The sequence below is a fragment of the Actinocrispum sp. NPDC049592 genome, from assembly GCF_040675465.1.
Lineage (GTDB): Bacteria > Actinomycetota > Actinomycetes > Mycobacteriales > Pseudonocardiaceae > Kibdelosporangium.
In genome coordinates this window covers 1-57671 of the sequence record NZ_JBFAPA010000020.1, presented here as the reverse complement: position 1 = coordinate 57671, position 57671 = coordinate 1, and the positions used below count along the sequence as shown (strand labels likewise).

49 protein-coding genes (1 of these 49 running past the window's edge) are annotated in these 57671 nt (G+C 68.8%); 25 read left to right on the top strand and 24 right to left on the bottom strand.

Annotation, left to right across the window (positions count from 1 at the left end):
- Together AB0J95_RS39185 and AB0J95_RS39180 are read right to left on the bottom strand one after the other, a co-directional pair.
- Nucleotides 1-1792, bottom strand: partial view of a fumarate reductase/succinate dehydrogenase flavoprotein subunit gene (locus AB0J95_RS39185; protein WP_364769835.1) — the 5' portion only. 95 nt of this gene lie to the left of the window's left edge; 1792 of the gene's 1887 nt are visible here — the first part of the coding sequence; its start codon is at nt 1790-1792; the stop codon falls past the left edge of the window.
- Between the two features lie 30 nt (nt 1793-1822).
- Nucleotides 1823-2503, bottom strand: a complete 681-nt coding sequence (locus AB0J95_RS39180) for a succinate dehydrogenase cytochrome b subunit (protein ID WP_364769833.1) — start codon at nt 2501-2503, stop codon at nt 1823-1825.
- A 70-nt stretch (nt 2504-2573) separates the two neighbouring features.
- Here AB0J95_RS39180 and AB0J95_RS39175 point away from each other — a divergent pair, with 70 nt between their 5' ends.
- Nucleotides 2574-3473: a LysR substrate-binding domain-containing protein gene (locus AB0J95_RS39175; RefSeq protein ID WP_364769831.1), complete on the top strand. Its 900-nt coding sequence runs from the start codon at nt 2574-2576 to the stop codon at nt 3471-3473.
- Between the two features lie 98 nt (nt 3474-3571).
- On the opposite strand, the gene AB0J95_RS39170 is transcribed toward AB0J95_RS39175, so the two are convergent.
- Together AB0J95_RS39170 and AB0J95_RS39165 are read right to left on the bottom strand one after the other, a co-directional pair.
- On the bottom strand, nt 3572-4684 hold the full coding sequence (locus AB0J95_RS39170; RefSeq protein WP_364769829.1) for a glycosyl hydrolase: 1113 nt from the start codon (nt 4682-4684) through the stop codon (nt 3572-3574).
- Between the two features lie 5 nt (nt 4685-4689).
- On the bottom strand, nt 4690-5727 hold the full coding sequence (locus AB0J95_RS39165; RefSeq protein WP_364769827.1) for a methionine synthase: 1038 nt from the start codon (nt 5725-5727) through the stop codon (nt 4690-4692).
- A 286-nt stretch (nt 5728-6013) separates the two neighbouring features.
- Here AB0J95_RS39165 and AB0J95_RS39160 point away from each other — a divergent pair, with 286 nt between their 5' ends.
- Complete coding sequence (locus AB0J95_RS39160; protein WP_364769825.1) at nt 6014-6889, top strand: serine/threonine dehydratase; 876 nt, start codon at nt 6014-6016, stop codon at nt 6887-6889.
- 94 nt (nt 6890-6983) lie between these two features.
- Complete coding sequence (locus tag AB0J95_RS39155) at nt 6984-7697, top strand: hypothetical protein (protein ID WP_364769823.1); 714 nt, start codon at nt 6984-6986, stop codon at nt 7695-7697.
- Here AB0J95_RS39155 and AB0J95_RS39150 read toward each other — a convergent pair.
- The 3 genes from AB0J95_RS39150 to AB0J95_RS39140 form a co-directional block, all read right to left on the bottom strand.
- Nucleotides 7688-9082, bottom strand: a complete 1395-nt coding sequence (locus tag AB0J95_RS39150; RefSeq protein ID WP_364769821.1) for an amidase — start codon at nt 9080-9082, stop codon at nt 7688-7690. The two genes, AB0J95_RS39155 and AB0J95_RS39150, sit on opposite strands and share 10 nt — an antisense overlap.
- A 101-nt stretch (nt 9083-9183) precedes the next feature.
- Entirely contained in the window at nt 9184-10686 is a 1503-nt protein-coding gene (locus tag AB0J95_RS39145; RefSeq protein WP_364770190.1) for a beta-N-acetylhexosaminidase, read from the bottom strand.
- Between the two features lie 149 nt (nt 10687-10835).
- Entirely contained in the window at nt 10836-13973 is a 3138-nt protein-coding gene (locus AB0J95_RS39140) for a glucodextranase DOMON-like domain-containing protein (protein WP_364769819.1), read from the bottom strand.
- Between the two features lie 182 nt (nt 13974-14155).
- Between AB0J95_RS39140 and AB0J95_RS39135 the strand changes: the two genes are divergently transcribed.
- Complete coding sequence (locus AB0J95_RS39135) at nt 14156-15109, top strand: NADPH:quinone oxidoreductase family protein (protein WP_364769817.1); 954 nt, start codon at nt 14156-14158, stop codon at nt 15107-15109.
- A gap of 59 nt (nt 15110-15168) precedes the next feature.
- On the opposite strand, the gene mnmA is transcribed toward AB0J95_RS39135, so the two are convergent.
- The 4 genes from mnmA to AB0J95_RS39115 are packed head-to-tail and all read right to left on the bottom strand — an operon-like array spanning nt 15169 to nt 19082.
- On the bottom strand, nt 15169-16251 hold the full coding sequence (gene mnmA, locus AB0J95_RS39130) for a tRNA 2-thiouridine(34) synthase MnmA (protein WP_364769816.1): 1083 nt from the start codon (nt 16249-16251) through the stop codon (nt 15169-15171).
- A 2-nt stretch (nt 16252-16253) separates the two neighbouring features.
- Entirely contained in the window at nt 16254-17435 is a 1182-nt protein-coding gene (locus tag AB0J95_RS39125; RefSeq protein WP_364769815.1) for a cysteine desulfurase family protein, read from the bottom strand.
- A gap of 28 nt (nt 17436-17463) precedes the next feature.
- Nucleotides 17464-18078, bottom strand: coding sequence for a response regulator transcription factor (locus AB0J95_RS39120; protein WP_364769813.1), 615 nt, complete (start codon nt 18076-18078; stop codon nt 17464-17466).
- A complete protein-coding gene (locus tag AB0J95_RS39115) occupies nt 18075-19082 on the bottom strand; it encodes a sensor histidine kinase (protein ID WP_364769811.1) in 1008 nt (335 codons plus the stop codon). The genes AB0J95_RS39120 and AB0J95_RS39115 overlap by 4 nt, the downstream gene beginning before the upstream one ends.
- An 85-nt stretch (nt 19083-19167) precedes the next feature.
- Here AB0J95_RS39115 and AB0J95_RS39110 point away from each other — a divergent pair, with 85 nt between their 5' ends.
- The 5 genes from AB0J95_RS39110 (at nt 19168) to AB0J95_RS39090 (ending at nt 23506) form a co-directional block, all read left to right on the top strand.
- On the top strand, nt 19168-19338 hold the full coding sequence (locus AB0J95_RS39110) for a hypothetical protein (RefSeq protein ID WP_364769809.1): 171 nt from the start codon (nt 19168-19170) through the stop codon (nt 19336-19338).
- A 159-nt stretch (nt 19339-19497) separates the two neighbouring features.
- Nucleotides 19498-19782, top strand: a complete 285-nt coding sequence (locus AB0J95_RS39105) for a hypothetical protein (RefSeq protein WP_364769807.1) — start codon at nt 19498-19500, stop codon at nt 19780-19782.
- 2 nt (nt 19783-19784) lie between these two features.
- On the top strand, nt 19785-20753 hold the full coding sequence (locus tag AB0J95_RS39100) for a hypothetical protein (RefSeq protein WP_364769805.1): 969 nt from the start codon (nt 19785-19787) through the stop codon (nt 20751-20753).
- Nucleotides 20750-21352: a DUF3558 domain-containing protein gene (locus tag AB0J95_RS39095; RefSeq protein WP_364769803.1), complete on the top strand. Its 603-nt coding sequence runs from the start codon at nt 20750-20752 to the stop codon at nt 21350-21352. Before AB0J95_RS39100 ends, AB0J95_RS39095 begins: the two co-directional genes overlap by 4 nt.
- 234 nt (nt 21353-21586) lie before the next feature.
- Complete coding sequence (locus AB0J95_RS39090) at nt 21587-23506, top strand: PQQ-dependent sugar dehydrogenase (RefSeq protein WP_364769801.1); 1920 nt, start codon at nt 21587-21589, stop codon at nt 23504-23506.
- Nucleotides 23507-23639: 133 nt separating this feature from the next.
- Here the strand turns inward: AB0J95_RS39090 and AB0J95_RS39085 are convergent, their stop codons facing one another.
- The 5 genes from AB0J95_RS39085 to AB0J95_RS39065 form a co-directional block, all read right to left on the bottom strand.
- Nucleotides 23640-25019 carry an MFS transporter gene (locus AB0J95_RS39085; RefSeq protein WP_364769799.1) on the bottom strand — a complete coding sequence of 460 codons (1380 nt, stop codon included), beginning with the start codon at nt 25017-25019 and terminating at the stop codon, nt 23640-23642.
- Between the two features lie 40 nt (nt 25020-25059).
- A complete protein-coding gene (locus AB0J95_RS39080) occupies nt 25060-25878 on the bottom strand; it encodes a lysophospholipid acyltransferase family protein (RefSeq protein WP_364769797.1) in 819 nt (272 codons plus the stop codon).
- A gap of 44 nt (nt 25879-25922) precedes the next feature.
- Nucleotides 25923-26705, bottom strand: coding sequence for a GNAT family N-acyltransferase (locus AB0J95_RS39075; RefSeq protein WP_364769795.1), 783 nt, complete (start codon nt 26703-26705; stop codon nt 25923-25925).
- Between the two features lie 215 nt (nt 26706-26920).
- On the bottom strand, nt 26921-27880 hold the full coding sequence (locus AB0J95_RS39070) for an electron transfer flavoprotein subunit alpha/FixB family protein (protein WP_364769793.1): 960 nt from the start codon (nt 27878-27880) through the stop codon (nt 26921-26923).
- A 31-nt stretch (nt 27881-27911) separates the two neighbouring features.
- The gene (locus AB0J95_RS39065) at nt 27912-28697 is read right to left on the bottom strand and encodes an electron transfer flavoprotein subunit beta/FixA family protein (RefSeq protein ID WP_364769791.1); all 786 of its coding nucleotides are present in this window, start codon (nt 28695-28697) and stop codon (nt 27912-27914) included.
- A 243-nt stretch (nt 28698-28940) separates the two neighbouring features.
- Here AB0J95_RS39065 and AB0J95_RS39060 point away from each other — a divergent pair, with 243 nt between their 5' ends.
- A complete protein-coding gene (locus AB0J95_RS39060) occupies nt 28941-29783 on the top strand; it encodes a DegV family protein (RefSeq protein WP_364769789.1) in 843 nt (280 codons plus the stop codon).
- A gap of 269 nt (nt 29784-30052) precedes the next feature.
- Nucleotides 30053-32176 (top strand): EAL domain-containing protein, encoded by a 2124-nt coding sequence (locus AB0J95_RS39055; RefSeq protein WP_364769787.1) that lies wholly within the window; start codon nt 30053-30055, stop codon nt 32174-32176.
- 22 nt (nt 32177-32198) lie between these two features.
- On the opposite strand, the gene AB0J95_RS39050 is transcribed toward AB0J95_RS39055, so the two are convergent.
- Nucleotides 32199-32930 (bottom strand): peptidoglycan recognition family protein, encoded by a 732-nt coding sequence (locus tag AB0J95_RS39050; protein WP_364769785.1) that lies wholly within the window; start codon nt 32928-32930, stop codon nt 32199-32201.
- Between the two features lie 91 nt (nt 32931-33021).
- Between AB0J95_RS39050 and AB0J95_RS39045 the strand changes: the two genes are divergently transcribed.
- From AB0J95_RS39045 to AB0J95_RS39035, 3 genes are read left to right on the top strand one after another with little or no spacing between them, the layout of a single operon-like run.
- A complete protein-coding gene (locus tag AB0J95_RS39045; protein ID WP_364769784.1) occupies nt 33022-33765 on the top strand; it encodes a class I SAM-dependent methyltransferase in 744 nt (247 codons plus the stop codon).
- Entirely contained in the window at nt 33762-35252 is a 1491-nt protein-coding gene (locus AB0J95_RS39040; RefSeq protein ID WP_364769782.1) for a glycoside hydrolase family 57 protein, read from the top strand. The genes AB0J95_RS39045 and AB0J95_RS39040 overlap by 4 nt, the downstream gene beginning before the upstream one ends.
- Before the next feature lie 49 nt (nt 35253-35301).
- Nucleotides 35302-36552, top strand: coding sequence for a glycosyltransferase family 4 protein (locus AB0J95_RS39035; RefSeq protein WP_364769780.1), 1251 nt, complete (start codon nt 35302-35304; stop codon nt 36550-36552).
- Here AB0J95_RS39035 and AB0J95_RS39030 read toward each other — a convergent pair.
- On the bottom strand, nt 36549-37307 hold the full coding sequence (locus AB0J95_RS39030) for an acyltransferase (RefSeq protein ID WP_364769778.1): 759 nt from the start codon (nt 37305-37307) through the stop codon (nt 36549-36551). The two genes, AB0J95_RS39035 and AB0J95_RS39030, sit on opposite strands and share 4 nt — an antisense overlap.
- A gap of 219 nt (nt 37308-37526) precedes the next feature.
- On the opposite strand from AB0J95_RS39030, the gene AB0J95_RS39025 reads away from it, so the two are divergent.
- Both AB0J95_RS39025 and AB0J95_RS39020 read left to right on the top strand, forming a co-directional pair.
- Nucleotides 37527-37688, top strand: a complete 162-nt coding sequence (locus AB0J95_RS39025) for a hypothetical protein (protein WP_364769776.1) — start codon at nt 37527-37529, stop codon at nt 37686-37688.
- Complete coding sequence (locus AB0J95_RS39020; protein WP_364769774.1) at nt 37675-38817, top strand: HEXXH motif domain-containing protein; 1143 nt, start codon at nt 37675-37677, stop codon at nt 38815-38817. Before AB0J95_RS39025 ends, AB0J95_RS39020 begins: the two co-directional genes overlap by 14 nt.
- Nucleotides 38818-38825: 8 nt before the next feature.
- Here AB0J95_RS39020 and fxsT read toward each other — a convergent pair whose 3' ends face one another.
- Nucleotides 38826-41648 carry an FxSxx-COOH system tetratricopeptide repeat protein gene (gene fxsT / locus AB0J95_RS39015; RefSeq protein WP_364769772.1) on the bottom strand — a complete coding sequence of 941 codons (2823 nt, stop codon included), beginning with the start codon at nt 41646-41648 and terminating at the stop codon, nt 38826-38828.
- 155 nt (nt 41649-41803) lie between these two features.
- Here fxsT and AB0J95_RS39010 point away from each other — a divergent pair, with 155 nt between their 5' ends.
- The 3 genes from AB0J95_RS39010 (at nt 41804) to AB0J95_RS39000 (ending at nt 43531) form a co-directional block, all read left to right on the top strand.
- Entirely contained in the window at nt 41804-42463 is a 660-nt protein-coding gene (locus AB0J95_RS39010; protein ID WP_364769770.1) for a Crp/Fnr family transcriptional regulator, read from the top strand.
- Nucleotides 42464-42752: 289 nt separating this feature from the next.
- The gene (locus tag AB0J95_RS39005) at nt 42753-42941 is read left to right on the top strand and encodes a hypothetical protein (RefSeq protein WP_364769768.1); all 189 of its coding nucleotides are present in this window, start codon (nt 42753-42755) and stop codon (nt 42939-42941) included.
- A 338-nt stretch (nt 42942-43279) separates the two neighbouring features.
- Nucleotides 43280-43531 (top strand): hypothetical protein, encoded by a 252-nt coding sequence (locus AB0J95_RS39000; RefSeq protein WP_364769766.1) that lies wholly within the window; start codon nt 43280-43282, stop codon nt 43529-43531.
- Between the two features lie 164 nt (nt 43532-43695).
- On the opposite strand, the gene AB0J95_RS38995 is transcribed toward AB0J95_RS39000, so the two are convergent.
- From AB0J95_RS38995 to AB0J95_RS38980, 4 genes are read right to left on the bottom strand one after another with little or no spacing between them, the layout of a single operon-like run.
- Nucleotides 43696-44859 carry a class I SAM-dependent methyltransferase gene (locus AB0J95_RS38995; RefSeq protein WP_364769764.1) on the bottom strand — a complete coding sequence of 388 codons (1164 nt, stop codon included), beginning with the start codon at nt 44857-44859 and terminating at the stop codon, nt 43696-43698.
- Nucleotides 44856-45809: a methyltransferase domain-containing protein gene (locus tag AB0J95_RS38990; protein ID WP_364769762.1), complete on the bottom strand. Its 954-nt coding sequence runs from the start codon at nt 45807-45809 to the stop codon at nt 44856-44858. The genes AB0J95_RS38995 and AB0J95_RS38990 overlap by 4 nt, the downstream gene beginning before the upstream one ends.
- Nucleotides 45799-46578 (bottom strand): enoyl-CoA hydratase-related protein, encoded by a 780-nt coding sequence (locus AB0J95_RS38985; protein ID WP_364769760.1) that lies wholly within the window; start codon nt 46576-46578, stop codon nt 45799-45801. The genes AB0J95_RS38990 and AB0J95_RS38985 overlap by 11 nt, the downstream gene beginning before the upstream one ends.
- Nucleotides 46579-46617: 39 nt before the next feature.
- Nucleotides 46618-47436, bottom strand: coding sequence for an ABC transporter ATP-binding protein (locus AB0J95_RS38980; RefSeq protein ID WP_364769758.1), 819 nt, complete (start codon nt 47434-47436; stop codon nt 46618-46620).
- A gap of 245 nt (nt 47437-47681) precedes the next feature.
- Here AB0J95_RS38980 and glgX point away from each other — a divergent pair, with 245 nt between their 5' ends.
- From glgX to AB0J95_RS38950, 6 genes are all read left to right on the top strand, one after another.
- On the top strand, nt 47682-49802 hold the full coding sequence (gene glgX / locus AB0J95_RS38975) for a glycogen debranching protein GlgX (RefSeq protein WP_364769756.1): 2121 nt from the start codon (nt 47682-47684) through the stop codon (nt 49800-49802).
- Nucleotides 49803-50070: 268 nt separating this feature from the next.
- Complete coding sequence (locus AB0J95_RS38970) at nt 50071-50634, top strand: cysteine dioxygenase family protein (protein ID WP_364769754.1); 564 nt, start codon at nt 50071-50073, stop codon at nt 50632-50634.
- Entirely contained in the window at nt 50631-51023 is a 393-nt protein-coding gene (locus AB0J95_RS38965) for a rhodanese-like domain-containing protein (protein WP_364769752.1), read from the top strand. Before AB0J95_RS38970 ends, AB0J95_RS38965 begins: the two co-directional genes overlap by 4 nt.
- Before the next feature lie 31 nt (nt 51024-51054).
- Nucleotides 51055-51768: an alpha/beta hydrolase gene (locus tag AB0J95_RS38960; protein ID WP_364769750.1), complete on the top strand. Its 714-nt coding sequence runs from the start codon at nt 51055-51057 to the stop codon at nt 51766-51768.
- A gap of 29 nt (nt 51769-51797) precedes the next feature.
- Nucleotides 51798-52535, top strand: a complete 738-nt coding sequence (locus AB0J95_RS38955; RefSeq protein ID WP_364769748.1) for an alpha/beta fold hydrolase — start codon at nt 51798-51800, stop codon at nt 52533-52535.
- 77 nt (nt 52536-52612) lie between these two features.
- On the top strand, nt 52613-53581 hold the full coding sequence (locus AB0J95_RS38950; protein ID WP_364769746.1) for a hypothetical protein: 969 nt from the start codon (nt 52613-52615) through the stop codon (nt 53579-53581).
- Nucleotides 53582-54494: 913 nt separating this feature from the next.
- On the opposite strand, the gene glgP is transcribed toward AB0J95_RS38950, so the two are convergent.
- Nucleotides 54495-57071 carry an alpha-glucan family phosphorylase gene (gene glgP / locus AB0J95_RS38945; protein ID WP_364769744.1) on the bottom strand — a complete coding sequence of 859 codons (2577 nt, stop codon included), beginning with the start codon at nt 57069-57071 and terminating at the stop codon, nt 54495-54497.
- Nucleotides 57072-57671: the final 600 nt, after the last annotated feature.

The following is a 57671-nucleotide window of genomic DNA, read 5'->3' as shown; positions in this document are numbered from 1 at the left end:
ACGCGAAGTTGTCGTCGTCGCGCAGGGCTTCGCCGTCCGGGGTCTGGCTCTCCAGCCGGAAGTGGCCGCCGCAGGACTCGGTGCGGTGCAAGGCGTCGACGCACATCAGCTCGGCCAGTTCGAGGAAGTCGGCGACCCGGCCGGCCTTCTCCAGCGACTGGTTGAGGGTGTCACCGGTGCCCAGAACGCGCACGCGCCGCCAGAACTCCTCGCGCAGCGCCGGAATCTGCCCCAGCGCCTTGCGCAGGCCCGCCTCCGACCGTTCCATCCCGCAGTAGTCCCACATCAGGCGACCGAGTTCGCGGTGGAACGAGTCCGGCGAACGGTCTCCGTCGACGGCGAGCAGCTGGGACACTCGGGCGCGGACTTCGGTCTCGACCGCGCCCGCGTTGGCGACCGGCGGGAACGGGCCGTCGGCCAGGTAGTCACCGATGGTGTTGGGCAGCACGAAGTAACCGTCCGCGAGGCCCTGCATCAGCGCGGACGCGCCGAGCCGGTTCGCGCCGTGGTCGGAGAAGTTCGCCTCGCCGATCACGAACAGGCCGGGGATGGTGCTCTGCAGGTCGTAGTCGACCCACAGTCCGCCCATCGTGTAGTGCACGGCCGGGTAGATCCGCATCGGCGTGGCGTACGGATCCTCGCCGGTGATCCGCTCGTACATCTCGAACAGGTTGCCGTACTTCTCCGCCACGACGTGCTTTCCCAGGCGGGCGATGGCGTCGGCGAAGTCCAGGTACACGCCGAGGCCGCCCGGGCCGACGCCATGTCCGGCGTCACAGATGTTCTTCGCGGCGCGCGACGCGATGTCACGGGGCACGAGGTTGCCGAAGCTGGGGTACATCCGTTCCAGGTAGTAGTCGCGCTCTTCCTCGGCGATGAGGTGCGGCGGTCGCTTGTCGTGCACCGCTTTCGGCACCCACACGCGGCCGTCGTTGCGCAGCGACTCGCTCATCAGCGTCAGCTTCGACTGGTGCGAGCCGGTGACCGGGATGCAGGTCGGGTGGATCTGGGTGAAGCACGGGTTGGCGAACAACGCGCCACGGCGGTGGGCACGCCAGATCGCCGTTGTGTTGCAGCCCTTGGCGTTCGTGGACAGGTAGAAGACGTTGCCGTACCCGCCGGTCGCCAGGACGACGGCGTCGGCGAGGTGGGTCGCGATCTCGCCGGTGACCAGGTCGCGCGTGACGATCCCGCGGGCGCGGCCGTCGGCGACCACCAGGTCGAGCATCTCGGTGCGGGGATGCATTTTCACCGTTCCCGCGTGGATCTGCCGGGCCAGCGCCTGATATGCGCCCAGCAAAAGTTGCTGCCCGGTCTGCCCGCGGGCGTAGAAAGTGCGGGCCACCTGTGCGCCACCGAAAGAACGCGTGTCCAGCAGGCCACCGTACTCGCGGGCGAACGGGACGCCCTGTGCCACGCATTGGTCGATGATCTCGACGCTCAGCTCGGCCAGACGGTACACATTGGACTCCCGGGCGCGGAAGTCGCCGCCTTTGATCGTGTCGTAGAACAGCCGGAACACGCTGTCGCCGTCGTTGCGGTAGTTCTTGGCCGCGTTGATCCCGCCCTGAGCGGCGATGCTGTGCGCACGGCGCGGGCTGTCCTGATAGCAGAAGGACAGGACGTTGTAGCCGAGTTCGCCCAAGGTGGCGGCGGCCGCACCACCGGCGAGGCCGGTGCCGACGACGATCACCGTGAGCCTGCGCTTGTTCGCCGGGTTCACCAGGCGGCTGGAGAATCTCCTTTGCTCCCAGCGCTTCTCCAGCGGACCATCAGTATGCTTGTTGTCCACAATGTGTATACCCGTTGTATACAACATGTATTACGCCACCAATCCGGTCAGCACGGCGAACGGCACGGAGAGGTACCCGACGGTGATCGCGAGCGCGACGCCGAGCGACGTCAGCTGCAGCGCGCGCTGCCGCGTGGCGCTCGACGCGCCCAGCGACTGCAGCGCGCTCCACATCCCGTGCCGGATGTGGAATCCCAGCGACACAACGGCCGCGGTGTAGAAGAGGACCACGTACCACAAACGGAAATCGGCGGTCAGGTTCGCGTACACCTGTCCCTGCACGCCGTTCGGGTTGAGCGTGCCCGTGGTCAGGTCGAGGATGTGGTAGACGACGAACAGGCCCAGAATCACTCCGCCCCAACGCATTGTGCGCGCGGCGTAGCTCCCTTGGATCTTGCGCCGATGCTGGTAGGCGGCCGGGCGGGCTTTGTGGGCGCGTCTGGCGAGCTGGGTGGCGGCCGTCATGTGCAGGACGACGCTTCCGACGAGGACGGCCCTGGTACCCCAGAGGAATCCCCCGTGGCCGAGGAGTCCGTCCACAATGGTCCGCAGCCACGCCGCGTACCCGTCGATGCTGGTCGGGCCGAAGAAGAACTTCAGGTTCCCCAGCATGTGCGCGATGACGTAGAGCAGCAGCACCAGGCCGGTCACCCCCATCACGGCCTTCTTGCCGATGGTCGACGACCAGACGCGCGTCTCGAGCACTGCCATGTGGCCAGTAAGACACCGAATTGTCCAGTCGTCCAATATATCGAAACGCTCGTTGGGATAGCCTGAGCCTATGGACAGGGTCGACCGGCTCACCTTGCAGCAGCTCAGGTACTTCCTCGCGGTCGCGGACACGCGGCACTTCACCCGCGCCGCCGAGCAGACCCATGTGGCGCAACCCTCCCTGTCCAAACAGATCCACAGCCTGGAGACCGAACTCGGCGCACCCCTGTTCAGCCGGGCTCGCGGCAACATCGCGCTCACCCCGGCCGGCGAGGCACTGGTGCCGATCGCGCGCCGGATCCTGGCGGACGTGGACATCGCGCGGCACGAGATCGGTGAGCTCGCGGGCCTCAAACGCGGCCGGGTCCGGGTCGGGGCCACGCCGAGCCTGTGCGTGAGCGTGTTCGCCGATGTGCTGCGGCGATACCACATCTCGTACCCGGGGATCCGGTTGCAGGTCCAGGAAAGCGGGTCGCGGGACCTGGCGAAGTCGTTGCTGCGCGGGGAACTCGACCTCGCGCTGATCATCGTTCCGCCCGAGGGCACGGATCCCGCGCTGACCACGCAGGTCGTGTTGCAGGAGGACCTTGTCGTCGCCTCGGCTTCGCCGTTGGTGAACCGGCCGGCCATCCGGTTGATCGACCTGCGGGACCGGCCGATGGTGATGTTCCGGCAGGGCTATGACCTGCGGGAGACCACTTTGCAGGCGTGCCGTGCTGTCGGGTACTCGCCACGGCTGGCCATCGAGGGCGGCGAGATGGACGCCGTGCTGCGGTTCGTCGAGGTCGGGCTCGGCGTCGCCATCGTGCCGAGCATGGTCCTCGCCGGCCGCAACCTCACCGGCACCCCCATCGCCCCGCCCGGCCTGCGGCGCACCGTCGCCCTCGCCCACCGCACCGACGCCCCGCCCACCACCGCGGCCCGCGCCTTCAGCAAGATCCTGCTCGACTACCTGCACACCCTCGGCTGATCCGGGGGGCGCGGGCCCTCCCCCGTGTCCAGCCTAGGGAGTTGGGAGTGGGGCTGTCACGAAGAAAGCCGTGCGAGTGGGCCGTTCGCACGGGTTGGCTACTTGGGCTGGGGGTGCCAGTCGGTGGTCTCGGTGGTTATGGTCCAGGGGTCGTTCATCAGGGTCGCGGCGTTCGTCACCTCGGCCAGGGACATTTTCGTGTTCATCCAGCCGTGCCAGCAGTTGAACATCGTCACCGCGGGATAGCTCGTCTTGATCCTGGTGATGACTTTGGCGAGGTCCCAGGTTCCGTCGTAGGGCATTCCGGAACCCATTTCCAGCAGCGCGAGGGGGCGGTGGGGTTCCAGGATGTCGCTGATGTCCTCCTGCTGGTTTTCCAGCCCGAAGGTGAGTTCGTTTCCGTACAGAGTCGGACCCATGATGTCCACGACGTCGTCGCCCGGGTAGAACTCCATTCTGGGTGCGTTCCACGGGCGCGCTGGGGAATAGGCCCACAGGATGTTGTGCAGGTTCCGGGTTTCCGTCATGAACGAATACAGATCGCGATACAGGTCGACCGCCGCGCTCGCGCCCGTGTGGGTATCCGCGCCCCACCAGAACCAGAGGCCGTTCGCTTCGTGGAGGGGGCGGAAAATGACCACGACGCCCGCGTCCGCCAATTCCGCGATCACGTCGGCGACCCGGTTCAGCCAGGTCAGCCAGCGGGAGCGAGGAGCCGAATCACCGGAAAGCAGCATCCGCAAGTCGGGTTTGGGCGTCGCCGCGTCCACCCGGTACGACTCGGGATCAGCCCCGGAGACGAACGGGTTGGGTGGGTGCATGTCGATGGTCACCAGGCCGCCGGACTGCCAATGGGAAATCAGCACCGGCACGATCCGCGCGTTCCAGTATCCGTCGTAGCTCACGCCGATCAGCGCGGGTTTGTGGCCTGTGGTTCGCGCGAGGCCGTTGAACAGGTGCTCGTAGTCCTCGACGGCGTCCGCGGTGATCTGCTGGCCGGAGACCAGGCGGCGGCTGGAGCGCTGCGGCAACGCCGTGATCCACGCCAGCAGCCGGCGGGTGTCGGGGGTCGCCGAACGATCAGCCGGACCGTTGGGCGGTGTGTGCCTGACAGTCAGCGGAGGTGCGGGTGGAGGCGGCGGCGAGCTGCAGCCCGCCAGGGCAATCCCGGCCAGGCCAAGCAGCGCCGCACGGCGTGACAACGGGGTCATGCCGGTCACCAGCTTTCCGGCGGCTCCACGAACGCCTTCCCCACATCGCGGACCAACTCGAGCGCGCGCTTGGCCCAGTCGGTGGTGGCACCGGCGAGGCCGCAGGTCGGGGTGGGGATGGCCTGCGTGGCGAGGATGCTGCGCGGGAAGCCGAGCCGGTCGACGAGCCGCAAGGCGGGCGCGGCGATCGAGGCCAGCGAAGGCGGGCTGGACGGGTCGGTGCTCGGTACGAGGCCGAGCAACATGGTCGTCCCGGAGTCCCAGGCCTCGCCCAAAGCGTCCGACAACGAAGCCGGGATCGAGGACAGCAGAGTCGCGTCCAAGGCCAAAGCATCGGCCCCGGCCGAACGGAACAGACCCACGGGAGGCTGAGGCGCGCAGCAGTGCACGATCACCGGCTGGGAGGTCGCCGCGCTGGCGGCCGAGATGACCTGCGCCAGGACGTCGCGGGCGTCCGGCTCCAGGACCGCGGGCACGTTCCCGTAGCCGGAGGCGGTCCTGAGAGACCCCGCGAGCACGGCGGGCAGCGACGGCTCGTCGAACTGGACGACCACCGGGGCCCCGACCCGCCGCGAGACCTCGGCGGCGTGCAGCGCCACGCCCTCGCCCAGGGACTCGGTGAACTCCCGCAACGCCCCGGAATCGGTCAGCACCCGGTGCCCGCGAGCCAGCTCGATGCCCGCGGTCAACGTCCACGGCCCGGCGAGCTGGACCTTCACCACCGGCGGCTTGGCGCCCGACCGCTCGACGGCCTCCTCCAGCGCGTCGAGGTCGCGGCGCAGCAGGTCCACCGCGGTCCGGTGCTCGTGCCCCGGGCGGCTGGCCGTCCGATATCCGGACGGGACGACCTCCACCGGCAGGTCCACCAGCAGCGCGGCGGTCCGGCCGATGATGTCCGCGCCGAGCCCGCGGCCCGGCAGTTCGGGCAGGTGGGGCAGGTCGGGCAGCTCACCGACCACGACCGACGCCGTTTCGACCGGGTCGCGGCCAGGCATGGACCCGATGCCGGTGGCTGTTCCTGGTGACCAGGGCGTATTCGACACCCCTACAGTCTGACCGAGGCCGTCCGGCGGGTCGCAACCGACCGTCACCGAACCGCTATGCAGCATGGAGGTCTAGACCCATTGACTGGATGGTCTAGGCCACATACCTTCGTTTCACTCGTCGCGACAACGCGCGCACGACCGGCTTCGAACCGTGATGACGATCTCGGGGCCCTGCAGACGTGGTGTGGGGGACGTGTCGCGCCCGCGCCCCCCACACCACACCCATCCTCGCACCGGCAGTTGTCCGGAAGGTGAACGGGTGCTGCGCGCGTAAGGTGACAACGTGGGAGACGTCGAACAGGCCGCCGCGCGAATCGCCCCGTACATCCGGCGGACCCCGATACTGCGGACCGAGGTCGATGGGCGACCGCTCGTCCTCAAACTGGAGCACCTGCAGCGGACCGGGAGCTTCAAGTTCCGTGGCGCGCTGAACATGTTGCTGGCGGCCGGGAACCCGGAGCGGGTGGTCACCGCTTCCGGCGGGAACCACGGTATGGCCGTAGCGGCCGCTTCGGCGGTACTCGGCCTGCCGGCGACGGTTTACGCGCCCGAGTCCATTCCGGAGGGCAAGGCGCGCCGGATCGTCAACGCGGGCGCCGAACTCGTGCGGGCCGGGGACACCTACGCGGAGGCCGCGAAGCTGGCCCAGGAGCAGCCGGGGCTGTACGTGCCCGCGTACGAGCACCCGAACGTCATGGCCGGACAAGGAACTGTGGCCGCCGAGATCGTGGCCGACGCGCCCGATGTCGACGCTCTTGTGGTGGCGGTCGGCGGTGGCGGGCTGGCCGCTGGGACCGTGCTGGGCGGTGGTGGGCGGCCGGTGATCGCCGTGGAACCGGAGAACTGCCGGTGCCTGCACGACGCTCTGGCCGCGGGCACGCCGGTCGACTCCAAAGTGGACTCCGTCGCCGCTTCCGCGCTGGGCGCGACCCGGGCGGGCACTTTGCCGTTCGAGGTGCTGAACAACGCCGACCTGAAGTCGGTATTGGTGTCCGACGAGGAGATCCTGGCCGCGCGGGACCGGCTGTGGGAGGACTTCCGGCTCGCGGTCGAACCGGCCGCGGCCGCGCCGTTCGCCGCCTGGCTGGCCGGAAAAGTACCCGGCGACCTGCCGTGTCTCATCGTCTGCGGCGCCAACACCGACTGGTCACCGGTGTAAGCGGCAGCCGGCAAGCGCGTACGCGCCTCGACGTACGCCAGGACGCGCTCCCAAGCGGACGTTCCGGGACCGCTGCTGGGCGAGCATCATCCGCATGCGCACTATCGATCGGGTTGGCTACGCCGTCGCAGGCGTGCTGTTCGTGAGCGGGTTGGTGCACCTGGGGGTGCTGGTGTTCTCCGGGGGTACGTGGCTGGGGCCGGTGTCGTTCCGCAAACCGATGACGTTCGGGCTGTCGTTCGGGCTGACTGTGGCCGCGGCGGTCTGGGCGTCGTCGTTCATGCGGATGAAGTGGCGGCCCGTGCTGTTGGGCGTGCTGATGGCGGCGAGCGTGCTCGAGGTCTCGTTGATCACGATGCAGGCCTGGCGGCGGGTGCCGTCGCACTTCAACTTCGAGACGCCGTTCGACTCGACCGTGTCGATGACGTTGGCGGGCGGCGGGTTCGTGCTGATCGCGGTGTTCATCGGGTTCACCCTCGCCGCGTTCCACACGTTGTACACACCGAGTATGCAGCTCGCATTACGGTTCGGGTTCAGCGCTCTGCTGGTCGCGCTGGGGGTGGGCGCGGTGATGATCGCGACGGGGGTGATCCAGGTCCGCACCGGGCACCCGGACCTGGCATACCTGACCGCGGGCGCGCTGAAACCCGCGCACGCGGTGCCGATGCACGCCATCTTGATCATGCCCGGGCTGGCGTGGCTGCTCAGCAGGACCAAGTGGCCGGAACGCACCCAGCTCAACCTGGTGCGGGCCGCGGCCGTGGGCTACGGGCTGCTGATCGTGGGCACGATCATCGTCTACGCGTGAGCCGGCAGCCAGCTCGTGTACCAGGGATTCGCTGTGGTCACAACGTTTCCCAGGGCGAACACGGCCGAGTCGTCGTACGGGCGGCCGACGATCTGCAGACCGGCCGGGATCCCGGTGGAGGTGAGCCCGGAGGGCACGCTCAGCACCGGGCACCGGCTGGCCATGTTGAACGGGATGCACAGCGGCGCTTCGAGGTTGTGCGACAGCCGGACTCCGTCGACCACCAACGGGGTCTCCAGATAGTCCTCCCCCGCGAGGAAAGCCGGGATCCCTGAGGTGGGGCAGATCAAGGCGTCGGCCCGCTCGAACACCGAGGCCAGGTCGGCCTGGATGCGAGCCTCGACAAGCAGGGCGTCGAAGTAGTCGCCGCCGGCGCGGTCGAGGAAGTCCTTGGTATATCGAAGAACCGGGCGATCACCCGCGGCGGCCTCGATCATCGGCGCGAAGATGGCGCCGTAGTGCGCCCACGCGGCGGCCATGATCTCCGCGCGGGTCCAGGGAAGTTCGATCTCGTCGACCTTGATCCCGGCCTCCCGCAACGTCTCCGCGGCGGCGAGGGTGGCGGTGGCGACATCCGGGTCGACCGGGTAGTCGCCAAGGTTCATGCACAGCGCGACTTTCAGGCTCTTCGCGCTCTTGATCGCCAACGGCGGCGGCGCTGGCAGCGACACCGGGTCGAGGGGATGCGTGCCCGCGATGACGTTCTGCAGCAACGCGCAGTCCGGCACGGTCCGGGCCAGCGGGCCGTCGTGACAGTAGGGATCCAGGTTGTTCGGCGGCATCGCGGGAACACGGCCGTACGGTGGCTTGAACCCGACAACCCCGTTGAACGAGGCCGGAATCCGGATCGACCCGCCGATGTCCGAGCCGGTCGCCAGGGTCGTACTCCCGGCCGCGAGAGCGGCGCCCGAACCACCCGAAGACCCGCCCGCGGAGTACTCGATGTTCCACGGAGTCCGCGTGATGCCCCACAGATCGCTGTGCGTGAACCCGGCACAGCAGAACTCCGGGGTCGTCGTGCGGGCGTGCACGATCCCGCCCGCGGCCATGATCCGCTCGACGATCGGGTGCGTCTCGGTGGCGATGTTGTCCCGCAGCAACGTCGATCCCTCGCGCAGCGGGAGACCGGCGATCGGCTGCTCCTCCTTGATGGCCACCGGCAGGCCCTCCAACGGCCTCGCCTCGCCGCGCGCGTACCGCTCGCCGGCCAGCCGGGCCTGGTTCAGCGCGTCCTCGAAGTACAGATCCGTGAACGCGTTGATGACCGGCTCGGTCGACTGGGCCCGTTGCACGACCGCCTGCATCAGCTCCACCGGCGCGAGCTCCCCACTGCGGAACATGTGGATCGCGTCCGTCGCCGCGAGGTATGCCAGCTCAGCCACCATCTCCCCCAAGACATACGTCGGCCCCAAGGCCCGGCGAATACGCTACACCCGCTCACCGGGTTCGCGTACCCGCCGGACTGGGGGCCTGCCTCAAGAACCGGTCACGGCCAAGACACCTGGGTGGAGCGGTAGAAGTTCACCCCCATGGCCTGCCAGCGCGGGCCTTGCGCGGCCAGCCGCTGCTTGTAGGCGTCCCAGTTGTGCTTGGACCACGGCGACCAGCCCAGCTCGGCCAGCCCGGGCAGCCGCGGGAAGGCCAGGAACTCGATGTCCTGCCTGGTCTTCACCGTCTCAGTCCACAGTGGCCCTTCGACACCGCGCACCGCCGCCTCGCCGACGTTGGTGACGTAAGCACCCGGGTTCCAGTCGTAGCCGGTCTTCACCTCGATCTTGCCCGCCCAGTCCTGGCCGATGGGCGTGCTGCTGGTGTACTTCATGTCGAGGTAGGCCTTGTTGGCCGGGGACATCAGGATCTTGTTGCCCCGCCCGGCGGCCGAGGCCACCGCGGAGTCCGACCGGCCGGTTCCCCAGAACTGCGGGGTGACCGACGTCGGCGGGTTCACCTTGGCCACTTCGTGCCAGCCGATGGCCTGCTTGCCGTACTTGGTGACGATCGGCAGCACCTTGTTCATGAACGTCTTGTAGTCGGCGTCCGATGTGGACTGAGCCTCGTCGCCGCCGATGTGGATGTACGGACCGGGTGTGATCGCGGCCAGTTCCCGCACCACGTCGTCGATGAACTGGTACGTCACGGCTTTCGACACACAGAACGAGCTGAAGCCGACATCCGTGCCGGTGTACAACGGCGGCGCGACACCGTTGCAGTTCAGCTCCGCGTAGGAGGCGAGCGCGGCGTTGGTGTGCCCCGGCATGTCGATCTCCGGGATCACCGTGATGTTGCGGGCAGCCGCGTACGAAACGATGTCACTGTACTGGGCTTTGGTATAGAAACCACCCGCTCCGCCGCCGACCTGGGTGCTGCCACCGACAGTCGCAAGCCGTGGCCAGCTGTCGATGACGATCCGCCAGCCCTGGTCGTCCGCCAGGTGCAGGTGCAGGTAGTTCACCTTGTACAAAGCGATCTCGTCGATGTACCGCTTCACGATGTCCGGCGTGAAGAAGTGCCGGGCCACGTCGAGCATCGCGCCGCGGTAGGCGAACCGCGGGTAGTCGAGGATGCGGGCGCCGGGCACCGTCCAAGGGCCACTTTGGACGGTCGACGACTCGATCTTCGCCGGGAGCAGGTGCCGCAATGTCTGGGTGCCGTTGAACAAGCCGGCCACAGTGGCCGCCTTGATCAGCACTCCCGTCGTCGAGACGTCGAGCTGGTAGCCCTCGGTCCCGACCTGTGGATCGGCTCCGGACAGTTGCAGGGAAATACCGTCACCGGTGCTCTGCGACACCGGCAGGGCGAAGCCGGTGGACCGGCGGAGCACACCGGCCAGCAGGTCGGCGACACCGGTGGCACCGGCAGCGGCCCTGATCTGGGTGCTGCTGGTCACCGTGTAGTTCGCGTTGGGCACGGCCGTGACCGAGACCGGGGCCGGGATCACGCTGTCGATCGGTGCGGCGGCGGCCTGTGCCTGGGTCGCGGCCGACGTCATACCGAACACCAACGTGGCCGCCACCGTGATCCGGGGAAGCCAAGGGGGTCTGCGCACAATGAGGTCCCTTCTGGCAGGGCAGGACTCGGGGCGGCGACCCTCCCAGGGTGAGTCGCCGCCGCTGCCGCTGTCAAGGTCTGGACCAGTGCTTACGGGACCGAACGCACCACCACGGGCCCGCGGGTCGGGTCGAGTTCGGCCTTCTGGTCGACCCCGGCCGGGGTAAGCACATCGAACGCCTTGGCCACCGCATCCGGTGCCACCGCGCAGATCGGGCTCGACACGCCCGCCCCGCAGACGCCGAACGTGTACTGGCCGGGCATCGGGGTGAACCGCCGTGCCCGGTCCGGGCTGTCGCCTTCCTGGCCGGTCAGCACGACCGCGAACTTCGTCGGGTTGCCCAGAGCGGTCTTCGGCACGCTCACGGTGATGAACCGCGACGCCTCGCTCGCCTGGACCGTCGCCGTGCCGAGGCTGGCGCCGTCCGCGTCGACGAAGATCGGTTCGGCGAAGCCCTGGACCTCGATCATCCGGTTCCACGGATCGGTCGAGTAGTTCCGGGACGGGAACGGCGCCTGCGTGGACGTCTTGGCCACAGCGGGATCGCGGGCGTAGATGTTCAGCAGCTGGGCGCCCAGCGAGGATCCGAACGTCGGCGAGAGGTTGCGCAGCTGGGTGCGCAGGACATAGCGGTCGCCGCTGTCGATCACCTGGAACCGCTGGATGTCGAACGCACCCGCGTGGAAGTCGCCCGCGGTCGGGTAGCCGTACGTTCCCGGGCCGTTGTCGTCGCCATCCGGGTCGGTCAGGTCCAGAATCACCGTTCCGGACACGAAATCCGACGCGACCGTGCGCTGGGCGTAGCCGGTCGCCCGGCCTTTCGTGGCCGCCGCGGTGATCACGTTGGTGCCCAACTGGGTTGGCAGCTCGGCGCTGAACGTGCCATTCGACGTCGTGCTGACGACTGTGGTCACGCCGCCCGCATCCGTTGCGGTGGCTTGGATCTCGACCTGGACGCCCGCAGGCGCGGTGCCGGTCACCTTCACCGTCGGCGTTTCCACTGACGCGGGGGCGTTGAGGGTGACCGGAATGGTGCCGGGCGGGCCGTTGTCGACATATCGAGATCGCACCTCGGCGGGCTGCTCCACCGGGCGCCCGGCGATGATCCCCTGCGTGAGGCGGACGGTCTGGGCCTGCGCCCAGGTCAACGGCGACGCCGAACCGACGGACTCACCGGGCTTGAAGCCGATCGAGCCGGTCGCCGGGTTCGCCGGCAGTTCCGGGTTCTCCCAGATCTGCTCGGGAACCAGGCCCACGCCGGACGCCTGGGCGTGCATGGCCTTGAGGAGTTCGGCGGCCTGGCGGCGGTCGCCGGTCTGCAGGACCTGTTCGCCGCGTTCACCCGCGAGCACCGGCCAGAGGTGGCCGCTGCCCACATTGCCAATGGGCCAAGGCTTTCCGGACGGCGCGCAGTTGGTTGGGTCGGGCTCGTAGCAGTCGCCGTAGCCGTCCTCACTGCCCGGGGTCGCGGTTCCGTAGCGGTACCAGCCGGGGCCGTTCGGAGTGTCGCGTTTGATCACTTGGTCGACTCGTCGCAGCGAACGCTGGATGTCCGGGTCGTTCGCGGGCAGGATGCCCAGCCGGGTCAGCTCGAGGAAGCCGGCGTCCACAACGGACCGCTGGTCGGCGGTGACCGAGCCGTTGCCGAGGTTGTACTCGATGGCGGCGTTCGGGTCGCCGGTCTTGGACAGCCGGATGAAGTAGCCGTCGCTGGTCACCGTCCAGCCCTTGATGCTGCGCTGGAAGTGGTCCGCGGTGGCCTGGTAGACGCGGGCGCGTTGCGGATCGCCGTTACGACTGGCGATCACGCCGGCCGCGGTGAGACCGGCGATCTCGGCGGCGATCGTGGAGGGCGAGTAGCCGCCCTGCTCCTCCCACCGCTCCGAGCCGAACGACGGCCCGTGCGCGACCACGAAGTCCGCGGCCTTGCGTATACCGGTTGTGTACAACGTGTGTTCACGGTCCATACCGGCCTGCAGCGCCATCAGGATCGGGTACGCGGACTCGTCGAGCTGGTCGCCGCCGGAGTCCGGGGCCTTCTTGCCGTTGACCATCGAGTTGCGCGGGAACCGGCCGTCGGGTTGTTGCTGGCGGCTGAACAACCAGCGGACCGTGGCCCTCGCGGTGTCCCGGTCGCCGCCCGCGAGCAGGCCGCTGAAGCTCTCGTACAGGTCACGGGCGAAGATCTCGCGGTACGAACCGAAGTAGACCGGCTTGCCGTCCGGCAGGTCGCCCGCGCTCACAGCCTGTCCCCACGGGCTGGCCAAGGACGCCACGACCGCGCCGGGGAACGTCTTGTCCTCGCTGGCTTTCAGCACGTTCGGCGAGAGCCAGTCGTTGGTGGGCTTGAGGGTGCGGTCGTAGTCGCGCCACTGGTCGACATACCGGTCGTAGCTGCGCTGGAACGGTGTCGCGAGGCTGGCATTGGCCGTGCGGACGGCGTCGTTGGCCGTCTTGCCGAAGCTGAGCGCCAGAGTGGCTTCGTGGCCGTCGATCCTGGCTGTCTGGACGACGTTTCCGTTGGTGGCCGTGCGGTTCGGGATGAGCTTGCGGTCCTTGTCGAGTTGCGTCAACCCGTCGGAGTCCGTGCCGACGTATCCGCTGTTGGCTTCCCGGAACGGGCCTTTGAGGGCACCGGCCAACGGCACGCCGTAGTCCCGGTTGGGGGCGTTGGTGACCGTGTTCGGATCGCTGCTGATCAGGGCGCCCTGGTCGATCGTCGCGTTGTCCGCGCCGCCGTTCTGCGGTCCGCCGCCGCCGTTGCCGTTGATGGAGGCGTCATAGCGGACGTACAGCTTGAGGTCGCGGGGACCGTCGAGCCTGGTGCGGATGAGAACGCTGTCACGGGCGGGGTCGGTGATGTAGTCGGTGGTCAGGCGATAGCCGTGACCCTTGGTGCGGACGGTGCAGGCCATCCCGGTGCGGTCCGCTTCCACCGTGTAGGTGGTGTCGCGGGTCTGCAGGTCCGTGAAAGTCCTACCGTCCGTGACGATGAACTGCAGGGTCTCCACGTTGGTGTTGTCGATGGTCGGCGCGTAGACGTCCGAGAGCACACCGCCCGCGACCGTGTACCAGACCTTGCTGGTGGTATTTCGCGCCGTGCCAAGGCAGTCCTTGCGGGCCAGCCCGAAGTGCGAGAGCACCCCAGGGCCGGTTTGCGCCTCCGCCACCGGCGAAAGCACCATCGCGCTGAGTAACGTCACCAGAACCAAGCCGTACCGACGCATCCAGGCATCACACCACCCATCTGCGCGCCCGGCCACGGCCGATCGGGTGTTTACCCTGCTCACCGCTCGTGAGGGGGTTCGGTCGTTCTCACGAGGGGTGACGGGATGCACATCGGCGAACTGTCGCCCGTATGAGACAAAGTGATATTCTGTCTCAAGAGACTCAAGGAGGCGTATCCCCAGTGCGTGCAGTGCAGATCACCGAGTTCGGCGGGCCCGAGGTGCTCAACGTGACCGAGGTGCCGGATCCGGTTCCGGGTGAGGGTCAGGTGCTGGTCGAGGTGTCCCGCGCGGGCGTGAACTACGCCGACACGCACCAGGTCGAGGACTCGTACCTGTCGTCGGCCAAGCTCCCGCTGATCCCCGGCGGTGAAGTGGTCGGGACCACCCCCGACGGCCGACGGATCGCGGCGATGATCGGGCACGGCGGGTATGCCGAGAAGGCGCTGGTCCACGAGGCGCTCGCGTTCGACGTGCCGGACGGCGTGGACGACGTGTCCGCGGTGGCGCTGCTCGTGCAGGGTCTCACCGCGTGGTTCCTGCTCAACAAGAGCGTGCACTTCGCGCCGGGCGAGTCGGTCGTCGTGCACGCCGCCGCCGGTGGCGTCGGCAGCCTCGCCGTGCAGCTGGCCAAGTCGATGGGCGCCGGGCGGGTCATCGCGACCGCCAGCACCCAGGACAAGCGCGACCTGGCGCTCTCGCTCGGCGCTGATGTGGCGATCGACCCGGCGACCGAGGACCTGACCGCGGCCATCATCGAGGCCAACGGCGGCAAGCGCGTCGACGCGGTGCTGGAGATGACCGGCGGCCGCGTCACCGACCAGAGCCTGGCCGCGCTGGCGCCGTTCGGCCGGCTGGCGTACTACGGCATGGCCAGCCGCGAACTGCCCAAGGACATCCAGCTCAACGCCCTGATGTCGCACTCCAGCACGGTCAGCGGGTTCTGGCTGGCGCACGCCTTCGCCAACCCCACGCTGCTCAAGCAGGCCTACGCCGAGCTCGCCGCCGAGGTGGCGGCCGGACGGCTGAAGGTCGTCAGCGGCGGCGACTACGCGCTGTCGGAGATCCGTGAGGCCCACGAGGCCCTGCGTGCCCGCAAGACCACCGGCAAGCTGGTCGTCAACCCCAGCAAGTAGTCACACAGACCGCCCTCGCGAGCGCCGCTGACCCCGACGTGTGCCGCTCGCGAGGGCTTTCAGTCCCTTGTGGACGTGATGGTGGCGCTGCCCAGCACCAGATCTCCCTGGTACAGCACGGCAGCCTGACCGGGCGCGACCCCGCGCAACGGCTCGGCCAGCCGGATCACGAGCGAGCCACCGTCCTCAACGGACGCGACAGCGGACGCCGTGCCACCGTGCGCGCGAACCTGCACAACGCACTCGGTCAGCCCGTCCAGCGGCGCCCCCGAAGGCCACACCGGCCGCTCACCGACGATCTCCCGCACCGCGAGGCGTTCCGCCGTCCCGACGCGGACGTTGCCGGACACCGGCTCCAGCGACAGCACATACCGCGGACGGCCGTCCGCAGCGGGCGCGTCGATGCCCAGGCCCTTGCGCTGTCCCACGGTGAACCCGTGCACGCCGGTGTGCATGCCAAGCACCGCACCGGTTTCGTCGTCGACGAGCATGCCCGGCCGCTCGCCGAGCTTCCTGGTCAGGAACGCCTGGGTGTCGCCATCCGGGATGAAGCAGATGTCGTGGCTGTCCGGCTTTTCCGCCACCGACAGACCGCGCTCCGCCGCCTCCGCGCGAACTTCCGGCTTGGTCGAGTCGCCGAGCGGGAACATGGCGTGCCGCAGCTGGTCGTCGCGCAGCGAGGCGAGCACATAGGACTGGTCCTTGTCGATGTCCGCGCTGCGCCTCAGCTCCGGTTTGCCGTCCACAACGGACAGCCGCGCGTAGTGCCCGGTGCAGACCGCGTCGAAGCCGAGCGCGATCGCCTTGTCCAGCAACGCCTCGAACTTGATCCGCTCGTTGCAGCGCAGGCAGGGGTTGGGGGTGCGGCCTGCCGCGTACTCCTCGACGAAGTCCTCGATCACGTCCTCGGTGAACCGCTCGGCGAAGTCCCAGATGTAGAACGGGATGCCGAGCACGTCGGCGGCGCGCCGGGCGTCGTGCGAGTCCTCGATCGTGCAGCAGCCCCGGGCGCCGGTGCGCAGCGTGCCGGGCTTTGCCGACAGCGCTAGGTGCACCCCGGTCACGTCATGTCCGGCGGCGACCGCCCTGGCCGCGGCCACGGCCGAGTCGACACCACCACTCATCGCGGCGAGCACGCGCATGCTCACACCTCCTTCGCAGCCGCTGCGGCGGACCGGCGCATACCGGACAGGCCGGCGTTGCGCGCACGTTCCACGGCCGGCCCGATGGCGGCCGCCAAAGCGTCAACATCATCCTGGGTGGACGTATGCCCGAGGGAGAACCGCAACGAGCCGCGCGCGGCCGCGGAGTCCATGCCCATCGCCAGCAGCACGTGGCTCGGCTGGGCCACCCCGGCGGTGCACGCCGAGCCGGTCGAACACTCGATTCCCTTGGCGTCCAGCAACATCAGCAGGCTGTCCCCCGCGCAGCCGGGGAACGTGAAGTGCGCGTGCCCGGCCAGCCCGGGCGAGCCGTTCAGGATCGCGTCCGGCACGGCCGCCCGCACCTTGGCGACCAGGGAGTCGCGCAGTTTGCCGATCCGGGCCCTGCGCTCGTCAAGGTCTCGCGAGACAGCACGGACGGCTGTCGCGAACGCGTGAATCGCAGGGACGTCAACGGTTCCCGAACGGACATCGCGTTCCTGGCCACCGCCGTGGAGCAATGGCGCGCACGGCACGTCCCGCCCGAGCAGCAGCAGGCCGACGCCGATCGGGCCGCCGATCTTGTGCCCGCTCATGGTCAGCGCGTTCGCCCCGGACTCACCAAAGTGGACTGGCACGGACCCGGCCGCCTGCACCGCGTCGGTGTGGAACGGGATCCCGCGCTCCGCGCACAGCGCCGCCAGCTCGCGGACCGGGTTGATGGTGCCGACCTCGTTGTTCGCCCACATCGTGGTGACCAACGCCACATCGTCGCCCAGCTCGGCTTCCAGCGCCGCGGGGTCGACGCGGCCTTCGCGGTCGACCGGCAGCCAGGTGATCTCGGCGCCGTCGTGCCGCTCCAGCCACTCCGCGGCGTCCAGCACGGCGTGGTGCTCGACCGACGAGACGATCAGCCGGCGGCGCGTCTCGGTGCGCCGCGCCCAGTAGATGCCCTTGACCGCGAGGTTGTCGCTTTCCGTGCCCCCACCAGTGAAAATGACCTCGGACGGGCGGGCGCCGACGGCCTCGGCGATGGACTCACGCGCCTCCTCGGCGACCCGGCGGGCCCGGCGGCCCGACGAGTGCAGCGACGAGGCGTTGCCCGGGATGGACATCGCCTCCGTCATCGCCGCGACTGCCTCCGGCAGCATCGGCGTGGTCGCCGCGTGGTCTAGATAAGTCATCGCACCCGAGTGTATTCGCCATACCGCATCACTCCCCAGGCGACGGCAGGATTCCCCGCGCGATCGCGGCGGTGACCGCGGTGGTCCGGTTGCGGACCTCCAGTTTGTCGAAGATCCGCAGCAGGTGCGTTTTGACCGTTGCTTCCGTGATGAACAGTTCGCGCGCGATCCTCGGGTTCGACCAGCCCGCGGCCAGGCACTTGAGGATCTCGGTCTCCCGCGAGGTCAACGGCGGTTTCCGGTGGGTGAGCCGGGCGGCGACGGCGGGTGCGAGGACGGTCTCGCCTTTGGCCGCGGTGTGCACGGCGCGGATGAGGTCCTGCCGCGACACGTCCTTCAGCAGGTACCCGGTCGCACCCGCTTCGACGGCCCGCAGGATGTCACCGTCCGTGTCATACGTCGTGAGAACGAGGACCTTGCCGGTGCCTTGGGCGACGATCTTGCGCGTCGCCGTGACGCCGTCCATCACCGGCAGGCGGAGGTCCATCAGGATCACATCCGGGCGCAGGCGGGCGGCGGTGTTCACCGCCTCGACGCCGGTCGCGCATTCGCCGACGACCTCGATGGTGGGATCGGTCCGCAACACGGTTCTCAGGCCGTCGCGGACCACGGTGTGGTCGTCGACGAGCAGGACTCTGGTCATGCCGGGATCTCCAGGCTCAGCTTGGTTCCGCTGCCGGGCGTCGAGTCGATCGTCAGCAGGGCACCGGTTTCCTGTGCTCGCGAACGCATTGCCGTGAGGCCGAAGCCTTTTGCCCGCACCGGGTCGAAGCCGACACCGTCGTCGGTGACCTGCAGGTGGACGGTGTCGCCGTAGTGCAGCTTCACCTCGGTTCTGTTGGCCCGGGCGTGTTTGCCGACGTTCGCGAGGGCTTCCTGGACCGCGCGGAGCAGCATCACCTCTTGCGTGGCGGGCAAGGCCTTCGGGCGGCCGGTCAGCGCGAAACACGCGTTTTCCGCAATGGCCAGGCGTTTCAGCGCGTCCGGGAGGGAGCAGGCGCGGAGATCGGGCGGGGCGAGGGCGTCGACCAGGGCGCGGGCCTCGGCGAGGTTGTCCTTGGCGACCCGGCGGGCCTTGGTGATGTGCTCGTTCGCGCCGATCTCGGCCTCGATGGCCTCGAGCTGCAGGAGCATCGCGGCGAACCCCTGGGCGAGGGTGTCGTGGATCTCGCGGGCGAGGCGCTGGCGTTCCTTGATGACAAGCGCCGCGCGGTTGCGGCTCTGCTCGATGATCCTGGTGATCCACAACCCCAGCGCGAGCGACACCACGAGCGTCACGCCGCCGAACACCAGCCCGAACCCCGTGCCGCCCGTCCCCAGCGTCGTGATCACGGCGATGACCACCGCCGTGCCCGCAATCGCTTGCCTGGTGGGCAACAGCGCCCACATCTGCGGGTACAGCGCGAACAGCATGATCGAGCCGATCGGGTTCAACCCATACAGGACGACGGTGAGCGGGGCCGCGCCGAGGATGTAGAGCAGGCCGCGTTCGTTGCGCATCGCCCTCACACCAGTCGCGACATACCAGGCACAAAGCGCCGCCAGAATCGCCATCGAGGTCCAGTCCGGGATCAGCGAGGCCGCCGTGGTGACAGCCAGCAAGGCGAACACCACATGCCAGCCCCTGACGCTGCGCCACTCATCCATGCGCGCATCCTCCAGGGCGGTTCCGGTTCGCGCATCGGGCGATCGGTTGACGCGGCGTGCTTTGCCGGACGGCACCCTCCCGGTTATGAGCCCCAAGACCTCCGCGCAGATCCTCGTCACCCTCTCCCTGGCGTACGGCATCACCATCGGCATCCTCGGCGCCCTCGAGTCGTCCGCTTTGACGACCGTCGCCATCGCGGGCGCCCTCGTCCTCGGCGCCCTGTGGGCCATCCGAGGCATGATCGCCCGATCGTGAGGAACCGATAACGTGGAGTAGCCGTCCGACGGTTGTGCCCTTCTCCCCGCTCCATTCGCCACCCTGTGACGCTCCGCACGGAACTGGGTACGGTTCGTTACCGTCAGACCGGTCGAACGCAACGAACCGAGTGGGGAGCTTGGTGACATGCCCGAACCAATGAACGAGTTCGCGGTCGAACTGACCGAGTTGGAGAAGATCGCGACGCAGAACCTGCCGTCGGTCGCGAACGCATTGCGCGGGCCGGCCACCGTCCTTCTGACACACGAAGGACTGGGCGGGCCCGGCCACTATTCGGCCGTCGACGTGGTGCAGAACGCGTATGCGCATTTCACGGACACCCTCGGCAATCGCCAACGAGTGGGCTGCGATCGCGTCGACGCCACCGCAACGGCGCTTCGCGCGATCGTGGCCGCCTACTGGCACGCAGATGGGCAGGCGTGACAATGGCTGATTGGAAGACAGACGCCGAGCTCTACGACGTGGCCCAGGAACTGGGCAACAAGATCGCCGATATGTACACCGATGCGGGTGTCTGGGTCAGCGCCGGTACGAACGTGAACGCGGTCGTCGAGTCGGTCCGCTTGGACGCCGAGGACTTCATGAGCCTCGACCCGCAGAAGATCATCGACGAGTTCGAACGCATGCAGCGGGCCGCGTCCCAGACCGGCGAGGACGCCGTCGCCAAGGCCCTGCTGGACGAAGCCGGCATCAGGCTGCAGGCGAACTGGAACGGCGAGGCCGCGTTGGCGTTCGGCCATCAGATGTCCTACATCGAGACGTTCATGCAGCAGCAGGACAACCAGATCGGCTTCGCGGCCCACTGCATGGGCACGCTCTACGCACTGGCGGTGAATGCCCGCCGCAGCTACCACGACATCGCGAACGCGACCATCGCTGCCTGCGAGAAGGAGATGAAGGAACAGACCGATCGGGAGAACAAGGCGCTCGTCAGCATCCTCGGCGAGGTGGCCAAGGCGTGCATCGCCGGGTTCACGCGGTTCGAGAGTGCGGGCGAAGTCGTCAAATGGGGCCTGGACGGCTTCATCAGCGCCGGTTCAGCGACGTACCAGGCGGTGATGGAAGGCAGTGAGGCGAAGGAGGTCGTGCAGCGTTACCTGCAGACACGGAACAACCTGCGCGGCTCGTTCGAGGACGGCCTCAACCAGCTCACCAAGTGGATCACCCTCCAGGAAAGCGAACTCGCCAAGGTCCGTGTGCCGCTGCTCGAGCCCCTGCCGCTGTGCATGGACATCAAGGGAGCCGACTTCAGCTACGACAGGTTCTTCAGCACGGAACGGGACCCGGCATCCTTCGGCCCCAAGGTCGAACAGGAACGCGAGAAGCTCAAGAACGAGCAGATCGGCCGCCCGGCTGGGTTGATCGGTAGGCGGCTCGCTGGAGGGGAGTCATGATCAGGCGATGGGCCATTGCCGCGGTGATGCTCGTTGCGGCGTGCGGGCAACAGGAGGATCCGGCACCTCCTCCGCCGACAGGCGCCGAGTCGACGCCGTCACCCCCAACGCCTGCAACGTCCACCACCAGCAGCAGCTCGCAGTCCAGGCCGTCGGTGGCGCCGAAACCGTCCCGGACACTCGATATGCGGAAATACACCACCCAAGCGTGTGACGCACTGACCCAGCAGCAGGTCGCTTCCCTCGAACTGAGCTCATACCAGGTTCTCCGCGCGACAAATCTGTGCCGGTGGTCGTTGGATGGCGGCAAAACGACGTTCGACCTCAGCTTCAACACGGTGATGGATGTGCTCCAGCTCTACTACGACGAAGCCGACAAGCCCTACTGGGTGGTGTTCGAGGCGATCACCGTCGGTGGGTTCCCAGGGGTGAAGCGGCAGGGCGACTCGAAGCCGCCGGTCTACAACTGCCAGGTCTTCGTCGCCACCGGACCCAAGCAGGGAATCGAGGTCCGGGCTGTCAGTACCGGAGTTGCCGCTGACTGGTGTGGCAAGGCGGTCAAGGCGGCGGAGTTCGTGGTGGGGAACCTCGGGACCTGAGGTGTTCACGGTGGGCGATGGGGTGGGTACTGGACGGGGTTGCTGGAAACGTTTACATTGATCGAGCCTCTTCCGCCGCAGGCACCTTTGAGTCCATGACGATCATCGGAGGACCCTGTGGTACCCCTGTCTCGATGGCGGATGGCCGCGTCCGGCTTGGTGGCCGTGGCGATGGCTGTGGCTGTCGCTCCTGCTGTCAGTGCGGCGCCTGTCCTTCTGTCGCAGAACAAGCCCGTGAAGGTGTCGTCGACCGGCGGTGACGCGTATGCGGGCAAGAACGCTGTTGACGGCAGCACGTCCACGAGGTGGGCCAGTCAGAAGAACATCGACCCCGCGTGGATCTACGTGGATCTGGGCGGGCCGTCGACGGTCTCGTCGGTCAAGCTGACGTGGGACCTGTCGTGTGCGAAGTCCTACCGCGTGGAGTTGTCGAACGACGCGAACACCTGGAACAGCATCTACAGCACCACCACCGGCGATGGTGGAGTCGACGACCTCGCGATCGGTGGTGCCGCGCGGTATGTGCGCGTGTACGGGACCGTGCGGTGCCGCACTGGTTCGGCCTACGGCTACTCGCTGCAGGAGTTCCAGGTGTACGGCACGTCCGGTGGCGAGTCCGAGCCGCCGACGACGCCCACCAACCTCAAGGCGAGCGACGTGACCTCGACGAGCGCGAAGCTCACGTGGACCGCCTCGACCGACAACGTGGGTGTGGTCGCCTACGACATCTACAACAACGGCCAATTGGTCACGTCGGTGAGTGGGACATCCGCCACGCTGACCGGGTTGACGCCGAACAAGGACTACGGCTTCTACGTCAACGCGCGTGACGCGGCGGGCAACGTCTCGCAGGCGAGCGAGACCGTGGCGGTGCACACGCCGCCGAAGGAGGTCGACCCCATTCCGCCGAGCGCGCCGGGCAACCTGAAGGCCACGGCGACGACCGCGAACAGCGTCACGTTGTCCTGGAACGCGTCCACCGACAACATCGGCGTGGTCGGCTACTACGTGTACTCCAGCGGCCAGCAGGTCGGTTCCTCGACGACCACCACCGCCACGATCGACGGCCTGAAGGCCAACACCGACTACAGCTTCACGGTCAAGGCCTACGACGACGCCGGAAACCTTTCCGACGCGAGCAATTCGATCACCGCGCGGACCAAGACCGGCGGCGACGTCATCGGTGAGGTCAAGCAGATCACCACAAGCACCGACGTGCCTTGGGGTCTGGACTTCCTGCCGGACGGCTCCGCGCTGTACAACGAGCGGGACACGCACAAGATCACCCGCGTCACCCCGTCGGGCACCAAGACCACGGTCGGCACCGTGCCCAACGTGTCCGGAACGGACGGTGAGGGCGGTCTGCTCGGCCTGCAGGTCTCGCCGAACTTCAACTCCGACCACTGGTTGTACATCTACCACACCAGCCCGAGCGACAACCGGATCGTGCGGATCAAGTACGAGAACGGCGCCCTGGGCACCGAGCAGGTGCTGCTGACCGGGATCGTGCGCAACAAGTTCCACAACGGCGGCCGGCTGCGGTTCGGCCCGGACGGCAAGCTGTACGCCGGCGTGGGCGACGGCCAGAACGGTGACCGCGCACAGGATCTCAACTCGATGAACGGAAAGATCCTGCGGCTCAACCCGGACGGCACCGTGCCGTCGGACAACCCGTTCCCCGGCAAGTACATCTTCAGCTACGGCCACCGCAACATCGAAGGCCTGTACTTCGACTCGCAGGGCCGGCTCTGGGAGGCCGAGCTCGGCAACTCCATCATGGACGAGCTGAACCTGGTCAAGAAGGGCGGCAACTACGGCTGGCCCAAGTGCGAAGGCACGTCCGGCGACTGCGGCAACTCCGCGTACATCAAGCCGATCCGCACCTGGAGCGTCGCCAACTGCTCGCCGGGCGGCCTCGGGATCGCCAACGACACGCTGTTCGTGGCGTGCCTGCGCGGCGAACGCCTGTACCGCATGAAGATCACCGGCAGCACCACGGACACCCCGGTGGCCTACTTCCAGGGCACCTACGGTCGCTTGAGGACAGTGGAGCCCAGCCCCGACGGCGGCCTCTGGCTGACGACATCCAACGGCGACAAGGACAGCACCGGAAACAACAGCAACACCAAGATCCTGCACGTCGCCCTGAACTAGCACTGAACTAGCACTGAACTAGCACTGAACAAAATGGACACAGCAGCCGCCCGGGGGCTTACCCCCGGGCGGCTGGACACCCCTCGTGCACGGGTGTCGGAGCGGAGAAACCCGGTGCACGAGGGGTGAGTCATCAGGTGGCGGTACCCCCAGGGACGGCCACCCGACCGGGTCGGACCAGTAGCACACCGAGCAACGCGACCCCGGCCATGGCGAGGTCCAGCACCACCATGGCTGGGGTCGGGTGCTGCGGTGAGGCGAGCAGGGCCAGCAGAACCCCGCCCACGCCAACGAAAACGGCGCTGAAGACGCGTTCGGAGACCTGCAGCGACGCCGCGTTCGCGCCCTGCTCGTTCGGCTCGGAGAACCGGATCGTCAACACACTCAGGCTGGAGTAGGCGAAGCCCATTCCAGCGCTGGCGATCACCCAAGCCACGTAAGTGAACCAGCCCCATCCCGGCAGCGAGCTGACCACGACCATCGCCGCGGACCCGACCGCGAGCAGGCCCAGTCCCCACCGCACGAACACCCACCGCGAGACATCCACGTTGCGCGCCGGGATGAACGCGGTCGCCGACCACGCCAAAGCCCCGAAGGTCAACGGAAGCCCGGCGGTCAACGGCGTGAACCCTTGCACGGCGGTCAGGTTCAGTGTCACGTAGACCTCAATGGCGGTGTAAGCACCCGCGAGCAGACCACGGGCCAGAATCGTGACCGGCAGCCCACGCCGGGCCCGCAACGTCCCGGACGGAAACAGCCGCAACAAAGAAGGCGCGAGCACGGCCAAACCCGCGATGCCCAGAACCAAAGAAGACACCGAAGGATGCTCAGCGGCCCAAGCCAGCGCCGAAATCCCCACGGCCGCAACAACAGCGGACACAGCGAGACCGCGTTTCCCAGGCCCCGCGGGAGCCCTTTCCGGCAAACGCCGGACCGCGGGCAACAGCAAAGCCGCACCCGCCAACGAAAACGGCACGAGCCCCAGGAACACCCACCGCCACGAAGCCTGCTCAGTCACCAAACCGGCAGCGGCGGGACCGACCAGGGAGGGCAGTACCCAAGCCGTACTCAGCAACCCGAACACCGCCGGTTGCGACCGTTCCGGGTACACGTACGCGATCATCACGTACATCGCGACCGACTCGGTGCCGCCGCCGAGTCCCTGCAGCGCACGCCCGATCAGCAACATCCACATGGAGCTCGCCGTGCCCGCCACGACCAGCCCGAGCAGGAACAGCGAAACCCCGGTGTACAGCCCGAAAGCCGGGCCACGGGTGTCGCACAGGCGCCCGGCCAGGACGTTGGCGATCAGGCTGGTCACCAGGAACACGGTGAACGGCCACGAGTACAGCGCCTCGCCGTGCAGCTCGGCCACCATCCGCGGCATGGCCGTGTTCACGCCGAGGTTCTCGAACGCGACCAAGGTCACCAGCAGGGTCATCCCGATGGACACCGCGCGGTAGTCGGGTGTCCACAAAGCACTTCCCCGCTGGCGAACCTCGGTCGACGTCACGCGTCCGAGTGTGCAACCTCAAGTGCGTTGGAGGTCAACCTCAGCCGACCGGGAGGGTGGGGTGCTCGAACTCGGGCAGTGTCTGCGTGCGGCTGAGCACCTCGCGCACCGCCGTCTGGGTGATCTCGGTCAGCTCGCGGCGATCCTTGGCGCGCGACGGCTCGATCGGGTCGAGCACGTGCACCTCGAGCACCAGGCCGCGGGTGCGGGCGGTGCGCTTGAGTGAGGTGATCAGGGTCTCGTCACCGATGAACGCCGGTGCGGTGGTGTCCCGGCCGTCCTCCAGCCGGTAGCGCAGCACGAACGGGATCACCGGCACGTCGGCGTCGATCGCCGCCTGGAACATCGCCGGGCGGAACCGGCCGCGGGCCAGGCCGCACCAGGTGGTGCCCTCCGGCGAGACGTTCACCAGCGAGCCGCCGCGCATGGCCTTCATCAGCTCGTCCACCGCGTCCGGCAGCGCGCGGAGGCTTTCGCGGTCCAGGTAGACCGAGCGCGCGGCGGTGGACAGCTTGCCGATGATGGGCCAGCCGGCGACCTCCTTCTTGGCCTGCGCGCGCATCGGCTGCACCGCGTTGACGGCGACGATGTCCAGCCACGAGATGTGGTTCGACACCACCAGGCCACCGCGCCCGGCCTCGGCGAACTCATGCAGGACGTGCGCGCCGTGCACCTCGAAGCGGATGCCGAAGGACTTCGCGATGCCGCGGAAGAACCACCGGACCACGCTCTCGCGCGTCTTCTTGCTGTAGAACGGCATGCCCATCGCCAGGAACGGGCCGGTCAGCAGCACGGCGATGGCTCGCCAGAGCCGCGTCGTGCGCCGGATCCGCCCGACCGTGGGCACGTGTCCAGACATGCAGCTCGTGCCACACGGTGACTCCGGCTGCCAGAGGTGTCCCCTCACCCTTGCTCCCCCAGGAAGAACTTCACGTATCGCGGATCAACCTTCTCGATGTCGAGAAGGACGAACAGGTCGGCGACGCCGAAGTCGGCGTCCAGCGCGGGTGGCCCGCAGACCCACGCGCCCAGCCGCAGGTACCCCTTGAGCAGCGGCGGGACCAGTGTGCGCGGCGCGGGACGGATCCCGTCCGGCTGCCACGGGTGCAGCGGGCGCACCCGGTACTCGGGCGGTGACAAGTGGTTGTCGCGCACCATGTTCCAGACCGCGGCGGCCAGGTTGCCACCGTCGGCGAGCGGCACCGAGGCGCAGCCCGCGAGCATCGTGCGGCCGGTGAGCAGCATGTACCGGGCGATGCCGGCCCACATCAGGCTCACCACGGCGCCGGTGCGGTGGTCGGGGTGCACGCAGGACCGGCCGGTCTCGACCACGCCGGGCAACAGCGTCGCCAGCGCGCTGAGGTCGAACTCGGTCTCCGAGTACAGCTTCCCGGCCTGCGCGGCCCGGTCCGGCGGCAGCATCCGGTAGGTGCTGACGATCTCGCCGGTGCGGTCCTCGCGCACCACGAGGTGGTCGCAGAACTCGTCGAACTCGTCGATGTCCAGGCCCGGTGTGGGCGAGTGCAGCGTGGCGCCCATCTCGCCGGCGAACACCTGGTGCCGGAGGCGCTGAGCGGCGACGACCTCGTCGCCCTCTCTCGCCAGCAGCATCGAGTACCGGGGGGCGTCCTCCGCCAGCTCGGTCCCTGCGGTGGCGGTACTGACGAGCACCTGCGCCTGAGTCATGGCACTCGTTCTACCCGCGCCAGATGACCTTCGACAAGCCGACTTTCTGACTCATCAGTGGAAAATAGGTGAATACCCTGAGACGGGGTCACCCTGAAGGACGACGCCGCGAGCAAGATCACTTTAAGCGAGGAGCGGGAATAAAAAGAGGCGTGCGCGGAAAGACGAACTTCCCGCGCACGCCCGATGACCTGCTGTGTCGATCTGTGGACCAGTCAGCCCTTGCGCTTGGCGACCTCTTCGGTCAGTTGCGGCGCGACCTGGAAAAGATCACCGACGACACCGTAGTCGGCGATTTCGAAGATCGGCGCCTCGGCGTCCTTGTTCACCGCGATGATCGTCTTCGAGGTCTGCATTCCGGCGCGGTGCTGGATCGCACCCGAGATGCCCAGCGCGATGTACAGCTGCGGGGACACCGTCTTGCCGGTCTGGCCGACCTGGAACTGGTGCGGGTAGTAGCCGGAGTCGACCGCGGCACGCGACGCGCCCACGGCACCACCGAGCGCGTCGGCGAGCGCCTCGACGACCGAGAAGCTCTCCGCGCTGCCCACACCACGGCCGCCGGACACGACCACCGAGGCCTCGGTGAGCTCCGGGCGGTCGCCACCGACGACCGGCTCGGTGCCGGTGATCCTGGTGGCCTTGGCGGCGTCGACCGCGGGCACCTCAACGGTTTCCTCGGCCGCCGCACCGTCCGCCCGCTCCGGCTCGACCGCGCCCGCGCGCAGCGAGATGACCGGGACACCCTTGGTGGCCTTGGCCTTCGCGGTGAACGCGCCACCGAACACCGAGTGCGTGGTGACGCCCTCGCCGTCCACGTCGACCGCGTCGTAGAGCAGACCGGAGCCCAGCCGGATCGCCAGGCGCCCGGACACCTCCTTGCCCTCCGCGGTCGCGGCGACCAGCACGGCCGCCGGCGACGTCTGGGCCACCAGGGCGGCCAGGACGTCGACCTTCGGGGTCACCAGGTAGCCGGCGGCCTCGTCGGACTCGGCCACGTAGACCTTGGCGGCACCGTAGGACGCCAGCGCGTCCTTGATCTTGCCGGCGGTGCCGGGCGTGCCGACGACGACGGCCGACGGCTCACCGAGCCGGCGAGCGGCGGTGAGCAGCTCGAACGTGACCTTCTTGACCTCGCCGTCGAGTTCGTCGACGAGGACCAGAACCTCTGCCATGACTTGGTTTCCTCCTCGCTCGTACGGCTCGTCAGATGAGCTTCTGGGACACGAGGTACTCGGCGATCTTGGAACCGCCGTCGCCCTCGTCGGTGACCTGCTGACCGGCCGAGCGCGGCGGCTTGGGCGCGGACTCGGACACCGCCGTGAACGCGTTCGCCAGGCCGACCTCACCCGCGTCGATGCCGAGGTCCGCCACGGTCAGCGTGCTGACCGGCTTCTTCTTGGCGGCCATGATGCCCTTGAAGGACGGGTAGCGCGGCTCGTTGATCTTCTCGCCGACGCTGACCACCGCGGGCAGGCTCGCCTCGAGGAAGGTGCGGCCGGTGTCGGTCTCGCGCTCCACCTTCACGCTCGTGCCGTCGATCTCGACCTTGCGGGCGTGGGTGAGCTGCGGCAGGCCGAGCAGCTCGGCGAGCATCGCGGGGATCGCGCCGCCGACGCCGTCGGTCGACTCGTTGCCGGCGATGACGAGGTCGTAGCCCTCGATGGTGCCGATCGCCTTGGCGAGCACCTTGGCGGTCTGGATGATGTCGGCGCCGTGCAGCGACTCGTCGCTGACGTGCACGGCCTTGTCCGCGCCCATCGACAGGGCCTTGCGGATCGCGTCGGTGGCCCGCTCGGGGCCGGCGGTCAGCACCGTCACCTCGCCGCCCTGCGCCTCCTTGATCTGCAGGGCCTCCTCGACGGCGCGCTCGTTGATCTCGTCGAGCACGGCGTCAGCCGACGCACGGTCCAGAGTGTGGTCAGCACTCGCGAGCCTGCGCTCGGAGTAGGTGTCGGGCACCTGCTTGACCAGGACAACGATGTTAGGCATGGGTCTTCTTCGACCTCCCACGTACTGCTGTCTGTGCTGATAGAGAGACTCCCATGTCGACCCACCCCCGGCATGGTGGCCTGCGACACCCAGCTATGTTACTAACGAGTAGCATAGCTTGTGTGAATGGTATGGCGTGACAGTACTCACCCGACCGCTTGACGTGCGATGGAAACGGTTGGGCGCAGTGAAGGACCAACACGGTTGCGTCCATCCGGGTGATAACCATTAGTCTGGCTTCCTATGCACGGCCGTGTAGCAGTAGTGACCGACTCGACCGCTTGCCTTCCCCCGGATCTGGCCAGGCAGTGGGGGGTGTCGATCGCCCAGATCCAGATCCGGATCGGTGACCACGTCGCCGAGGAGGCGTTCGTGCCCAACGAGCACCTGGTGCACGCCCTGAAGAACCGGACGCCCGTGCAGACCGCGCCACCCGACCCGGCCACCTTCTACCGGCTGTACCAGCAGGTGGCACAGAGCGCCGACGCGATCGTGTCGATCCACGTGTCCTCGCGCATGTCCGAGACCTGCAAGGCGGCCAGCCGCGCGGCGGCGCAGATGCGCATTCCCATCCATATCGTGGATTCCGCGACCTGCGGGATGAGCTTGGGTTATGCCGTGCTGGCGGCGGCCCGCGTGGCGGGCGCGGGCGGCAACCCGCGCCGGGTGATCGACGCCGCGGTGAAGCGCTGCCGGGCCTCGTCCGAGCTGATCTATGTGGACACGCTGGAGTACTTGCGGCGCGGGGGAAAGATCGGCGCCGCGGCCGCGCTGGTCGGCAACGCCCTGTCGCTCAAGCCGGTGCTCACCGTGCATGAAGGCGAGATCGCGCCACAGGACAAGGGTTTCGGCTCGGAACGGGCGCTGCGCCGGATGGTCGAGACCGCGGTCTCCCGCGCGGGCGACGGCATGGTGGACATCGCGGTCGAGCACTTCGGCAACATCCCGCGCGCCACAACGATCCTGGACGAGCTGAAGCCGCGGTTGCCGCAGGCGCGCGAGGCCGTCATCACCGAGGTCTCGTCGGCGATCGGCGTGCACGTCGGCCCGGGCGCGGTCGGGATCACGGTGTCCCGCGCCGAGTGACGAAGGTCACTCAGCGTCGATGACGTGCCCACGGCGGGTTCCTGTCAGTTCCTACTGTGGCGCAGGAATTTCCCACACCTGGTCTCATCAGGCGCGATTCACTCACACCGGCAGTACACGTTTTATTCACCCGATCGAGGGAACCGCTCCCAGGTTCGGCCGATCTTGACCGGAAATGGGTACGCTCGCCGCCACGGAGTGGCTGCAACCCCAGTCACACCAAGACGTTTCCCCCAGACTTCAGTCCCCAGAAACACTGGGCAGAGGACATGACCTCACCGCTCCACGACGCGCCTGAGCCCGCCAGACCGGCGGCCGACCATGCCCGGGCCCGGTCCAGGGTCGCGCGCAAGTGGGCGTACCTGATCAGCTCCACCGCGTACCTGCCGATGTCCCAGCCGGAGATCGACGCGGCGATGCGCGAGATGGTCGAGACCGTGTTCGACGCGGCGCTGAGCGAGCCGTTCGACCCGGAGAAGGTGCTGGGCGTGGGCGCCCGCCTGGTCCAGATGCGCTGCACCGGCCCGATGAGCCTGCGGCGGTCGGTGGACGTGCTGGGCAAGGCGTTGCTGACCGAGCAGGAGCTGATCCGCCGCGACGGGCGGCACATCGACCGCGCCGTGCAGGTCCTCGGCGTGCTGACCAACGACTACACCGAGGCCGCCCGGCAGTTCGTGTTCAAGCAGCAGGAGGACCTCAAGGACGCGCTGCTGCGCGCGGGCGCGGACCGGCAGCGGCACCTGCGGGCGGCCGAGGCGCGGTTCGACGCGGTGATGGCCTCCAGCTCGACCGGTATCGCGGTGCTGGACCTGCACGGGGCGTTCCTGCGCTGCAACGAGGCGCTGACCGTGATGCTGGACCGGTCGGCCGAAGAGCTGGCGGCGCTGACGTTCTACGACGTCGTCGACCCGGACGAGGTGCCGTTCATCCAGGCGGCGGCCAAGGACCTCGTGGACGGCTGGATGGAACGGCTGCACCAGCAGCGGCGGCTGATCCGCAAGGACGGCGAGGCGGTGCGAGCGTCGGTGCGGCTGACCGTGCTGCGGGATCCGGCGCAGCTGCTGGTGACCGTGCACGACGAGACCGAGATGTCGTTGCTGCAGGCCCAGTTGAGCCACCAGTCGCTGCACGACGTGCTGACCGGCCTGCCGAACCGGCAGTACTTCACCACGCGGATGGAAAGCGTGCTGCGCCAGGCGAACCCGAAGACCGGCGCGACCCTGTACCACCTGGACCTGGACGCGTTCTCGATGATCACCGACGGCCTGGGCCGCAGCGTCGGCGACCGGGTGCTGATGAACGTGGCGCAGCGGCTGAAGGCCGTGGTGGCCGGGGAGAACGCGATGGTCGCCCGGTTCGACGGCGACGAGTTCGCGATCCTGGTGGAGAACTCCGACACCACACCGGATGTGGTGGCCACCATCGCCAGCATCAACACCGAACTGGCCGAGCCGATCTACTTCGAGGGCCACGGGGTCGCCGCCTCGGCGAGCATCGGCGTCGTGCACCGGCCGCCCGCCGACGCGGACGTCACCGAACTGCTGCGCACGGCCGACATGACGTTGCGGCGCGCGAAGGTGAACGGCCGCCGCCAATGGGGTCTGTTCGACCGCGACGCCGACCGCCGCGACCGCGAACGCTTCAGCCTCACCGCGGAGATGCCCGGCGCGTTGGAACTCGGCGACATCACCGTGGCGTGCCGTCCGCTGGTGCGCCTGTCCGACGGCGTGCGGATCGGCTTCGAGGGCATGCTGCAGTGGAAGCACGAGACGGCTGGCGTCATCCCGCACACCGCCGTACTCGATCTCGCGGAGCACACCGGGCTGATCATCCCGTTGCGGGACACCCTGTTCGACGACGCGTGCACCCAGGTCCATTGGTGGAACACGGAGTTCTCCCGGACGTCGCCGCTGGTCATCGACCTCACCCCGAACCAGGCCTGCGACCCGGACCTGGTCGGCGCGGTGCTCACCACCCTCAACGACACCGGTCTGGGACCCGACCTGCTGGAGGTCGGCATGCCCGCCCGGGTCCTGCTGGCCGACCGGGGCGAAGCCGTCGACAACTTGAAACTGCTGGCGGAGAACGGGATCGGCACCGCCGTGCACGACTTCGGCAGCGCGGCGGGCGACATCGAGTGCCTCGAGGACCTCCCCGTCCAGGCGGCCCGGATCTCCCGCCGGCTGGTGGACCGGCACGCGTCGGGCAAGTCCGCGCTGATCGGCCAGGCCCTGATGGATCTCCTCGACGTCGCCCACGCCGCCGGCGTTCAGGTCACCGTCGACGGCATCGAGACGCCCGAACAAGCCGCCTGGTGGCGCGCGGCAGGCGCCGACCACGCTGTCGGCTCCTACTACGCGGGCCCCGTCGACCTCCGCGACCTCGAGCCCTAGTCACCCCTTGTGAGTGCGGCCGTCAGAGGAGCTTTTTGGCGTTGGCGCGGATCTGGGGCAGCTGGGGGTAGAGCAGGTTGCCTGGGCATTCGGTTTCGGCCCAGTCGCGGTGACCGGACAGGCTCGGCACGGTCGCGGTCTTGTTGTTGATCGGGTTGGTGTACTTGATCGTGGCAGTCGGGTCGAGCTTGCTGAGCGAGCAGAGGACGGCGGCGGTGCGGGTGAGGGCGTCCAGGGCGGCTTGGGTCGGCTGGACCGTGCTGAGGTTGTGCAGCAGGCAGATGCCGACGTTGGCCGCGTTGTAGTTGACGACGTGGGCCGCGTTCACGGCCAGGCCACTGGGGTTGAGCACCGGCACGCAGTCGGTACCGGAGTAGCGGCCTTCGTAGACCACGCCGTTCCAGTCGATCAGCAGGTGGTAGCCGATGTCGCCGTAGCCGCTGGTGACGGCGTGGTTGTAGTAGATGTCGCGGACGGCGGCGACCGGGTCCTTGCCGTCGTCGTACCCGGCGTGGTGCACGGTGACCGCCTGGATCTTGTAGAACTCCGCGGGCCAGATCTCCTTGCCCGCGCTGTCGAACCGGTGGTTCTCGTTCGCGCCCCAGCCGGCCCGGCTGCGGACGGTGACCGCGAGGTCCGGCCGCGCCCGCAGCTCGACGTCCGGCCCGCAGGCCGCGGCCTGCGCGGTACCCCCGAACAGCACCGTTCCCGCCACCCCGGCGGCGCCGGCCAGCATGGATCGACGTGTGATCATGGTGGATCCCCACTCTGTGCTAATACTCGTCACTCCCTGTGCACAAACTACCTTGCACGAAGGTCGGCGTACTCGTGGGTAGGCTGCCGGGGTGACGGCTGATCCTCTCCCGCTGACGGGTGAACGGACCGTGCCCGGTGTCGCCGAGGAGAACTACTGGTTCCGGCGACACGAGGCCGCGTACTTGATCCTGGCCTCGTACTGCCGGGACGCGGTCGTCCTGGAGGCCGGGTGCGGTGAGGGATACGGCGCCGACCTGCTCGCGGGCACGGCGAGGACCGTCATCGGGCTCGACTACGACCTGCTCACGACCCAGCACGTGGCCCGCGCGTATCCGCGGGTGCAGGTTCTGCGGGGCAACCTGGCCGGCCTGCCGCTGGCGTCGGCGTCCGTCGATGTGGTGGCGAACCTGCAGGTCATCGAGCATCTGTGGGACCAGCCCGGGTTCCTGGCCGAGTGCCTGCGCGTGCTGCGGCCGGGTGGGCGGCTGCTGATCACCACGCCGAACCGGATCACCTTCTCGCCCGGCCTGGACAAGCCGCTGAACCCGTTCCACACCAGGGAGCTCTCCGCCGCTGAGCTGACATCGTTGCTGGTGGACGCCGGTTTCCGGATCGAGCTGATGGCCGGGTTGAGCCACGGTCCGGCGATCCGCGAGCTGGACGCGCGGTTCGGGTCGATCATCGAGGCGCAGGTGCGGGTCGCGGTCTCCGGCGGCGCCTGGCCTGAGGACCTGCTCGGCGCGGTGAAGTCGATCACCAGCCAGGACTTCGTGCTCGCCGCGTCCGATGTGGACAACAGCCTCGATCTCGTCGGCGTGGCGGTCAAACCGTGAGGGGCACGTTCTGCATCGTCCTGCACAGCCACCTGCCGTGGCTGGCGCACCACGGAACCTGGCCGGTCGGCGAGGAATGGCTCTACCAGGCGTGGGCGCACTCGTACCTGCCGGTCGTGGACCTGTTGCAGCGGTTCGCCGACGAGGGCCGGCGGGACATGCTCACCCTTGGCGTCACTCCGGTTCTGGCCGCGCAGCTCGACGATCCGTATTGCCTGCGCGCCTTTCACGACTGGCTGGGCAACTGGCATCTGCGGTCCCAGTTCGCCGGGACCCGGTGGCGCGACCCGGTGCTGCGGGACCTCGCGGCGGCCGAGTTCCAGACGTCCGCCCGGGCCTTGGAGACGTTCGAAACCCAGTGGCGGCACGGGTTTTCGCCCGTGCTGCGGCCGTTGGCCGACTCGGGTGTGATCGAGCTGCTGGGTGGCCCCGCCACGCACCCGTTCCAGCCGTTGCTGGAGCCGCAGGTCCGCGACTTCGCGTTGCGAACCGGGTTGGACGACACCCAGTCACGGATCGGCCACCGCCCGGCCGGGATCTGGGCGCCGGAATGTGGCTACGCGCCAGGGATGGAAGTCGGGTACGCGGCCGCGGGCGTGCAACGGTTCCTTGTGGACGGTCCTTCGTTGCACGGAAACACCGCCGCGGCACGGACTGTGGGTGACTCGGATGTCGTGTGCTTCGGCCGCGACCTCGAAGTCACCTACCGCGTCTGGTCGCCGAAGGCCGGGTACCCCGGGCACGCCGACTACCGTGATTTCCATACGTACGACCATCCTTCCGGGCTGAAGCCGTCCCGCGTGACCGGCAAGCAGGTCCCGCCTGAGGAGAAGCAACCGTACGAGCCCGCGCGTGCTGCCCTTGCGGTACAACAACATGCGCAGGACTTCGTGGACACGGTTGTGCGGCGTTTGGACGGTCTGCCGCCGGATTCCCTCGTGGTGGCGGCTTATGACACCGAGTTGTTCGGGCACTGGTGGCACGAGGGCCCGGCGTGGCTGGAAACCGTGCTGCGCAGCCTGCCCGAGGCCGGGGTCCGGGTGACGACCCTGCAGGGCGCGATCGAGGCCGGGCACGTGGGTTCGCGGGTGGACCTGCCCGCTTCCTCGTGGGGCAGCGGAAAGGACTGGCGCAACTGGGACGGCGAGCAGGTCGCCGACCTGGTGGCCATGGGATCGTCGCTGCAGCACGACCTTCTGTCTGTTGTGGACTCTTTCCCGCGCGGGTACCGGAGTTCCGCGGCCGACCAGCTCGTTCGCGAGGCCTTGCTCGCGTTGTCCAGCGACTGGGCGTTCATGGTCACCAAGGACTCGGCCGCCGACTACGCGCGGCGACGGGCGAAGGTGCACGCGGAGCGGTTCGGCGAGCTGTCCGAGCTGCTTCGGCTGGGCCACTTGGACCGCGCTACCGCCCGCGCCGGGCAGCTGCGGGCGGAGGACTACCTGTTCGGTCACCTGGACGCCCGAGGTCTACCAAGCACTTGTTAGGGGTACCGGTGAGTAGGTCCGGGACCGGGGATGCGAGGATCAGTGCCTCATGCGCGTCTTGATGTTGTCCTGGGAGTACCCGCCGGTGATCGTCGGTGGGCTGGGCCGTCATGTGCACGCGCTGGCCACGCAGGTCGCGGCGCAAGGACACGAGGTCGTCGTGCTGTGCCGCCAGCAGGCCGGGACGGACGCGTCGACGCACCCCACCACCGACGAGGTGAGCGAGGGCGTGCGGGTGATCCGCGTCGCCGAGGACCCGCCGCACCTGGTGTTCGAGCGTGACCTGGTGGCGTGGACCCTGGCCATGGGCCACGCGATGGTCCGCGCCGGGCTCGCGCTGCTGGACGAGTGGTCGCCGGACGTCATCCACGCGCACGACTGGCTGGTCACGCACCCCGCCGTCGCGCTGGCCGACCACACCCGCAAGCCCCTGGTCGCGACGATTCACGCGACCGAGGCCGGCCGGCACAGCGGGTGGCTGTCGCACCCGTTGAACCAGCAGGTGCACTCGGTCGAGTGGTGGCTGGCCAACCGCGCCGACGCCCTGGTGACCTGTTCGGCGGCGATGCGCACCGAGGTCGCGTTCCTGTTCGACCTCGATCCGGCGGACATCACCGTGATCCACAACGGGATCTCGCAACGGTCCTGGCGGGTGCCCGCCGCGACCGTCCGCGCCACGCACGAGCAGTACAACCCCGGCGGCGGGCCGATGCTGCTGTTCTTCGGCCGGCTGGAGTGGGAGAAGGGCGTCCAGGACCTGATCGCCGCCCTGCCGCGGATCCGCCGGTCGCACCCGGGCACGCGGCTCGTGGTGGCGGGCAAGGGAATCCACGGCCCGCAGCTGATCGAGGACGCCCGCAAGGCGCGGGTCAAGCGGTCCGTCGACTTCGTCGGCCACCTCACCGACGACCAGCTCGTGGCCGCCCTGGCCGCCGCGGACGTCGTCGTGCTGCCGAGCAAGTACGAGCCGTTCGGGATCGTGGCGCTGGAGGCGGCCGCCGCCGGGGCTCCGCTGGTCGCGTCGACCGCGGGCGGGCTGGGCGAGGTGGTCATCGACGGCGAGACCGGCCTGTCGTTCCCACCCGGGGACATCGACGGCATGACCGCCGCCGTCCGGGCGGTACTCGACGACCCCGCCGCGGCCAAACGCCGCGCCAAGGCCGCCAAAGCGCGGCTGTCGAGCGATTTCGACTGGGCGCACATCGCCGCGTCCACAATCGACGTCTACGCGTCCGCTCAGGTGTGCGATCGAGGGCCGTTGGGCCGGCCCAAGATCGCCACCGGCAACGCGTTCAGCTAAACGTCCTCTTTCAGCGCCTTTTTCACCGCTTCGCGGGCTTTCCGGTCCATATCCGCGATCGCCGCCCGGCGCTCCGCTTTCGCCTCGTAATCGGCCAGCCGGTCGCGCACGACCCGGGCCGGTGAGCCCACCGCGATGGCGTAGTCGGGAATCTCGCCGCGCACCACGGAATGCGCGCCCATCACGCAGCCGCGGCCAATCCTGGTGCCGCGCAGCACCGACACCTTGGTGCCGATCCACGTGTCCGGGCCGATCCGCACCGGCGACTTCACGATGCCCTGGTCCTTGATCGGCACGTGGATGTCCTCGGTGACGTGATCGAAGTCGCAGATATACACCCAGTCGGCCACCAGCGAGGCGTCGCCGAACTCGATGTCGAGGTAGCAGTTGACCACGTTCATCCGCCCGAACACGGCCTTGTCGCCGATCCGCAGCGAACCCTCGTGGCAGCGGATCGCATTGCCGTCGCCGATGTGCACCCACCGGCCGATCTCCAGCCGGCCGTAGCCGGGCCGGCAGTGCAGCTCGACATTCTTGCCCAGGAACACCATGCCGCGCAGGATGACGTGCGGGTTGGCCAGCCGGAACCGCAGCAGCCGCCAGTACCGCACCAGGTACCACGGCGTCCACGCCCGGTTGCGGATCACCCACCGCAGCGAGTCCACGGTCAGGAACCGCGCCTGCCCCGGATCGTTGCGCGCCCGCCACCACGCCCTTGCCCTGGCCGCCACCGGCGAACCCCACATCGACGTCATGCCGACAAAGTAGAGGACGACCCGCCCACGCGAACGCCCAGCACCCCGACGAACGATTAGGCCATTTGGCCTAATACCCCAGCGGCCGTTGAGAAGAGCGCTTCAGCGAAGTCAATATTTGCGACCTGGCGTGTCGGGTATGTGCGACGAGCGGAGTCGAGATTCCCGGGGTTACCATTCCCGCGTCTGGGGGATCCCGCTCATCGGAAAGGACCTTCAGTGACTGCTTTGCTGCCTGACCTCACCGATGTCGCCGTCGACGAGCTGTTCGCGAGCGCCGAGCTGGCGGAACTCGCCGAGCTGTTCGGTAAGGCAAACGATCGCATCCCGCCAGTGCTCCAGAATCAGTACTGCGGCGAGGACCCAGTTGCGCAAATATGACCTGTCCGCAGCCGAATGGGACGACATCGCACACTGCCGCGAGGCCGTGGCCACGCTCCAGAAGCTGATGTCGACCCAGCTGAGCTGGGTGCTGCTCCTGCTGCCCCAGTCGCTGAAGGTCGCCCCGACCCTCCAGGCGGCCTGTGACCTGCTCAAACGGGCGATCACCGCGGACCGGGCGGCCGCCTTCCGATTGCTCGGCCACCCGCCGGTCGCCGTGTGGCTGGGCCGTACGCTGAGGAATCCTCACTGGACGGTGGCCCGGTACGGGGACAACATCGCGGCGGCCGCTGCGATCCTGAGTGGCGTCGAGTTCACCGGGCAAGTACTTGCTCGCAAGGGAAAAGTCGTACTGCCGTCGCTGGGCGTGGCGGACCTCGGCCTGACCGAGGAGTGGTCCCTCGTCCCCATCGGACACATGAGCGACAAGGTGATCCTGTCTGATCTTGTGCTCACCGACGTCGGAGTGGACGGTCCGCGGTGGCGTGCCTCCCGCCGCCTGTCCGCAGGGGGCGTACTGCTGGACGATCTCGAGCCATACCGGGGCCTGCCGCGGGAAGTGCTCGTGCGGTTGTCCGATGAGGACTTCGCGCGCTGGCGGGACATGCTGGCCGCGGCGTGGGAACTGCTGCGGCAGAACCATCCCGCGATGGCGGCCCAGCTGGATCTGGCACTGACGTTGCTCGTGCCCGCCCTGCCCGGCGGCGGGTCCACTCCCTACAGCGGCACGCCCCGGGACGGGTTCGGCTGCATCGGCCTCGCGCCTCGGCCAACCGCGGCCGAGGTCGCCGAAACGCTCGTCCACGAATTCGCGCACAGCAAGTTCAGTGCGATCATTCGGATTTCCGCACTGTTCGACCCGGCCGATGAAACTCTTTTCGCGTCGCCGTGGCGCGAGGACCCTCGGCCATTGAGCGGTGTCCTGCACGGCATTTATTCTTTTCTCCAGGTCGCCATTTTCTGGCACACTCAGCGCGAATTCGGCGACGAGGCTGCGCAATTCCATCTCGGCACCGCTCGCGAACAGCTTGAGACGGCCTTCACCGCCATCCGGAACACTTCGGGATTGACCGAAGACGGCCGGAAATTCGTCGCCGGAATGGCCGACCGCCTCCGCTCCCTGCGGTAGTCGTCAAGTCAGATCTGTGGGGCGTCAATATCCGCCACCGCTCTGTGGTTGTTGGCCGCGCTGATGGTCGCCGGGTGGTCGGGGCCGAGGACCTGGCTGAGGCGTTCGACGGTGTCGTTCTGCAGGTCGGCGGACTCGTCGTGCTGACCGAGGCTGCGGAGGTCCATGGCCAGGTTGATGGCGGCGGCGAGGGTGGTGGGGTGATCGACAGCCAGCGCGCTGCGGGCACGGTCGAGAGTGGCCAGGTTGAGGTCGCGGGCAGCGCCGTACTGGCCGGACCGAGCCAGGTCGGTGGCGAGATTGACCGCGCAGGCCAGGGTGAACGGATGGTCGTTGCCGAGGACGGCCCGCATGCGGCGCAGGGCCTTGTCGTTGAGGTACCGGGCCTCGCCGAGTTCACCCAGCACACCGAGGGTGACCGCGAGGTTTGTTGCGGCGGCCGACGTGAACGGATGCCGGTCGCCCCAAGCCTGTTGGTAAAGCGAATGCACGCGCAGGCCGAGCTGGCGGGCCTCCTCGCGGCGGCCGAGTTGACGCAGGTTCACCGACAGGCACATCAGAGCCGACATGGCATCCGGCTGGCCAGGTCCGTAGCGGGACACAAACCCATCAAAAGCCAGTTGTGCCAGCGGAAGGGCGGTCGCGGGGTCACCAGATCTCCGCCGCGCCACGGCCAGGTTCTTGGTGGCCGCCAAGGTCATCGGGTGCCGGACGCCGACGTGTTCGCGGAACCGCCGCACGGTCAGCTCCTGCATCTGACGCGCCTGCAGCCATCGCCCGCACTCCAGCAGATCCACCGACAGGTTGTCCAAAGTCAACAGTGTGTGCCGGTGGTTCTCGCCCTGGACAACGACTTTCCGCCGCCAGGTGTCCTCGTCGAGAATGCGCGCCGCCTCCGGGTCACCGTTCAACCTGAGGCTCAGCGCGTAATTGTTGGCCGCTGCCAAGGTATGTGTGTCGTCGTCACCGAACCGCGCGCGGGCTTTGCGGTAGGCGTCCTCGTTCAAGTCTCGCGCCGCACGGAAATCCCCTTTGGCGCGCCAATCCGACGCGACGGCGTGCGCGGTCAGCAGGGTGTCCTCGTGGTCGTCGCCGAGGTGGTCGCGCATCAACGTCAAAGTTCGTTCGCCCACCCGTCTTGCCTCGTCGAACCGGCCCAGCTGACGTAGCGCGCGCCCGATCCAGCGGGCCGCGATGAGCGTGTCGCGGTGGTTCTCGCCGAGCGTGTCCTGCCAACGAGTGACCAGGTCAGCGGCCATTTCCCGGGCAGCCTCCGGATCTCCCCAGGCGAACAGGAAAACGACGACATTGATCGCCAGCCGCCGCGCGCGCGGATTCATGCAGTCCGCGGCCTGGCAGGCGATCGCATGCGGCATAAGCTCGGAATACCGCGACCAGGCCTCGACGTTGTCCGGCTGGCCGGGATCCGCGCTGGCCAGGATCAGGTGCGCCGCGTGCCGCAGTTCGCGTTGCGAAGTCTCGTCCAGCTGGACGCGCAAAGCCAGCTGTACCAACCGATGCAGCTGGATCGTGTCGGTGCGCTGGTCGACTCGCGCGAGGCTGTAGCGGTTGATGTCCCGGATGGCCCGGCTGAGCTGCACCGGGTCCCGCAGCGTCTCCTCCAGGCGTGCGAATCCGGGCAGCTCGGGGACGTTGACGAACATCGTGCGTGGAATAGGTTCCGGTGCGAGGAAAGCGCACACTCGCAGCAGAACGAACGCGCCCTGGTTCTCGGTGCTCAGCCGGTCCATCGAGAGCGCCCACGTCGCTGCCACCGCGAGCTGGACGTCGTCGTTGGAGCGCAACTGTTCCCGCCTGTCCTCATAGAGGTCGAGGTAGTCGTCGACCGGCATTCCCGTTTCCGCGTGCCAGGCCGCGGCCTGCTCGACCGCCAAAGGCAAGTCGCCCAATGCTTCGGCAAGCCGGTTCGCGTCGGTGTCGGTGAGGTCCCGGTTGCGGCGCTGCAGCAGTTGCACGCTTTCCGTTCTGGAGAAGACATCCACCTCGACCGCCTCGGTGACCGTGGCCCACTGGGCGTTGCGGGAGGTGATCAACACATGACCCGGGCCCTTGGGGAAGAACGGGCGGACATCCTCCGGGCGGTCGGCGTTGTCGAAGACCAGCAACCAGTTCCGGTACGGCTCACCCGTGCCCAGCGCGGCCAGGACCGCAGGCACGGCCGCGTCCGCACTCGGTTCGACCGGCAACCGCAGCCGCTGCGCCAGTTCCACCAAAGCGGCCTGCGCCTGGGTCTGCTCCTCGGCCGGGATCCACCAGACCAGCTCGTAGTTCACCGCGTTCCGGTACGCGAACTCGGTGGCGATCTGCGACTTGCCGACCCCGCCCATGCCCAGCAGGGCCACGGTCGCGAGGTGCTCGTGCACCGCGTCCAGCAGACGGGACCGGCCGGTGAAGTTGTCGTTGCGCGGTGGGACGGCGCCCCACACGGCGGGCTGCTCGGCGGTTCGGAGGGGAACGGGAACGGGCTGATCCATTTCACTGCCTCCCGGATGCAGCTGAGGGATGTCCGTACGCTGGTGCGGGATGCCCGCGGTGATCATCCGCTGCGCGGACAGCACCGCCTGCGAGCCCGGTTCGAGCTCGTCCAGAACCTTGATCAGTGCTGGGAACGCGTCCGGTACCTGCTCACACGCCAGCAGGATGCTGAACAAGTGCTGTCTGGTCGCCGGGAAATGCCGGACCTGCAACGGAAAACCCAGGTAGTGGGTGAGCAGGTCGAGACAGAGGCCGCGGCCGGCCGGATCGCGCAGCACCTGCACCCGTTCGAGTGCGGCGACGACTCCAAGCCAGGCGTCCCCCGTTCCAAGCATGCCTGGCCACCTCCGCGCGTGCCGGTGCGCCCACTAACGGACTTAGCGAAGTCCACCGGCGGCTGCAACCTCCCGGCGCGGATCGCACCCGTCCGGCGTACGCCATTAGGGTCACCCGGTTGTGAGAGGTGTCCTTCACTTGGCAGCCTGATCAGGTGGAGGACAGCTTCTGGGGGCGGCTCAGCGCGCCTGACCGCCAGGTCATCGAGAACCTCGCCACCCGGCGCGGCTACCGGCCGGGCGACTACCTGTGCCATGAGGGGGACCAGTCCAACCATGTGATCGTCGTGCTCAACGGCCACGTGCGCGTGCTGACCCACACCATCGACGACCGCGAGGTGGTCATCGGCGTCCGCGCGGCGGGCGACATCATCGGCGAACAGGCCGCGCTGGACAACGGCCCCCGCTCAGCGACCCTGCAGGCCCTCGACCCCGTGGAAGTGATCACGCTCACGGGCACCCGCTTCGCGACCATCTGCCAGCAACACGCCCGGATCGGCTGGGCCCTCCTTGGCGTCTTCAGCGGGCGCTTACGCGAGATAGGCAGACAACGAGCCGAGTACGGCGGCGGAAGCTCAAGCAGACGCGTCTACGCCCAACTGCTGGAGCTCGCGCTTCAGTACGGCCGCCGCAACGGCAACGGCATCGAGATCCGCCACGAATCCACCCAGCAGCAACTCGCCGCCAACGCGGCCACATCGCGCGAGTCGTACGCACGGGCCCTGCGGGAACTGCGGGAACGCGGCGTGGTGACCACCGGCCGAGGCTGGATCCGCGTGCACAACGAGGAAGAGCTCCGCCGCCTCGCCCGGTGATATCCCCCAGTGCGGTGAACCCCGTGCGAACGGCCCACTCGCACGGCAAAACCCGTGGTCGGTGCCCTCCCCCTCGGTAGACTGGCATCGGGGCCGGCCCCCTGGGAGGGCGGGGGTTTTGTTGCGGGGGGTTGGTGCGGAGGTTGGTGCGCTTGGGGTTTGATGTGGCGCAGGTTCGACCTGGTCCCGACTTGACGCGGCCCTGGTTCGGCAGGGTCCCGGCTCGACACAGCCCCGACTCCACACGATCTCGGCTCGACGCGATCCGGTTCCGTGCAGTCCGGCGGCAGTGACCGCTGTCAGGCTGGCCAGGCAGAGCGACAGCACGCCGGTGTCGGTGCCCAGTTGCCAGGCCTTGCGCCGCCAGGCGACCAGCCACACCGTCGCGACCAGTCACACCTTCGCGGTGAGCACGATCGTGCCGGAGCACGCCGATTCCGGCGCCCGCGTCGAACTCCTCCTGAGCCGCTCGAGATGAACTCGATCGCCGCTGCCGGCTCGGGGATGACCAGACTCAAAACCGCCCGGCGGCCCCTCATCCGGTTCCTCTCCGTGGATATTCCGGACTGTCGGCGCCCCTTTTCCGCGGTCGGCTGGCATCGGGGATGGGCGGGGGTTTTGGTGCGGGTGGGTTTCGTCAGGTTGCGGGGGGCTTGCGTGGGCGTGGCATCATCTGTTCACGGCGCAGTTCAGTCCGTGTTCACCCGCCGGACGAACTGATCTCCGGCATTCCTACATGTGTGTCAGATGACACAGACTTCCCGTGCTGGTGCGGGTTCCATGACAGTGACGAATCCCTTGGAGGGGGCGGCAATCATGGAACCTTTTCTCCCTGCCCGTGATCCTGTTCGCTACCGCCGCGGCTTCTTCGCCGCGTGCGTCGCGATCCCGTTCACCGCAATGCAGATCTGGGCCGTGACCGTGGTGCTCACCACGACCACCGTGGACGGCCCGCCGCGGCTGGCGATACTGCTGGCCGTGTTCGGCGCGGCCATCGCGGTCGTGGACGGCTGGCGCTGGGCATGGCGGGTGGGCACCGCCGACGCGAGGAACGTCATCGCAACCTAGACCCGTGCCCGGTCCGGTTTCGACGAGCGCCGGACCGGGCACGACCCACTCTTGTGTTAGCGCAGGACCGTCGGCCCGAGGGGGGCCGACGGTCCCGCTACCCCCGGTCATGGTTTGTTGTGACCCACAACTTACCCATCGGCCGGGGCCCGACCTACCGCCAATCAGTTAGTCCGTACCGCATTGCACAACAACGCGGTGGGAGTGTTCCCAATTCTGGTAAGCACGACCGTCGCCTCCTCGGCACCCCTCAAGCGCAGCCGGGGCCGCAGTGCGTTCGGATCGACGTCCAGGCCACGGACCAGGATCTCCAGCTTGCCGACCTTCCGTCTGGCCAGCTCCTGGCGCAGGGCCTTCTCCGTGTAGCGGCCATGCTCGACGACTCGGAACGCACGAATCCCCGCTGGCGGGGTGGCGCCCGTCAAATACGCGATCCTGGGGTCGAGCTGGGCCAGGCCGTGCCTGGCGGCGTACTGGCGCACCAGGCCGGCCCGAACGACCGCGCCGTCCGGATCGATGAGCCACTCGGACGGCGCGGTCACCGGGCAGTCGTCCGGGTCGGCATCGGTGATCGACCACGGCTCGGCCCCGGTCCGCAGCACGCTGGCCCGCCTGCGCACCCCAGGCGTGGCCAGCGACCCGGTCCACAGGCAAGCCTCCCGCACCGAACCGTTCAACGACACCAGTTCGATCTCCCGCGCCCAGGGCACGTCCGACGGGTCGATGCCCGGGGCGCACTTCACCGCCATGTCCCGGCCCGCGTACACGTCGGCCAAAGCGTCCAGTGGCGGCGCGAAATCCGAAGGGCGCCAACGCCTTCGACCGGACGAGTCGCGCCGCGCGGGGTCCGCCAGGATCGCGGTGCCGCGGGTCACCGGCCGCAACGCGTCCGCCTGCAGCACCGGCAGCCCGGTGTTGTGCCGCGCCATGTGCACGCGCACCGCGTCCAGGTCCGAGCCGACCGAAATACCGGCTGTATACGACGTGTATACAAGGTCCATACCGATGGAACACGTCACGTCGTGCACGTCCCGCCCGGCGAAGCGGGCGGCCCGGTGCTGGGCCACCTCGGCCGGCGTCGCCTGTTGCAGGGCGTCGTCGGTGAACAGCCACCGCTCCGGCGAGTCCATTTTGGACACTGCTTTCCGGCGCAGCAGCACGGTTTCCAGCACCGGCCCGACGTTCGGGCCGACCAGCTTGCGCGCGGTGGCGACGTCGGCGAGATATGTCGCCGACGTCAGCTCCAACGCGTCCACTCCGGCCAGCGCGTCGGTTCCCGCGGCAGAGGTCAGGAACTCGATGTCGGCCAGGGTGAAGCCATAGCTCAAGGTTTGGTGCCGGTGATCATCACGTTGTAGAACAGCTCACGCGGGGCCACCTTGCGCAGGATGTTCTCGTCCACCCAGGACAGCCGCTGCCAGGCGCGGTAGGCGAACATCCGCCAGCCCCAGGTCAGTTTCTCCTGCGGCACAGCGGCTTCGAACGTGCGCACCGGCCAGCCGAACAGCGCGGCCGCCAGCTCCTCGGTCTTCGCCTCGACCTCGGCGGCGCCCGCCTCGCGGGCCAGCTGCTCCAGCTCGGTCGGGTCGAAGGTGTGGATGTCCACCACGGCTTCCAGGGCGGCCGCGCGGGACGACTCATCCAGTTCGGACTGCGGCCGCCGCCAGTCGCTCAGCGCGGGCAGCTTGGTGATGTTCGTGGTCAGCCACCAGGTCCACTGGCCGAGCTTGCGCGCGTAGGCGTTGCCGATCTTGGTGGGTTCCCCGGCGAACACGAACCGCCCGCCCGGCTTGAGCACCCGCAGCACCTCGCGGAAGGCAGCGGGCAGGTCCGGGATGTGGTGCAGCACGGCGTGCCCGACGACGAGGTCGAAACTGTTGTCCTCGTAGGGGATCCGCTCGGCGTCGGCGACCCGGCCGTCGACGTCCAGGCCGAGGCCCTCGGCGTTGCGCAGCGCGACCTCGACCATGCCGGGCGACAGGTCGGTGACCGAGCCCTTCTTGATCACGCCGCCCTGCATCAGGTTCAACAGGAAGAACCCGGTGCCGCTGCCCAGTTCCATGGCCGTCTCGTACGGCCAGCCGTCGTCGCCCGCGATCGCCTTGAACCGGCCGGTGGCGTAGTCGATGCAGCGCTCGTCGTACGAGATCGACCACTTCTCGTCGTATGTGCCCGCCTCCCAGTCGTGGTAGAGCACGTTGGCGAGCTTGAGGTCCTTCCAGGCCGCCTCTACTTCTTCCGCCGTCGCATGGGGATTGGGTGCGGGATCACTTGCCACTGAAGTTCGCCTTTCCTGGGCCGTTGGCGATGAAGGACTCCATCCCGGTGGTCCGGTCCTCGGTCGAGAACAACCCGGTGAACAGGACCGTCTCCAGGCGCAGCCCGGCGTTGAGGTCACCGTCGAGGCCGCCGTCGATCGCGGTCTTGGCCGCGGCGAGGGCCCGCGAGGCGGCGCCGGTGAACTGGCCCGCCCACTTGCGGGCGGCCTCGTAGACGTCGTCCGGCGCGACGACCTGGTCGACCATGCCGAGGGTGAGCGCCTCCTCGGCGCCGACGAACCGTCCGGTGTAGATGATGTCCTTGGCCTTGCTGGGGCCGATCAGCCGCGCCAGGCGCTGCGTGCCGCCCGCGCCCGGGATGATGCCGAGCAGGATCTCCGGCTGGCCCACCTTGGCGTTGTCCCCGGCGATCCGCCAGTCGCAGCACAGCGCCAGCTCGTAGCCGCCGCCCAGGGCGTACCCGGTGATCGCGGCGACCGTCGGCTTGGGCAGCTCGGCGACCAGGGTGAGGGTGGCCGACAGCTCGGGGGCGTAGTCGGCGATGTCGGTGTGGCCCATCACCGCGAACTCCTTGATGTCCGCGCCCGCGGCGAACACCTTCGGACCGCCGTAGACGATCACGGCCTTCACGTCGTCCCGGTCCCGCGCCTCGGTGGCGACCTCCCGCAGCTCCTGCTGGATCTGCCGGTTCAGCGCGTTCATCGGCGGCCGTTCCAGCCGGATCGTGCCGATCCCGTCCGCTACCTCGAGCCTGACGAACTCACCCACGCTTGTCCTCCTTGACGGGGTTACCCAACGGTAGCCACCTTAGGCGCGACGCGCGAAGTACCGATCACCGGAACGCTCGAGCAGCAGCTGCTGGCCGAACGTAGCCGAGAGGTTCTCGCTGGTCAGCACGTCCTCCAGCAGGCCCTGTGCGACGACCTCGCCTGCCCTGAGCAGCATCAGGTGGGTGAACCCGGGCGGGATCTCCTCCACGTGGTGGGTGACCAGGATCGTGGCCGGTGCCTCCGGGTCCATCGCCAGCTCGGACAGCCGGGCCACCAGGTCCTCGCGGCCGCCCAGGTCCAGCCCGGCGGCCGGCTCGTCGAGCAATAACAATTCCGGATCGGTCATCAGCGCCCGCGCGATGAGTACCCGTTTGCGCTCGCCCTCCGACAGCGTGCCGAACTCCCGGTCGGCGAACTGGCCCACGCCGAGACTCGCCAGCAGCTCCTGGGCGCGGCCGGTGTCCAGCGACTCGTACTGCTCACGCCAGCGGCCCATCACCGCGTACCCGGCGCTGACCACGACGTCGAGCACCCGCTCGTCCGGCGGCACGCGCAGGGCGGTCGCGGCCGAGCAGAAGCCGATCCGCGGGCGCAGCTCGAACACGTCGACCCGGCCCAGCTGTTCGCCCAGCAGGTGCACCTTGCCGCTGGACGGGTGCAGCTCAGCGGCCGCCATCCGCAGCAGGGTCGTCTTGCCCGCGCCGTTGCCGCCGAGGATCACCCACCGCTCGTCCAGCTCGACGCTCCAGTTCACGCTGCTCAGCAGCTTGTTGCCGCTCCGGCGCACGCCGACGTCGGCCATGTGCACCACGAGGTCGTCGAAGTCTGTCGGCTCAGCACTGGTCACGCGCGCCATTGTGTCGTCTCGGCCATCGGGTGGCCCCAACCGGGTGGTAGCACCCCACCCACCCCGTCCCTCCCCGCCGTGTCCCCCGTTCCTCCAGGGTGTGTCCCACATTCGCGGGGGCCGTGTTCCACGTTCGTTTCGCGCGTGTTTCCGCCCGTACACCGCCCCTTACCGGCCACAGACTTGATGCTCCGTTCGGTTGGGTTTGCAAACGGACGAGACGGACGGCAGGTGATCCTTGCGAAGATGGTTTCGTGCCCTCCTCACCACGCGAATACCCGCTGATCCTCGCCGGACGGCCGTTCCCGCTGGGCGCCTACCCCGAGTGGGGCGGCGTGCGGTTCGCGGTCGCCTCCTCCGTGGCCGAGGGCGTCGAAGTGTGCCTGATCAGCGAAGACGGCACCGAACGGCGGATCGAGCTGGCCGAGCACACGTTCGGCATCTGGCACGGCATCGTGCCCGGCGTGACGCCCGGGCAACGGTATGGCTACCGCGTGCACGGTCCGTACGACCCGCGCAACGGCGTGCGCTGCAACCCGGCGAAGCTGCTGGTGGACCCGTACGCGCGGCGGATCACCGGCGATGTGACCAGAGTCGCCGACACGATCGACTATGTGGGCAACCTCATGGACGGCGTGCCGTCCAAGGTGGACTCGCTGGGCAGCGTGCCGTTGTCGGTGGTGACCTCGCCGGGCGGCGCGGACACCGGGACCAAGCCGGACGTGCCGTTCGAGGAGACGGTGGTCTACGAGCTGCACGTGCGCGGGTTCACCAAGCTGCACCCCGATGTGCCGGAACGCCTGCGCGGCACGTACCTCGGGCTGGCGCATCCCGCGGTGGTCGAGCACCTGGTGCGGCTCGGGATCACCGCGGTCGAACTGCTGCCGGTGCACGCGATCAGCTCCGAGCCGGGGCTGCGCGACCGCGGCCGGCAGAACTACTGGGGTTACTCGACTTTGGGGTTCTTCGCGCCGCACGCCGGGTACGCCAGCGAGCCGGGGCGGGAGATCGAGGAGTTCCGAACGATGGTCGCGGCGCTGCACGCCGTGGGCATCGAGGTGATCCTGGACGTGGTCTACAACCACACTTGTGAGGGTGGCACGGGCGGTCCGACACTCTCGTTCCGTGGTCTGGACGCGCCCGCGTACTACGTTCTTCAACCGAACGGGTACGACCATGACCTGACCGGGTGTGGCAACACGCTGAACGGTGGATCGCCCACGGTGGTGCGGATGGTCACCGACTCGTTGCGGTACTTCGCTTCCGAGCTCGGTGTGGACGGGTTCCGGTTCGACCTCGCGAGCGCGCTGGGGCGGCCGGGCGGTGGTTCGTTCGACCCGAACTCCCAGCTGCTGACCGCGATCGCGGCGGATCCCGTGCTGTCGCGGTGCAAGCTCATCGCCGAACCCTGGGACGCCACCGGCGAGGGCTACCGGGTGGGTGGGTTCGGTCCACAGTGGGCGGAGTGGAACGGCCGGTACCGGGACACCGTAAGGGATTTCTGGCGCAGCTCGGTCGGCGTGCGGGATCTGGCATACCGGTTGTCCGGGTCGTCGGACCTGTTCGCGATGAACCGGCGGCGGCCGTGGGCGTCGGTGAACTTCGTGACCGCGCACGACGGGTTCACCTTACGAGACCTGGTGTCCTACAACGGCAAGCACAACGAGGCCAACGGCGAGGAAGGCCGGGACGGCACCGACGACAACCGGTCGTGGAACTGCGGGGTCGAGGGCGAGACCGAGGACAAGGAGATCCGCGACCTGCGGGCGCGGCAGGCGCGCAACCTGGTGGCGACCCTTTTGTTGTCGACGGGCACGCCAATGCTGGTCGCGGGCGACGAACGGTGGCGGACCCAGGGTGGCAACAACAATGCCTACTGCCTGGACGACGAGACCTCGTGGGTCTCGTGGGAACGCAACGACGACGCCAACGACATGAACGCGTTCGTCCGGCACGTGATCGCGTTGCGCACCAAGGCGCCCGCGCTGCGCCAGCCGCACTTCTTCGACGGCAGGCCCACCCGGTCGGGCGAACCGGACCTGGTGTGGCTGCGTCCGGACGGGGAGCCGATGGGCGACGAGAACTGGTTCGACGACGGGGCGCGGTCGCTGGGGATGTGGATCGACGGTTCGGAGTCGTTGTCGCGCACCAGGGACGGCGAGCTGGTGTCCGACGACTCGTGGCTTTTGCTGCTGCACGCGGGCATTGAGCCGACGGAGTTCACCTTGCCCGCCGAGCGGTACGGCGACGACTACGAACCGGTGCTGGACTCGAGCTCGCCGGACGGCAAGCCGGCCGAGCCGGAGCCGCTCGACCCCGGCGAGAAGATCGTCCTGCCCGCCCGTTCGTTGCTGTTGCTGCGGGCCCGCCGCTGACCCATCGGCCGCGGTTATGCCGGAAGTCTCCCCTTGCGCGGGTTGAACTGGGGTTTTCCCCGCGGTGTCCAGCCTGTGAGAGCGGTTGGGTCATGCCCGGTGGCTATGACACCATTCAGGCATGATCCGGTCGCTGCTCTTCTGGCGTGACCGCACGCTCGACCTGGCTAAGGTCAAGTTGTGCGGGTGTACCGCCGCGCGGCCCTGATCGTTCTCAGTGGCCGCGTGCCGTGTCCCGACACCCGCACCCAGCCAGGAGAGAGCTCCGATGACCGCGTCGCTGACCGACGTCGAAGTACATCCCGACCTGCCCGAATTGTCCCCTTTGCTGCATCCGTCGCGGCTGCTGTGGACGCCCAGCGAACTAAGCGACCTGACCGCCCGGGTGGCGACCACGTTCGCGTCCTCTTTGCACTCGATCGTGCGATACACGACTCCGGACCGGTGGTGGGCGCGGCTCGCGTTGACCGAGGGCGTCGAGCTGTGGCTGTTGTCGTGGACGCCCGGGCAGCAGACCGAGCCGCACGACCACGGCGGCGCGTCCGGGTCGTTCACCGTGCTGACCGGCGAGCTGGCCGAGTTCTACCGGTACCCCGGCGGCCCGATCCGCAGCCAGTCACACGCCAGGGGGTCCGCGCTGGGCTTCGGCGCCGGCCGGGCGCACCAGGTGCTCAACCTGTCCCGCGCGAACGCCGCCAGCGTGCACGCATACTCGCCGCCCCTCGTGGCCACCCGCGAATATGGCAGCCTGGCGGAGATCCCCGCCGAGATCCCGCCGTTGCCGGCTCACCGGTCACTGGCGGAGTTGCGAAAGGAGCCGGTCGAGCCGTGAGCGCGATCGATGAGGTCCTGGCCGAAGCCCGTGCCGGCCTCACCAGGGTGGCACCCTCCGCCGACCTGCTCGACGCCCCCAACACCCTCATCGTCGACATCCGCCCGTCGCACAACCGGGCGGCGGAGGGCGAGATCCCCGGGTCGGTGGTCATCGAGCGGATCGTCCTGGAGTGGCGCCTCGACCCTGGCGGAAGTCACCGGATCGAGGGATTCGACGAGGACACCCGCGTGATCATCGTGTGCAACGAGGGGTACGCCGCCAGCCTCGCCGCCCGTGACCTCCAGGCCGTCGGTCTGCCGAACGCCACCGACCTGGTCGGTGGTTTCCGCGCCTGGCGCGCGGCCGGCCTCCCCATCCGCCCGGGCTCCACCACCCCCATCACGTAAAACCGCTCGTCGCCATCGGCACCATGGGCCTATGTGGATCACGACGGACCGTGGGGTGCGGCTGGCGGCGGAGGTGCGCGAGGGCGACGCGGTGGTCGTCATGGCGCACGGGTTCTGCTCGGACCGGCATTCTCGGGGGCGGTTCGACCGGCTGGCGGACGACTTCACGGACCTGGGTCTGGGGGTCGTCCGGTTCGACTTCAGTGGGTGCGGCGAGAGCGATGACGATGTGGTGACCGCGGCCAATGAGGTCGCGGATCTGCGTGCGGCGCTGGCGTTCACGCGGGGGCTGGGTGCGCGGCGGATCGCGTTGCACGGGCACAGTTTGGGCGCGTCGATCTGCCTGCAGGCGTACGACGAGGGCATCGCGACGCTCGTGCTCACCGGTGGCGCCACCGGGCCGATGCACTACGACTGGTCGGAGCACTACAGCGCGGAGCAGCTCGACCAGTTGCGGCGCACCGGGTTCATGCGCGACGGACGGCACCTGCTCAGCTCGGAGACCCTCCGCGAGTTCGAGGAACGCGACCAGGACGCGCTGCTCGGCCCGATCAAGTGCCCGATGCTGCTCATCCACGGCGACGGCGACCCGGAGGAACGCGAACTGCTCCGGCTGTCCCGCCGCGCCACGCTGCCCGAAGGGTCCCGGCTGACGGTCGTCCACGGCGCCCCGCACAGCTTCGAAGGCCACCTGGACGAGGTCAGCGCGCTGGCCCGCGCCTGGTACCGGGAGCATTTGCGGTGACATTGCGGTCGGCGTGGACCATCGGGCGCATGTGGATTCGCACGCCGCGCGGGATCCGGTTGGCCGCCGAGCTCCGCAGGTCACGGGGTCAAGCGGTCATCGTGATGGCCCACGGGTTCTGCGACAACCGGCACTCGTTCGGCCGGTTCGACCGGCTCGCCGACGGGTTCGCGGCGGCCGGCTACGACGTGCTGACGTTCGACTTCAGCGGCTGCGGCGAGAGCGACCCGGACGTCGTCCAGGTGCGCACGGAGGTCGAGGACTTCCGGGCGGTCCTGGCCTGGCTGCGCGACGAGGGCTACGAGCGGATCGGCGTCTACGGGCACAGCCTCGGCGGCACGATCGCGCTGCTGGCGAACGACGGCCTGCCCGAGGCGATGGTGCTCGCAGGCACCCCGACGGGCGCGATGAGCTACGACTGGCTCGACTACTACGGTCCCCGCCGGATGAAGGAACTCAACGACACCGGCGTGCTGCGGATCGGCCCGTGGACGCTGACCCACCAGTCGCTGAAGGACTTCGAGGAGCTCGACCAGCGGGTCCTGCTCGGCTCGGTGAAATGCCCGGTTCTGCTGGTGCACGGCGGTCACGGCAACGACTGGGAGGAGCAGGAGCTCCTGCGGCTTTCCCGTAAGGGCAGACATCTGCTCCCCTTCGGGTCGGCCATCACGGTCGTCGACGGCGCCGGGCACAGCTTCTCCGACCACATCCCCCAGGTCCTCGCCCTGGCCCAGGGCTGGTTCGGCGAGCACCTGCCACTGCCCTGATGGACACCCCAGCGGGCGTGGGGAACAAGGCCCCGGATGCGTAACGTCTCTGTCTCGTGCGGATAGTTCGCCCTGCCATGTATCTGGCCCTCGCGGTGGCCGCCGCGATGGTGGCCGGGAGCTGGGCGAGCGCCGCGGTCCTCGCGGGTGTCCTGGTGACGGCGGTGTCGGTCAAAGCCGGGGTTGTGGTGGGCGCGCACAAGACCCCGAAAGTCATCGTCGGCCTGGGTCCGCGGCTCGCGGACTGGCAGCGGCTCGTGGTCAGGGCGTTCCCGGTGTGCATCACCGTCGACGCAGGTCCGGGGCGGCGGCCGCGGGTGGTCGGCGCGGTTTTCGGGGCGGCGTGTGCGGTCGCCCTGTTGTTGTTCGTCGGCTGGCCGTGTGCGTTGGGCGGGGCGGCGGTGCTGGCCGGGACGGTGATCCCGATGGTCAGGTGCGCCCGCAAGGCTGAGGTCCCCGGGGTGGTCGAGGTCGTCGAACTCGTCCAGGCGGGGCGGCTGGACGAGGCCGAACGCCTGGTGGGCCGGTTGACCGCGGAGCATCCCCGGCAACGAACCGTCCGTGCCTCGCGCGTGCTCGTGCTGGAGGCCAGGGGGCGGTACAGCGAGGCGCTCACGCTGGCGATCGGGATGTCCGACGACGACGCCGGACGCCAGGACGCGGCCGCATCGATGGCCGCCGTCGCAGGTCTCACCGGCGCCGCCGTCGAAGCGGGCCAGCTCTCCGCGTCCGCGGGCCTGCCAGTCGCCGCCCGTGCCCTCAACGAGGCCATTCAACTGGGCAAACCCAGCCACATGATGGACGGCGTCCGCGCCCTCCTGGCGCTGCTGGCCGGCGACCCCCAACTCGCCGTGCACTTGGCCCGCCTCGCCAGCAAGAACAACGACGACAGCCTCACCCGCGCCGACGACCTGGCCACCCTCGCCCGCGCCTACATGGCCGCCGGCGACAACTCCTCGGCACGCCGGGCCCTCGCCAAGGCAGAGCGACTGGTGCCCTGGTGGCCCCGCGTAGCCCTCACCCGCCGCCGCCTCGACCTCGCCTAGCGCACCGCGGTCTCTCACCCAACGCGCGACGACTCGCGCCTGGTGACCGGTCTGCCTGACCCAACGGCATCTCGACCTCGCCCAGCGCACAGCAGCCCGTGCTCACGCGGCCAATACCCGACACCACCCCGCCCACGGGCAACAGCCGATGTCCAGGCGACCCCCCACCCGACACCGTCAGCCAGCCGACACCACCTCCCGGTCAACTGCAGAGCCGGGGCGAAGCACCCGGTCGTCGACAGCCCCGACCTCCGCCCATGCGCAACAGTCGATGTCCCGGCGGCCCCAGCCCGACACCGTCAGGCAGCCGATAACCCATACCGTCTCCCGGTCAACTGCTGAGTTGAGGGGCGAAAGGCGCCCGGTCGTCGGCAGCCCGGACCTCCGCCCGTGCGCAACAATCGATGTCCCGGCGGCTCCCGCCCACGCCGTCAGACGACCGACACCCGACACCACCTCGCCAGTGCGCAACGGTCGATGTCCTGACGGCCCCCTCCCATCGCCGTCAGCGGCCGATACCCGACACCGCCTCGCTCGTGCGCAACAGTCGATGTCCCGGCGGCCCTGGCCCAGGGCCGTGGGGGTGCGGATCGTGCGGCAACCGGACACCGTCGAAGGCAGGCTGGCGCTCGCCGCCCCGTAGCGCGAGGTTGTGGGCAGGCACACCTCGATACGCCCCGGGCGGCACGCCGCCGTCTGTGTGGTGACGGTTGAGGCGTGCTCGCCCGTGGAGCTGATCGTGCTGTGGATCGGCCGGTCCCGCAGCTGGGCAGCACCTGTAGCCGTACCCCATCGCCCCCCTGGACACCGTTTGTCTCGCCGAAGAGTGACTCACCGTCAGGGTCTGGGGCTCCAGGCCGTGGTGTGGGCGCGTTGGTGCTGGCCAGCTTTGTTTCGGCTGATCCGGGGTCGGCTAGTTCGCCAGGATCACCCTCCCGAGCTCTGCCGTGGATGCCAGCAGGTCGTGCTTGGGCAGCACGCGGACCGTGTAGCCGAGGGCTCCTGCGTGTGGCAGGGCCAGTTCGGCGACGTAGGTGCCATCGCTGTCGGGCTGCATGGTGACCGTGACGACGTCGAGCAGGTCGTCGGTGTCACCGACCCGGCCGACCACCGCCTGGACCTCGACGTCCGAGGTCTGCAAGCCGGATAGATTGACCGACGCGCGGGCCTGGACGCGCTCCCCGATCACCGGCGTCTTGCCGTCGGGCAGCGTGAGCTCGCTGTCGGTCACCCGGACGTGGTACCAGGCAGCCTCGAGGCGGCTGCGGTACGCGGCGAGGTCCTTGGCCTGCTGGAACCCGTCGGTGTACGCCCGCGCCGCTGAGGTCGCGGCGGGCGCGTAGTGCGACTCGACGTACTCGCGGACCATGCGGGTGGCCTGCACCTTCGGGCCCAGCGACGCGAGGGTGTGGCGGACCAGCTCCATCCACCGGGACGGGACGCCGTCGTCGCCGCGGTCGTAGTACGTCGGCATGACCTGCTCCGCGAGGAGGTCATACAGCGCGGACGCCTCGAGGTCGTCGCGCCGCACCGGGTCGTTGACGCCGTCGGCGGTCGGGATCGCCCAGCCGTTGCGGCCGTCGTACATCTCGTCCCACCAGCCGTCCCGGATGGACAGGTTCAGCCCGCCGTTCAGGGCCGCCTTCATGCCCGAGGTCCCGCATGCCTCCAGCGGGCGCATGGGGTTGTTCAGCCACACGTCGCAGCCCCAGTACAGGTACCGGGCCATCGACATGTCGTAGTCGGGCAGGAACACGATCCGGTGACGCACCTCGGGGTCGTCGGCGAACCGGACGATCTGCTGGATCAGCGCCTTACCGCCGTCGTCGGCCGGGTGTGACTTGCCGGCCACGACCAGCTGCACGGGCCGGTCCGGGTCCAGCAGCAGCGCCTTGAGCCGGGCCGGGTCGCGCAGCATCAGCGTGAGCCGCTTGTACGTGGGCACGCGGCGGGCGAACCCGACGGTGAGCACGTCCGGGTCGAACACCGAGTCGGTCCAGGACAGCTCCAGCGCGGACGCGCCCCGCTGCAGCCACGCCTCGCGGACCCGGCGGCGCACCTCGTGCACCAGCCGTTCCCGCAGGCCGCAGCGCAGCTCCCAGAGCAGCGAGTCGGTGACCGGCTGGAAGCCGAGCATGCCGGGCTGCTCGTTGTCCATCTCGGCGTCGCCGAGCAGCTTGGAGATCTCCCTGGCCGCCCAGGTCGGGCCGTGCACGCCGTTGGTGACCGAGCGGATCGGCACCTCGTGCGTGTCGAACCCGGGCCACAGGCCGCCGAACATCGACCGGCTGACCTCGCCGTGCAGCTTGGACACGCCGTTGGCGCGCTGGGCCAGCCGCAGGCCCATGTGCGCCATGTTGAACATGCCCGCGTTCTCCTCGGCGCCGAGCGCGAGCACGCGCTGGACATCCAGGCCGGGCAGCAGCGTGCCCGCGCCGAAGTAGTGCCGCACGAGGTCGACCGGGAACCGGTCGATCCCCGCGGGCACCGGCGTGTGCGTGGTGAACACCGTGCCCGCGCGGACCGCGGAGAGCGACTGGTCGAAGTCGAGGCCCTCGGCCGCCATCAGCTCGCGGACACGCTCCAGGCCAAGGAAGCCCGCGTGTCCCTCGTTCGTGTGGAAAACCTCGGGCTGCGGGTGGCCGGTCAGCTCACAGTACGTGCGCACCGCACGCACCCCGCCGATACCGGCCAGGATCTCCTGGCGGATCCGGTGGTCCTGGTCGCCGCCGTACAGCCGGTCGGTGACCCTGCGCAGGTCCTCGTCGTTCTCCTCGACGTCCGAGTCGAGCAGCAGCAACGGCACCCGACCGACGTTCGCCTTCCAGATCCGCGCGCGCAGCACCCGGTTGCCCGGCATGGCCACGTGCACCAGCAGCGGCGCCCCCGACGGCTCGGTCAGCGGCTCCAGCGGCAGGCCACGCGGGTCGATCACCGGGTAGTGCTCGACCTGCCAGCCCTCGGCCGACAGCGATTGGCGGAAGTAGCCGGACCGGTAGAGCAGGCCCACGCCGATCAGCGGCACGCCCAAGTCGGACGCGGCCTTCAGGTGGTCACCGGCCAGCACGCCCAGGCCGCCCGAGTAGTTCGGCAGCGCCTCGGTGACGCCGAACTCCATCGAGAAGTACGCGATGGACTTCGGCAGCCGCAGCGCCCCAGGGTCGCCCTGCGCCCGGTTCGCCAGCTCCTCGGATCTGCGCTGATACCAGCGGTCCACCGTGAGATAGCGCTGGAGGTCGTCGGCGATGGCGTGCACCCGCGTCATGAAGTCCTCGTCGGCCGCCAGCCTGCGCAACCGCTCCGCGGGCGCCTGCTCGAGCATGCGCAACGGGTCACCGCCGAGCGCCTCCCACGCCTGCGGGTCCACCATGGCGAACAGGTCCTGGGTCGGCGGATGCCAGGTCCACCGCAGGTTGTTGGCAAGAGTCCCCAGGTCGGCCAGCGACTCCGGCAGGCCGGCCCGGACGGCGAATCGACGTACAGCTTTCACCGGAGGCACCTTACTTACCGAGCGGCTCGATCTTCGAGCCCCCGCCGCCCCCGTCACCATTCCGCAGCCCAACACCCAACTCGATCATCAACAGCACTCCGTTCCCGATCACGCCCCCGCCCATCCGCGCTGGCCCGCCCCACAACCACACCGCATCCACCCCACCCCCACAACGCCCTCCCCATCACCTGTGGACAACCCACATCCCTGTGGACAACTCGGCTCTCGCGCACCCTCCGCGCCTCGAAATGTCCGCCCTCTGTGCCAGTGTGAAATTAGGGTTCCCCCTGCGAGGGGACCCTCGTCGCGGCGTGGGCTTCTTGGGGCGGTGCTCTGGGTTGGGGGCGTCGCGAGGTGGCGGGCGACTTGCAGGGGGTTTTGGGCGGCTTGGGGATTCGGTGCGGGCGGACGGTGCGGGCGGACGGTGCGGGCGGACGGTCCGGGCGGACGGTCCGGGCGGACGGTCCGGGCGGACGGTCCGGGCGGACGGTCCGGGACGCGGGACGCGGGGCGCGGGGCGCGGGGCGCGGGGCGCGGGGCGCGGGGCCAGGCGAAATACGCCACCTGGTTCCAGGGCTTCGAATGGGGTGTCGTGAACCA

Bases quoted from the DNA above. Each gene is read 5' to 3' on its own strand.
- AB0J95_RS39035 (WP_364769780.1), top strand. From the start codon at position 35,302: ATGCGCGTCTTGATGTTGTCCTGGGAGTACCCGCCGGTGATCGTCGGT.
- AB0J95_RS38955 (WP_364769748.1), top strand. From the start codon at position 51,798: ATGTGGATTCGCACGCCGCGCGGGATCCGGTTGGCCGCCGAGCTCCGC.
- AB0J95_RS39120 (WP_364769813.1), bottom strand. From the start codon at position 18,078: ATGACCAGAGTCCTGCTCGTCGACGACCACACCGTGGTCCGCGACGGC.
- AB0J95_RS38980 (WP_364769758.1), bottom strand. From the start codon at position 47,436: ATGGCGCGCGTGACCAGTGCTGAGCCGACAGACTTCGACGACCTCGTG.
- AB0J95_RS39140 (WP_364769819.1), bottom strand. From the start codon at position 13,973: ATGCGTCGGTACGGCTTGGTTCTGGTGACGTTACTCAGCGCGATGGTG.
- AB0J95_RS39030 (WP_364769778.1), bottom strand. From the start codon at position 37,307: ATGACGTCGATGTGGGGTTCGCCGGTGGCGGCCAGGGCAAGGGCGTGG.
- AB0J95_RS39050 (WP_364769785.1), bottom strand. From the start codon at position 32,930: ATGATCACACGTCGATCCATGCTGGCCGGCGCCGCCGGGGTGGCGGGA.
- AB0J95_RS39180 (WP_364769833.1), bottom strand. From the start codon at position 2,503: ATGGCAGTGCTCGAGACGCGCGTCTGGTCGTCGACCATCGGCAAGAAG.
- AB0J95_RS39055 (WP_364769787.1), top strand. From the start codon at position 30,053: ATGACCTCACCGCTCCACGACGCGCCTGAGCCCGCCAGACCGGCGGCC.
- AB0J95_RS39095 (WP_364769803.1), top strand. From the start codon at position 20,750: ATGATCAGGCGATGGGCCATTGCCGCGGTGATGCTCGTTGCGGCGTGC.
- AB0J95_RS39060 (WP_364769789.1), top strand. From the start codon at position 28,941: ATGCACGGCCGTGTAGCAGTAGTGACCGACTCGACCGCTTGCCTTCCC.
- AB0J95_RS39000 (WP_364769766.1), top strand. From the start codon at position 43,280: ATGGAACCTTTTCTCCCTGCCCGTGATCCTGTTCGCTACCGCCGCGGC.
- AB0J95_RS39080 (WP_364769797.1), bottom strand. From the start codon at position 25,878: ATGTCTGGACACGTGCCCACGGTCGGGCGGATCCGGCGCACGACGCGG.
- AB0J95_RS39155 (WP_364769823.1), top strand. From the start codon at position 6,984: ATGCGCACTATCGATCGGGTTGGCTACGCCGTCGCAGGCGTGCTGTTC.
- AB0J95_RS39125 (WP_364769815.1), bottom strand. From the start codon at position 17,435: ATGACTTATCTAGACCACGCGGCGACCACGCCGATGCTGCCGGAGGCA.
- AB0J95_RS39150 (WP_364769821.1), bottom strand. From the start codon at position 9,082: ATGGTGGCTGAGCTGGCATACCTCGCGGCGACGGACGCGATCCACATG.
- AB0J95_RS39170 (WP_364769829.1), bottom strand. From the start codon at position 4,684: ATGACCCCGTTGTCACGCCGTGCGGCGCTGCTTGGCCTGGCCGGGATT.
- AB0J95_RS39075 (WP_364769795.1), bottom strand. From the start codon at position 26,705: ATGACTCAGGCGCAGGTGCTCGTCAGTACCGCCACCGCAGGGACCGAG.
- fxsT (WP_364769772.1), bottom strand. From the start codon at position 41,648: ATGCTTGGAACGGGGGACGCCTGGCTTGGAGTCGTCGCCGCACTCGAA.
- AB0J95_RS39145 (WP_364770190.1), bottom strand. From the start codon at position 10,686: ATGACGTCGGCCGCGACCCAGGCACAGGCCGCCGCCGCACCGATCGAC.
- AB0J95_RS39070 (WP_364769793.1), bottom strand. From the start codon at position 27,880: ATGGCAGAGGTTCTGGTCCTCGTCGACGAACTCGACGGCGAGGTCAAG.
- AB0J95_RS38970 (WP_364769754.1), top strand. From the start codon at position 50,071: ATGACCGCGTCGCTGACCGACGTCGAAGTACATCCCGACCTGCCCGAA.
- AB0J95_RS39110 (WP_364769809.1), top strand. From the start codon at position 19,168: ATGAGCCCCAAGACCTCCGCGCAGATCCTCGTCACCCTCTCCCTGGCG.
- AB0J95_RS39100 (WP_364769805.1), top strand. From the start codon at position 19,785: ATGGCTGATTGGAAGACAGACGCCGAGCTCTACGACGTGGCCCAGGAA.
- AB0J95_RS39065 (WP_364769791.1), bottom strand. From the start codon at position 28,697: ATGCCTAACATCGTTGTCCTGGTCAAGCAGGTGCCCGACACCTACTCC.
- mnmA (WP_364769816.1), bottom strand. From the start codon at position 16,251: ATGCGCGTGCTCGCCGCGATGAGTGGTGGTGTCGACTCGGCCGTGGCC.
- AB0J95_RS39175 (WP_364769831.1), top strand. From the start codon at position 2,574: ATGGACAGGGTCGACCGGCTCACCTTGCAGCAGCTCAGGTACTTCCTC.
- AB0J95_RS39115 (WP_364769811.1), bottom strand. From the start codon at position 19,082: ATGGATGAGTGGCGCAGCGTCAGGGGCTGGCATGTGGTGTTCGCCTTG.
- AB0J95_RS39105 (WP_364769807.1), top strand. From the start codon at position 19,498: ATGAACGAGTTCGCGGTCGAACTGACCGAGTTGGAGAAGATCGCGACG.
- AB0J95_RS38950 (WP_364769746.1), top strand. From the start codon at position 52,613: ATGTATCTGGCCCTCGCGGTGGCCGCCGCGATGGTGGCCGGGAGCTGG.
- AB0J95_RS38960 (WP_364769750.1), top strand. From the start codon at position 51,055: ATGTGGATCACGACGGACCGTGGGGTGCGGCTGGCGGCGGAGGTGCGC.